Below are 57671 nucleotides of genomic sequence, written 5' to 3' on the forward strand. Positions count from 1 at the left end.
CGGCCAAGCCGGCTCCGGCCCCGGCCGCGGCGCCGAAGGCGGCAGCGGCTGCCCCCGCTCCGAAGGCCCCGCAAAACAAGAATCCCGTGCCCGTTTCGAAATCGCCTGCAAAAACCCCCGCCAAGTCCGAGCCCACCGCCAAGCCTGCCGTGCAGCGCCCGGTCGGCAAGGTCGCCGTGGCTGTCGCCGCGCGCTCGTCCGCCCCGGCTCCGCGTACCAAGTACAAGGTGGTGGAGTTCAAGACCGACGAGGCCACCGGCCGCCCGATCCTGCCCGCCGGCTACAAGCCGAGCGCGGATGAGGAATACATGAGCACGCTGCAGCTGGAGTATTTCCGCCAGCGTCTGCAGCAGTGGCGCGCGGAACTGGTCGAAGAGTCCAAGCAGACCATCGAGAACCTCAAGGAAGAAGTCCGCGACATCGGCGACGAAGCCGAACGCGCCACCCGCGAAACGGAAAATTCGCTCGAGCTGCGTACCCGCGACCGCTACCGCAAGCTGATCGGCAAGATTGAAAGCACCCTCAAGCGTCTGGAAGCCGGCGACTACGGCTACTGCGTCGACACCGGTGAAGAAATCGGCCTGGACCGCCTCGAAGCGCGTCTGACCGCCGAGCGCACCATCGACGCCCAGGAGCGTTGGGAGCACATGCAGAAGCAGCAGGGCGACTGATCGTCTGTTGTTGTGGATTGCGCGAAAAACCCGGCTCCGGCCGGGTTTTTTGTTGGTTCTGTGATTGTCGGCATTCGACGGCCTACGTGTCGCCGGGCTCTGCCCGGCTGCTGTTGGTTTTTGGCGAACAGCCGGCGGTCATCGGTTCCCTGTGTTGGCGTGCCGGGATGGGCGTTCCGGGGGACGCCGCAAGTACGTCCATGTAGGCTCGATCGCCGCATCCATGCGGCTCACGCCCCCTCCAGCCCACCCCGACCCGCCACGACAGTGCGTCGGTAGTCATCGAAGATCAAAACCGCACGGCCATCGTGCCGATTGAAATTCCCGGGGTATGTGGGCCCGGTAGAGTCGACCGTTGGTCGACTGCAGTGAAATCCCCAACACCCGGTAACGCATGACCCCAAATCGACACCGCCGTTGATCTGGCATTTCCCCATGGCCACCGACATTCTGTCGTGGCGGCTCGGGATGGGTTGGAGGGGGCATGAGCGGCATGGATGCCGCGACTGAGCCTACAAGGATGTACTTGCGGCGTCCCCCGGAACGCCCATCCCGGGCCGCCAGCCCAGGGGAGCCGTGAACCGAGGGTTGTTCGCCCAAATCCAACAGCAGCCGGGCAGAGCCCGGCTCTACGTAGTGCGTGCAATCACTGCAGATCGCGCAGATTCAACCGGCGCAGGGTGGGGTTCTTCCAGGCGGTGATGCCGGCGACGCTCAGGACCGCGAAGCCGCCCAGGACAACGGCGGGGACCAGGCCCAGCAGCTTGGCCATCGTGCCGGCGTAGAACGCGCCCAGTTCGTTCGACGAACTGATGAAAATGCCGTTGATCGAGGAGACGCGTCCGCGCATCTCTTCCGGCGTGGCCAACTGCAGGATGGTCGAGCGCACCACCACCGAGACCCCGTCGAAGGCCCCGTAGAACAGCAGGATCGCTGCTGACAGCCAGAAGTGATGCGACAGGCCGAAGCCGATCACGCACAGGCCAAAGCCCGCCACGGCAAACAACAGTACCCGGCCGGCGTGCTTGTGCAGCGGATGGCGCGCCAGCCACAGGCCCACGCAGACCGAACCCAGTGCCGGGGCCGCGCGCAGAATGCCCAGCCCTTCCGGACCGTGGTGCAGGATTTCATGCAGGAACGCCGGCAGCATCGCCACCACGCCACCCAGCAGCACCGAGAACATGTCCAGCGCCATCGCGCCCACCATGATCCGGTTGCCCAGCACGAAACGGCCGCCTTCGGCGATGCTCTTGAAGATCGGGGCCGCCGGGCCGGTATGCACCGGCTCGCTCACCCGCAGCGCGGCCAGGCAGCCCAGTGCGGCCAGCGCGAACGTCGCCGCCACCGCGTAGGCCACGCCTTTGCCGCCCATGCCCACCAGCACGCCACCCAGGGCCGGGCCGATCACCATGCCGGTCTGGAACACCACTGCGCCCAAGCCCGCGCCGCGTGCGTACTGGTGCCGTTCCAGCACCCGGGCGAACAACGCGTTGTAGATCGGCGAGAGGAACGCACGCACCATGCCGGTCAGTGCGATTGCCGCGTAGATCGGCCACACCCCGTGGAACGGCAGCCAGCCCATCGCCACGCAGGTCAGCACTACCGCTGTCAGCACCAGCCCCGTACACGCCACCATGCCCAGCCGGCGGCGGGGCAGGTGGTCCACCAGGTAACCCGCGAACGGGGCCACGCAGAAGAACGGCAGCACTTCGGCCAGCCCGACCAGCCCCAGCGAGAACGGATTGCGGGTTACTTCGTAGATGTGCCAGCCCACCGTGACCGCGACGATCTGGTAGGACAGCATCGCCAGAATGCGGTACGCCAGGACCTGCGCGAAGCCCGGGCGGGCCAGCAGGCCCAGTGCGCTTTCTTCGCCGGCCGGCGTGGGGGCCGCCGGACTCACGACTGCGCTTGCGCGGTGTCGCGGATGAAGGCCAGCATCGCCGCCACGCCGTTGCTGCGGGTGGGAGACAGGTGCTTGGCCAGGCCGATGTCGCTGATGTAGCTCGGCTCGGTCGCCAGGATCTCTTCGGCCGAACGGCCCGAGTACACCCGCAGCGCCAGGTAGATCAGCCCGGAGACAATCGCCGAGTCACTGATCGCGTGGAAGCGCAGGTTCTGTGCATTGCCTTCCGGCACGATCCACACCATCGACTGGCAGCCCAGCAGGCGGTGCTCTTCGGACTTCCATTCCTCGGGGAAGGCCGGCAGCTTGCGGCCCAGGTCGATCAGGTACTGGTAGCGCTCGGACCAGTCGCCGAAGAAGGCGAATTCCTCGGCGATGGCGGCCTGCGCTTCAGCAGCCGTGGGTTCAAGCGGGAAGGGGGAGTCGATCACAGCAGTCTCAATCAGTAAACGGTTTCAACAAATCCCGGTAGCACCCGACCGTTGGCCGGGTGCCGGCCTCAGCCGCGCTTTCGCACCCAACGAATACCCTGCGCGGTGTCCTCCAGCACGATGCCTTCCGCGGCCAGCTGGTCACGGATCGCATCGGCGCGTGCAAAGTCGCGCCCGGCCTTGGCAGCAGTGCGCTCATCAATCAGCGCCTGGATCCGCGCATCATCATCGGCGTCGCCACCGGCGGTGCCGAACCACGCCGCCGGGTCCTGCTGCAGCAGGCCCAGCGCCAGGCCGGCACCCAGCAGGGCAGACTTGGCGGCGGCACGGTCTGCCGGTTCGGCGCGACGCGCTTCCGCACCCAGCCGGGCCAGTTCGGCCAGCGCCTGCGGGGTGTTCAGGTCGTCGTCCAGGGTCGCTTCCACTTCGGCCGGAATCACCGCAGTGGCCTCGACATCGGCCAGATCGCGCAGGGTGCCGTACAGGCGGTCCAGGGTGCGCGCGGATTGTTCGATCAGCGCATCCGACCAGTCCAGCGGCTGCCGGTAGTGGGCCGACAACAGCGCCAGGCGCAGCGATTCCGGCGCGTGCTTGCGCACCAGGTCGTGGACCCGCTCGATATTGCCAAGCGACTTGCTCATCTTCGCGCCATCGAAGGTGAGCATGCCGTTGTGCACCCAGAAGCGGGCGAAGGTCTTGCCGCCATGGGCACATTCGCTCTGCGCGATCTCGTTTTCATGGTGCGGGAAGCGCAGATCCACGCCACCGGCATGGATGTCGATGGTCTCGCCCAGGTGCGCGGCGGCCATCGCCGAGCACTCGATGTGCCAGCCCGGACGGCCGCGGCCCCAGGGGGACTCCCAGCCCGGCAGGTCGTCGCTGGAGGGCTTCCACAGCACGAAGTCACCCGGGTCGCGCTTGTACGGAGCCACGTCCACGCGCGCACCGGCCAGCAGTTCCTCCGGGTCGAAGCGCGAGAGCTTGCCGTAGTCGGCATACGAAGACACCGAAAACAGTACGTGGCCCTCGGCGGCATAGGCGTGTCCGGCGGCGATCAGCTGCTCGATCATGGCGATGATCTGCGGCATGTGCGCGGTGGCTTCCGGCTCGATATCCGGCGGCACGACGCCCAGCGCGGCCATGTCTTCACGGTAGGCGGCAGTGAAGCGGTCGGTGATCGCGCTGATCGGCACGTTCTGTTCGCGCGCGGCCGTGTTGATCTTGTCGTCCACGTCGGTGATGTTGCGCGCGTAGCGCAGGCCGCCAAAACGCCGGCGCAGCAGGTCGGCCAGCACCCCGAACACCACCGGGCCGCGGGCGTTGCCGATATGCACGTAGTTGTAGACCGTGGGACCGCACACGTACATGGTCGGACAGGCCGGATCGAGCGGGGTGAACGGTTCGAGCTGGCGTGTCAGGTTGTTGTGCAGGCGCAGGGTCATGAGGGGCGGTGGCCGATGGGAGTGGGGCAAGTCCTCGATTTTAGAGCACAACGCCGCCGCGCGCCGGTCTGACGGGGTCTGGAGGGTGTCATTCACGCCAATTGGTGTCGGTTTCTGGCCGTCCAGCTATGGGCATTAGCGTCACGGACGGGTAATGTTCAGCCCCTTGTCCCTTGCACTGCCTACACTATCCCCTTGTCCTCCGACCCGTTGCCGATGAAATCCGCTCTGTTGCTGACGCTGGCTGGCTGCCTGACCGGAAGTGCCGCCTTCATGGCGTGCGCCCAGGAAGCCGACGTCCGCAACCGGGTCGTCATTGTCGAGAACGTCAAGTTCGACTACGCCCAGGTGCTCAACGTGGAGCCGGTGTTCCAGACCCTGCGTGCCACCCGCACCGAGGAGCATTGCGAGCCGGTGTCGACCCGGACCCTGGCCCCGGTCAACGTCACCGGCGAGGAGCCGCAGGAAGAGAAGGGCCGCTTTGGCCGCTTCATGGACTCGGTACGGTCGATCTTCAAACGCGACGACACCCAGGTGAACGAGGACGGCAGCCCGGTGGTGGAAGCGGCCCCGGCCGCCGCCAACGGCCCGCTGCTGACCCGCGACTGCAAGATCGTGCCGGTGGGGCGTGAATTTCGCCGGCCCATCGCCTACGACGTCGACTACGTCTACAAGGGCACCAAGTACCGGTCGCGCCTGCCGGAAGATCCGGGCAACCGGCTCAAGATCCGGGTCTCGATCACCCCGTGGGTCGAGGCTGAGCAGCAGGCCAGCGCGGCAAACCCGTGACGACGGGTGTTGCGCACGTCCCCGCCACATGTAAAGATGGCGGGCGATGAAACTCACCGACTTCCAGCACGACACCAGCGCCGCCCGTATGGCTACGGGCATGACGTCGCGTGCCCGCCGACCGGAACCCCACATTTTCGCTGGGTAACCGGAGCTTCGTGCTGTCTGTTCGGAAAACCCAGCCCCCGCGCTGGGTTTTTTCGTTTCTACGATTTGAAAAGTTGCATTTGTACCCTTTCTTCCATTGAAACCCGCCTCAAAGGATCGATCGATGTCCCTGAAGCACTTCCTGAACACCCAGGACTGGAGCCGTCCGGAACTGGACGCCCTGCTGACCCAGGCCGCCCTGTTCAAACAGAACAAGCTCGGCGACCACCTGAAGGGCAAGTCCATCGCCCTGGTGTTCTTCAATCCGTCCATGCGGACCCGCACCAGCTTCGAGCTGGGCGCATTCCAGCTGGGCGCGCATGCGGTGGTGCTGCAGCCGGGCAAAGATGCCTGGCCGATCGAGTTCAACCTGGGCACGGTGATGGACGGCGACACTGAGGAGCACATCGCCGAAGTGGCCAAGGTGCTGGGCCGCTACTGCGACATCATCGCGGTGCGCGCCTTCCCGAAGTTCGTCGACTGGGCCTATGACCGCCAGGACATCGTGCTCAACAGCTTCGCCAGGTACTCGCCGGTGCCGGTGATCAACATGGAAACCATCACCCACCCGTGCCAGGAACTGGCCCACGTGATGGCGCTGCAGGAACACTTCGGTACCCAGGACCTGCGTGGCAAGAAGTACGTGCTGACCTGGACCTACCACCCCAAGCCGCTGAACACCGCCGTGGCCAACTCGGCGCTGACCATCGCCACCCGCATGGGCATGGACGTGACCCTGCTGTGCCCGACCGCCGACTACATCCTGGACGAGCGCTACATGGGCTGGGCCGAGCAGAACGTCGCCGAGAACGGCGGTTCGCTGAAGATCAGCCATGACATCGACAGCGCCTATGCCGGTGCCGACGTGGTCTACGCCAAGAGCTGGGGCGCGCTGCCGTTCTTCGGCAACTGGGAGCCGGAAAAGCCGATCCGCGACCAGTTCAAGCACTTCATCGTCGACGAACGCAAGATAGCCCTCACCAACAACGGTGTGTTCAGCCACTGCCTGCCGCTTCGTCGCAACGTCAAGGCAACCGACGCGGTGATGGACTCGCCAAACTGCATTGCCATCAACGAAGCCGAGAACCGTCTGCACGTGCAGAAGGCAATCATGGCCGCCGTCGCCGGTCGATAAACGCAATTCCACATTCCATCCATTAGAGCCACACCCCCATGACCACGAACAAAGACATCGTCCTGGCTTTCTCCGGCGGACTCGACACCAGCTTCTGCGTGCCTTACCTGCAAGAGCGCGGCTACAACGTGCACACCGTGTTCGCCGACACCGGCGGCGTGGATGACGAAGAGCGTGACTTCATCGAAAAGCGCGCCGCCGAGCTGGGCGTGACCAGCCACGTCACCGTCGACGGTGGCCCGGCGATCTGGAAGGGCTTCGTCAAGCCGTTCGTGTGGGCGGGCGAAGGCTACCAGGGCCAGTACCCGCTGCTGGTGTCGGACCGTTACCTGATCGTGGACGCCGCACTCAAGCGTGCCGCCGAGCTGGGCACCAACATCATCGCCCACGGCTGCACCGGCATGGGCAACGACCAGGTGCGTTTCGACCTGGCGGTGAAGGCGCTGGGCGACTACCAGATCGTCGCGCCGATCCGTGAAATCCAGAAGGAACACACCCAGACCCGCGCTTACGAGCAGAAGTATCTGGAAGAGCGTGGCTTCGGCGTGCGCGCCAAGCAGCAGGCCTACACCATCAACGAGAACCTGCTGGGCGTGACCATGTCCGGCGGCGAGATCGACCGTTGGGAAGCCCCGGGCGAAGGTGCCCGCGGCTGGTGCGCACCGCGCGACCAGTGGCCGACCGAGGCACTGAACGTCACCCTGAAGTTCGTCGAAGGCGAAGCGGTTGAACTGAATGGCCGGGCGCTGCCGGGCGAGCAGATCCTCGCGCAGCTCAACAAGCTGTTTGCCCCGTACGGCGTCGGCCGTGGTGTGTACACCGGCGACACCGTGATCGGCCTGAAGGGCCGCATCGTGTTCGAAGCCCCGGGCCTGGTCTCGCTGCTGACCGCGCACCGCGCGCTGGAAGATGCCGTGCTGACCAAGCAGCAGAACCGTTTCAAGCCGGACGTGGCGCGCAAGTGGGTGGAGCTGGTGTACGAAGGCTTCTACCACGACCCGCTGAAGACCGACATCGAAGCCTTCCTGAAGTCCTCGCAGACCAAGGTCAACGGCGAAGTGGTGCTGGAAACCCGTGGTGGCCGCGTTGATGCGGTGGCGGTGAAATCGCCGCACCTGCTCAATACCAAGGGCGCGACGTATGCGCAGTCGGCGGATTGGGGTGTGGAGGAGGCCGAGGGCTTCATTAAATTGTTTGGCATGAGCTCGACCTTGTACGCGCAAGTCAATCGCTAACGCGATTGACTTGCCCACGCATTCCACGTAATCCCCGCGCCGTTGGCGCGCCCCCTTGAACATCAAGGGGGCTCTCCTCCAGCCGGCACACGTTGTACTGAAGGATCCTTGATTCATGCTTGAACAGACGATCTCGCATCTGCAGGCCCTGGTGTCGTTCGACACCCGCAATCCGCCGCGTGCGATCACCACCGGGGGCATCTTTGATTACCTGCGTGCGAACCTGCCCGGGTTCAACGTCGAGGTGATCGACCATGGTGCCGGTGCGGTCAGCCTGTATGCGGTGCGCGGTACGCCGAAGTACCTGTTCAATGTGCATCTGGATACCGTGCCCGATTCCCCGCACTGGAGCGCTGATCCGCACGTGATGCGGCGCGCCGAGGACCGAGTGATCGGGTTGGGTGTATGCGACATCAAGGGTGCAGCCGCCGCACTGGTGGCCGCGGCCAATGCCAGTGACGGCGATGCCGCGTTCCTGTTCTCCAGCGACGAGGAAGCCAACGATCCCCGCTGCATCGCGGCGTTCCTGGCCCGAGGCATTCCGTATGAGGCCGTGCTGGTGGCCGAGCCGACCATGAGTGAAGCGGTGCTCGCGCACCGCGGCATCAGCTCGGTGCTGATGAACTTCGCCGGACGGGCAGGGCATGCCTCGGGCAAGCAGGATGCGGCCGCCAGCGCGCTGCACCAGGCGATGCGCTGGGGTAACCGCGCGCTGGATCATGTGGAATCGCTGGCCCATGCGCGCTTCGGCGGACTGACCGGGCTGCGCTTCAACATCGGTCGCGTCGAAGGCGGCATCAAGGCCAACATGATCGCTCCGGCGGCCGAGCTGCGCTTTGGTTTCCGCCCGCTGCCGTCGATGGATATCGACGCGCTGCTGGCCACCTTTGCCGGGTTTGCCGAACCAGAAGCGGCCGTGTTCACCGAAACCTTCCGGGGTCCCAGCCTGCCGGCCGGCGACATTGCCGAAGCCGAACATCGCCGCCTGCTGGCGCGCGACGTGGCCGACGCACTGGACATTCCGATTGGCAACGCCGTGGACTTCTGGACCGAAGCGTCGCTGTTCTCCGCCGGTGGTTACACCACCATGGTGTACGGCCCGGGCGACATCGCCCAGGCGCACACCGCCGATGAGTTCGTGACGCTGGAGCAGTTGCAGCGTTACACCGATTCCGTGCACCGCATCATTGCGGCCGGTGCCTGATTGATGACCGCGTCGCGGCCCGCCGCGACGTATTCCTTTCCTGCGGCTGCGGCCGCTTGTGACGAAACCGAAATGTCTCCTGCACTCCAGCCCCACCGCCAGACCCGCCAGACCATCGTGCGCCTGCTGTCCAGCATGGCCAGCGCGAAGGAGATCAGCCAGTACCTCAAGCGCTTTTCGCAGCTGGACGCCAAGCGCTTCGCCGTGGTCAAGGTCGGCGGCGCGGTGCTGCGCGACGACCTCGATGCGCTGACCTCCTCGCTGTCGTTCCTGCAGGAGGTCGGCCTGACCCCGATCGTCCTGCACGGGGCCGGCCCGCAGCTGGATGCCGAACTCTCGGCGGCCGGGATCGTCAAGGAAACCGTCAACGGCCTGCGCGTGACCTCGCCGGAAGGCCTGGCCATCGTGCGCCGGGTGTTCCAGCAGTCCAACCTGCAGCTGGTGGAAGCCCTGCAGCAGAACGGCGCGCGCGCCACCTCCATCACCGGCGGCGTGTTCGAAGCCGAGTACCTGGACCAGGCCACCTACGGCTTGGTTGGCGAGGTGAAGAAGGTCAACCTGGCCCCGATTGAAGCCAGCCTGCGCGCCGGTTCCATTCCGGTGATCACCAGCCTGGGTGAAACCCGTTGTGGCCAGATCCTCAACGTCAATGCGGATTTTGCCGCCAACGAACTGGTGCAGGAACTGCAGCCGTACAAGATCATCTTCCTCACCGGCACCGGTGGTCTGCTGGACGAAGAGGGCAAGGTGATCGACTCGATCAACCTGTCCACCGAGTACGACCACCTGATCGCCCAGCCGTGGATCCACGGCGGCATGAAGGTGAAGATCGAGCAGATCAAGGACCTGCTCGACCGCCTGCCGCTGGAGTCGTCGGTGTCGATCACCCGTCCGGCGGACCTGGCCAAGGAACTGTTCACCCACAAGGGTTCGGGCACGCTGGTGCGCAAGGGCGAGAAGGTGCTGCGCGCCACCGCCTGGAGCGAGCTGGACCTGCCGCGTCTGAAGGGCCTGATCGAATCCAGTTTCGGCCGCACCCTGGTGCCGGACTATTTCGACAAGACCAAGCTGCTGCGCGCCTATGTCAGTGAGAACTATCGCGCCGCGGTGATCCTCACCGACGAAGCCGAAGGGGTGTACCTGGACAAGTTCGCGGTGTTGGATGACGCGCAGGGCGAGGGCCTGGGCCGTGCGGTCTGGAACGTGATGCTGGAAGAAACCCCGCAGCTGTTCTGGCGCTCGCGTCACGGCAACCCGATCAACCATTTCTATTACGCCGAATCCGACGGCTGCTACAAACAGGATCACTGGAAGGTGTTCTGGTTTGGCGCGGACGGCTTCGAGCGTATCCGCAGCTACGTCGACCACTGCGCTGCCCGCACCCCCAGCCTGCTGGGCTGAGCGAAGAGAACCGCATGAGCACCTCCAAGAACTTCACCGTCGGCATCGTCGGCGCACGGGGCCACACCGGGGCCGAGCTGATCAAGCTGATCGCCGCCCATCCGCAGCTGCAGCTGGGCTTCGTGTCCTCGCGCGAGCTGGCCGGCCAGCGCGTGGGTGACCATTACCCGGACATCACCGACGCATTGCATTTCGAAAACCTCGACGCCGACGCCGTCGCCGCCAAGGGCATGGACGCCGTGATCCTCGCGCTGCCCAACAACCTCTCGGCTCCGTTCGTCGCCGCGCTCGACGCGGCCAAGCCGGACACCGTGATCGTCGACCTCTCGGCCGACCACCGCTTTGAAGGCAGCTGGTACTACGGCCTGCCCGAACTGACCCGCGGTGATTACGCCGGCCAGAAGCACATCAGCAATCCCGGCTGCTATGCCACCGCCATGCAGCTGGCGATCAGCCCGCTGCTGACCCAGCTGGCCGGTCCGCCGCAGTGCTTTGGTGTGTCCGGCTACTCCGGCGCAGGCACCACGCCCTCGGACAAGAACAACCCCGAGCTGCTGGCCGACAACCTGATGCCGTATGCGCTCACCAACCACGTGCATGAGCGCGAAGTGTCCGCGCACCTGCGCGTGCCGGTGGAGTTCATGCCACACGTGGCTCCGCATTTCCGCGGCATCACCATGACCGTCAACCTGTGGCTGACCGACGTGATGACCCGCGAGCAGATTCTCGCCCGCTACCAGGCCTTCTACGCGCACGAACCGCTGGTCGAGGTGATCGACCAGGCACCGTGGGTCAGCCACATTGCGGGCCGCCACGGCGTGCAGATTGGCGGCTTCGACGTGGCTCCGGGCGGCAAGCGCGTGGTCGTGGTGGCCACGCTGGACAACCTGCTCAAGGGCGCGGCCACCCAGGCCATGCAGAACCTCAACCTGGCCCTGGGCCTGGACGAGCTCACCGCTATTCCGCATTGATTGGAGCAAGACAATGGCAGACCTTCTGTGGCAGAAGCCCGGCGTGGCGGTGGACGCCAAGATCCAGACCTTCCTGGCCGGCGATGACGTCATCCTCGACCGCGAATTCTTCCTGTACGACATCACCGCCAGCAAGGCGCATGCGCAGGGCCTGCAGCACATCGGCATTCTCAGCAGTGAAGAGCTGGAAGGCCTGCTGCGCGAACTGGACGTCCTCGCTGACGATTTCCGCAGCGGCGCGTTCGTGCTGGATGAGCGCTACGAGGACTGCCACTCGGCGATCGAAGCGCGCCTGACCGAGCGTCTCGGCGACGCCGGCCGCCGCATCCACACCGGTCGCAGCCGCAACGACCAGATTCTGGTCGCCACCCGCCTGTGGCTGAAGGACAAGCTGCTGCGCGTGGCCGAACTGAGCCGCGAAATCGCCAAGGTCGCGTTGGATCGCGCTGAGGCCGAGAAGGACATTCCGCTGCCTGGCTACACCCACATCCAGCGCGCCGTGGTCTCGTCGGCCGGCATGTGGTGGGCGGGCTGGGCCGAAGCCTTCATCGACAATGCGATCCGTGCGCACGATACCTTTGCGCTGGTCGATGCCAATCCGCTGGGCACCGCCGCCGGCTATGGCGTGAACCTGCCGCTGGACCGCACGCACACCACCGAAGCGCTGGGCTTTGCGCGCATGCAGATCTCGCCGATCTACGCGCAGCTGTCGCGCGGCAAGTTCGAGCTGGCGGCACTGGAAGCGCTGGGCGGGGCCACCCTGGACCTGCGCCGCATCGCGTGGGATCTGTCGCTGTTCACCAGTGGCGAATTCGGCTTCGTCGCGCTGCCGGCGCAGTACACCACCGGCAGCTCGATCATGCCGAACAAGCGCAACCCGGATGTGGTCGAGCTGCTGCGTGCCACGCACGCTGCGGTGGCGGCCGCGCGCACCGAGATCGAGCAGCTGCTGTCGCTGCCGTCCGGCTATCACCGCGACCTGCAGAGCAGCAAGGGCGCGATCTTCCACGGTTTCGGTCGCGGCATTCCGGCGCTGGAACTGCTGCCGGCGCTGCTGGCCAATCTGGAATGGCGCGACGACAAGCTGCGTGCCGCGATCGACTCCGGCATGTACGCCACCGACGTCGCGGTGGAAGCCGCCGTCGCCGGCGTCCCGTTCCGCGAGGCCTACAAGGCTGCTGCCGCGTCTGCGGACACGGCGGGTCAGGGCCGCACGCCGGAGGGCAGCCTCGCCGCGCGCGTGTCGCCCGGTGCGGCAGCCGACCTGCGCCTGGACGAACTGCGCACGCGCTGGGCGGCGCTGGTCTGATGGCCAGCGTCACCGCTCCGGCCAATATCGATTCGGCCCGGCACTACGTGTGGGGCGGGACCTGTGACGGCTGGCACCTGCTGGACGTGCCGGACCTGAGCGTGATTGAGGAGCGCATGCCGCCGGGCACCTCCGAGGCGCGTCATTTCCACCACCGCGCGCGGCAGTTCTTCCGCGTGCTGGAGGGCGAGGCCATGCTGGAGCTGGACGGCACCGCGCACTGCCTGCGCGCCGGTGACGGCCTGCATGTACCGCCGGGTGCCACGCATCAGATGCGCAATGACTCCGCGGCGGACGTGCGCTTCCTGGTCGTCTCCAGCCCGCACGCACACGGCGACCGGGAGCTGGCCGCATGAGCACGCTGTATCTGGTGATGGCGATGCGTCGGCCGCAGTTCAACGACGCCGCGGTGCAGCCGCACCGTGACTTCCTGGACGCATTGCGCGCCGCCGGTCAGCTGCACCTCACCGGTGGTTTCAGCGACGGCAGTGGCGGGGCTTACGTGCTGTGCAATGTGGGAAGCCTCGCCGAGGCCGAAGCCATCGTCGCCCGCGATCCGCTGGTGACGATGCAGGCTTCGGAATTGCATGTGCACGAGTGGTTGACCCGTTAACCACCTCTGACCCTCTATTGGTATCTGCCATGACCGCATCGCGTTTCCCCGAACAAGCGTTGCCTTCATGGCGGCGTGCCGTGCTCAAGGTCGGCAGCAGCCTGCTGGCCGCTGATGGTGGTGGTTTGTCGCCGCGCCACGCGCTGGGACTGGCGCAGTTTGTGTCTGCGCATGTGCAGGCGGGGCGCGAAGTGGTGATTGTGTCGTCCGGTGCCGTGGCCGCAGGTCGCGCGATCGTGCCGCGTGCGCTGGAAGCCGGCGCGGCAATGGCCGCACGACAGGCGCTGGCCGCCTTGGGCCAGGCGCAGTTGATTGGCTTGTGGCAGCGCTTCTTCGAGCGCCCGGTGGCGCAGGTGCTGCTGACCCATGATGACCTGCGCAACCGCCGTCGCTACCTCAATGCGCGCGCCACGCTCAACGAGCTGCTGCGGCTGGGCACGCTGCCGGTTGTGAACGAGAACGACACCGTGTCGGTGGACGAACTCAAGCTCGGCGACAACGACAACCTGGCCGCCACGGTGGCGGCGTTGATCGACGCCGACGTGCTGTTCATCGCCACCGATATCGATGGGCTTTACAGCGCTGATCCGCGTCGTGATCCGGCGGCGGTGCCGATCCATGACGTGCCCGAGCTGACCAGTGCAGTGCTGGCGATGGCCGGCGGGGCCGGTAGCGGAGCCGGCACCGGCGGCATGCACACCAAGCTGGAAGCCGCCGCCAAGGCGGGCAGGGTGGGCATTGATACCTGCCTGTTCAATGGCCGTGATGCGGATGTGGTGCGTGCGCTGGCGCAGGGGCGGTTGTTTGGCACCCGTATCCATGCCGGGCAGAGCCGTGAGGCCGCGCGCAAGTACTGGCTGCGGCATGCGCCGCTGGAAGCCGGGGCGATCGTGGTCGATGAAGGCGCAGCGCGGGCGTTGCGTGAGAAAGGTGCTTCGTTGTTGCCGGGTGGGGTGACCACCGCCGAAGGCGATTTCCGGCGTGGCGACATGGTGCAGGTGCGGTTGCGCACCGACGCCGGCGAGGTGACGTTGGCGCGTGGGGTCAGCCAGTATTCGGCCAGCGACATCCGGCGCGTGGCCGGGCGGCATTCGCGGGAAATTGAAGCGGTGCTGGGGTACAACTACGGCGGTAACGTGATTCACCGTGACGATATGGTGCTGGTGTGAGTGCATTCGCCACGCAGGGCGTGGCTCTACGAGGATTCCCTGATGGCCGATGACATCCGTACCCAGGCGCTGGCTTGTCGCGCCGCCGCGCAGACCCTGGCCCAGCTGTCCGCCAGCGCCAAAACCGCGTTGCTCAACGGCATGGCCGACGCCCTCGACGCCGACAGCGACGCGATCCTCGCCGCCAACGCGCGCGACCTGGCCGCCGCCGAAGCCAAAGGCACGGGCAGCGCGATGCTCGACCGGCTGGCACTCAACCCCGCACGCCTGGCCAGCATCAGCGCCGCCCTGCGCGAGGTGGCGGCGTTGCCGGACCCGGTCGGCGCGATCACCCGCGACGATGTGCGCCCCAATGGCATCCGCGTGCAGAAAGTGCGCGTGCCGCTGGGCGTGATCGCGATGATCTACGAAGCCCGACCCAACGTGACCGCGGATGCCGCCGCCCTGTGCATCAAGGCCGGCAACGGGGTGATCCTGCGTGGCGGCTCGGAAGCCATCCATTCCAACACCGCCATCGCCGCCGCGCTCAAGCGTGCGCTGCGTGAGGCGGGCGTGCCCGACGCCGCGCTGACGCTGGTGGAAGACCTGCGCCGCGAAACCATGCTGGAACTGCTGCAGCTCAACGAGGTGATCGACCTCGCCATTCCGCGCGGGGGGGAAGGGTTGATCCGCTTTGTCGCCGAACACGCGCGTGTTCCGGTGATCAAACACTACAAGGGCGTCTGCCATCTGTATGTGGACCGCGCCGCAAACCTGGAGCGCGCGGTGGACCTGCTGGTGGACGGCAAATGCAGCCGCCCGGCCGCCTGCAACTCGCTGGAGACGCTCCTGGTGCATGCAGACGTGGCGGCGGATTTCCTGCCGGCGGCCGGCAAGGCGCTGGCCGAGCGCGGCGTGCAGCTGCGCGCCGACGCACGTGCACGGCACTGGCTGCCGCAGGCCGCAGAAGCCACTGAAGACGACTACGCCGCCGAGTATCTGGACCTGATTCTGGCCGTGCGCGTGGTGGATGATCTGGAGCAGGCGCTGGTCCATATCCAGCAGTACAGCTCGGATCACACCGAGGTGATCGTCACCGAAGACGCTGTGGCGGCCGAGCGCTTCGTGCAGGCATTGCGTTCGGCGGTGGTGATGGTGAATGCGTCGTCGCGTTTTTCCGACGGCGGCGAGCTGGGCTTGGGCGCGGAGATCGGGATATCGACCACGCGGTTGCATGCGTATGGGCCGATGGGGTTGGAGGCGCTCACTGTGGAGCGGTTCGTGGTGCGCGGGGAAGGGCAGACGCGCTACCGGGGTTCCCGTTCCGCAATGCCTCACAATTACGGCAACACCTCATACGCGATGCGCCGGTTCGCGGCTCGGCCGGCTTCGGTACTGTTGTCGCCGATCGGGCGGTTCGAGCCGAATCCACGGGCGGCCAACCGGTCTGAAGGTACCCCGGCGCCGATCAAGGCATCCGCCACCGCGCGCGCACGCTGCTCGCTCAACAACTGGTTGCTGGCCGCGTCGCCTTGATTGTCGGTGTGCCCACCCACTTCCACCCGGGTGCCGGCCGGTGCACCTTCAATCGCATCGGCCGCTTGCTGGATGATCGCCTCGCTGCTGCGGGTGATGTTGGCTGAGCCGGTGTCGAAGCGCACCGTGGTCTGATTCAACGCGGCGGTCAGTTCGGTCGCGCTGTATCCGGCCTTGAGCCCTTTGATCGCCTGCACACCCCGATCAAACAGACCTTCCACCTTGATCGTCGGCAGCTGCTTCTGGAACAGCGAACTGACCGCAATCCGCTCGGCTTCCGGCAAGGCACTGGTGTCCAGCTTCACCGCATCGCCGCTGAAGGCGAACTTCAGCCCCTCGGCTTTGAGGCTCGGCAACATCCCTTTCAGGCGGTCCAGCCACGAGGCCGGCTTGACGCTGGCATCCACGTCCAGGCGGGCGTTGAGCCTATCATCGCCGAAGGTGGATTTAAGCGCGTCCAGCAGCTGGAACTTCTCGGCCGTGGTGGCCAGTGTTCCGCTCACGTCCACCTTGCCGCCGCTGTGCTGGAAGGCGAAGGTGGGCGCACCGACCGACTGCGCGGTGCCATCGGTGCTCGCCACCGGTGCAGTGGCCGCCGCCGGGGTGCCCACCGGCGGTGACTTGCCGCGCATGTGCCAGCCGCAGTACGCCAGTGCCAGCAGGGCCAGGATCGGCAGGATCCAGCGCCACAGGCTGCCGCGTTTGCGGTTGTTGCGCAGCTGGGCGATGGTGCCCTTGCCCCAGTCGACATTGCCCGCCAACCCGGCCAGTGAGGCCGGAATGCCATTAGGCACGACCCCGCCAGCGGTCATCGAGCGCACCAGCAGCGGTAGCGCACTGGCGATGGCCGAGCCAATCAGGGTCTTGGGCACGCCGGCTTTTTCGGCAATCGCCCCGAGGTTGCGCTCGCCCAGGGCGTTCTGGATCTGCCCGCCATCAATGTCCCGCATGTTGGGACTGCCACTGAGCCAGGACTCGAAAATGCCGCCCAGGCCGGCCTTCTGGAACAGTTTCTGGAACCCCTTGAAACCATCGGACTGGCTGAAGATGAAGCTGGCCAGCACCCCGACGAACTTGCGGGTGTTGTCGCCGAGGCCGGTTGCCCGGGCGACCTGATCGATCAGATTTTCGACGAATGACATGGACTTGCCCTCACATGGATGTGCGGGCGGGTGTCTCCCCAACAGCAGCATACGCCGGTTGTGGGGGAAAGCGGCCAGGGTGGGCCGGCAAGCGGGGCAGAGCCCCGCTTTACGCCAGCCGGGCGACCGGTTCGGGCTCGGCCAGGACCTGTGCGCTCAGGCCCACCGGGCGGGCGTGGTCGTCCATGTGCAGGGTCACCGCCTTGCCGGCCAGCAGCTCGGCGGCCAGCGCCGGGGCGGCCCCCAGGTCGCGGGCCATCTCTTCACGGGTCACGTCCTGGCGCGGGTTGCGCCGTTCCTTGCCGGCAAAGCGAAAGCGGTTGTACTCGGCCCAGGCGATCAGCAGCACCGCCGTGCAGACCAGGATGATCGGCAGCGCGATCACCAGGAACGGGTCGATGCTCTGCTTGTACTCATACAGCTGCAGAAACGCCAGATGACCGCCCAGCAACCAGGAAATGGCGGTCACCAGCGGGGCCCACAGGTAGAAGTAGAAGCCCCAGAAGGCCAGGGTCACAAAGCCCCAGGCGGTGCGCTGCAGGCGCGGCTGCTGGCGTGACTTGCGGATCAGGCGCGAGTCGAAACGGCGGCTGGATTTGGGCGTGGTGTTCATTTGATACCCCGGTCAGGACTGACCCACACAGCCCGCTTGCCACGACGCTTGAACAGCGTCTTGGGCAGGGCCACCAGGGTCGTGAACAGACTGATGAGCCAGTACGCCATCGGGTACCAGATCACCCAGAAGTAATTGCGTCCAATATGTGTTTCGTAACGGCGGTCGATGATCAGGCTGCTGGCAAACTGCAGCAGGCACACCAGCGCCAGGATCACGCCGTGCCACTGCGGCAGCAGCGTGGCGATATACAGCTCGTTGGGCAGCGGCATGAACTTGCCGAGCGCCCACAGCACCACGATCGCCAGCATGGTGTAAGCCCAGAACACACTCAGGATGTACTCCAGCAGCACGCCCCACATCCGCCGCTTGCGCCAGCTGAACAACGAGCGGCCGTGACGCAGCAGCACTTCCACGCCGCCCTGGGCCCAACGCAGGCGCTGCCGCCACAGACCCTTCAGCGTTTCCGGCATCAGGATGAAACACAGCGCATTGGGTTCGTAACGGATGTCCCAGTGGTCCAGCTGCAGACGCCAGCTGATGTCGATGTCCTCGGTCACCATGTCGTCGGCCCAGTAGCCGATGCGGTGCAGGGCGGTACGGCGGAAGCCGGCAATCACCCCGGAAATGGTGAAGATGCGCCCGTACACGCGCTGCGCGCGCTTGATCATGCCGATGATCGAGGAGAACTCGGCCACCTGCAGGCGGCCCAGCAGGGTGGAGCGGTTGCGGATGCGCGGGTTGCCGGTCACCGCGCCCACGCGCGGGCCGGAGGTCAGGTGCCACACCATCCAATGCGTGGCGTATTCCTCCAGCATGGCGTCACCGTCGATGCACACCAGGTATTCCGAACGCGCGGCGAGTGCGCCCATGCGCAGGGCGTTCGCCTTGCCCAGGTTGCGGTCCAGGTGCACCACGCGCAGGCGCGGGTGCTGTGCGGCCAGCACGTCCAGCCGCGCGCCGGTGTCATCGCGGCTGCCATCGTTGATGGCAATCACTTCGAAGTCCGGGTACTTCTGCGCCAGCGCCGCGCCCAGCGTGTCTTCCAGGTTGTCCGACTCGTTGTGGCAGGGAATCAGGATCGACGCGAACGGGTAGTGGTCCATCGGCGGCGGGTTGTCGCGGTCACGCGCTTTGCGCTCGCGGCGGAAGAAGTAGTACAGCCCGCCGGACATCCAGAAAAACGCCATCACCATCGGATAGAAGAAGGCGAACTGGAACAGGAGATAGACGAAGGGATGCATGGCGGGGCCTCACTTCTCCGGATACGGGAAGTTGCGCGTCGACATCGCCGCACGCGCGTCCTTGGTCGACGGCTTGCCGGCAATGAAGTCGTCCGGGTACCAGGCGAAATGACGCACGCCCTGCGCCTGCAGACGACGGATCTGCGCACGCAGGCGTTCGCCGGGAATGGCTTTCTGGGTGCGCCAGTCCACGGTCTGCAGTTCGAACATGGTCTGGCTCAGCTGCGGGTCGTGCTCACGCACGGCGACCACCAGCCGGTCCAGCCATTTTTCCGGATTGCGGCTGCCTTCCATCCACGGCATCGCCATCAGTGCGGTGTGGTCATACGCCTGGTTGAACAGGTCCAGACGCTGAGCGAACCAGCTCGCGCTCTGCGGCTGCAGCACCGGCTGCGCGTACAGGTTGCGCACCGTGGCCAGCTTCGGCCGCCAGCGCTGGGCCGCGTTGCGCAGTTCCAGGGTGAAATCGATCAGCGCCTGGGTACGCGCGCCGTCGGCACCTTCCTGCGGCAGGTTGGCCAGCTCGGTGTCGCGCAGGTAGGCGTCATCGTGGAACAGCAGGCCCTCGAAGTACGAGTTGATCGCCAGGTCTTCGTAGATGTCGTCGATGATGTGACGCACCTTCGGGTTGGTGAAGTCCAGACGGAAGATGCCATCGCTTTCCGGGCTCTCGATCGCCAGCGCCTTGCGGATCGCCGGGTCCTTCAGCTCGAAGCCCAGTACCGGCAGCCATGCATACACCTTCACCCCGGCGCGGGTCTTGAGCTGCCACGCCACGCGGTTGAACAGGTCCGCGCGCATCGGCAGGTGCCGGTTCGGGAAGTACAGCGCATCGGCTGAGCCATTGCCGTCCGGATCGGCGAACGCCTGCAGGAACACGTGAGTCGGGCCCACGGTTTTGACCCGCTCGATCAGCGCATCCAGGTTCTTGCCCTGCTGCACCGGGTCGGCGTCATACACCGCATCCAGGTCGATCTGCAGGGCACGCATGCCGTCGCGTTCCACGTCGCGGCGCAGTTCATAGGCGATGTTGGTCACGGTCGGATTGCCGGTCACCAGCAGACGCGCCAGCCCGTGCAGGTCGCGGGTCACCGGCGTGCTGCGGCCTTCCAGGTCGAACGACACCGGCATGCCCAGGTCTTCGGCAATCTTGTTGCTCAGCGCGTTGTACGCCGCATACGGCCACACGATCGCCTTCGGGCTCACGCCGACGTTGTCGCGGATGCGCTTCACGCTCAGCGCCAGGTCCGTGCGCAGGCGCGCCTCATACTGCTGCGCGGTTTCGTACTGCTGCGTGGCCGGGAAGTAGGTGCGGGTGATCACCGCCGGGGTCTGGTTGCCCTGCGGATTGGATTGCACGCCGTGGTGCTGGTTGTCGGTGTGGCTGGCCAGTTCAACCAGCCCGCTGCGCTGCATCTCGCGGATCTGCGCCCAGGTCAGGAAGTCGTCATGACCAAACGGACGGTAGCCGTAGTCGATGGTGCGGCCCGGGGCCATGTCCACGTAGTCGGTGATCACCGCCACCAGTGCCGGGTAGTTGTAGGCGCGCAGCAGCGGGAACACCTTGGTGTACACACTGCGCAGGCCGTCATCGAAGGTCAGCAGCACCGGCTTGGGCGGCAGCGGGGTGCCGCCCTGCGAGGCGGTGATCAGCTGCGACAGCGACACCGGGTGGTAGCCATGCGCGGACAGCCAGTCCAGATGGGCGGCGAAGTTCTGGGTGCTCACCGCGTACGCGTCCGGGTCGCCCTTGACCGCCACGTCGTCGCGCACGTCGTGATAGCTGAGCACCAGCAGACCGTTGTCGGCCGAGTCCAGCACGCGAGCAGGCAGCTGTGCCGGCACCGATTGCGCCTGTGCATTGCCCAGCACCGCCAGCAGGGTCAGCAGCGTGAGGGTGATGAAGCGCTTCAAGTCCATGTGTCGCATCTCATTGCCCCCAGCGCAGACCGGCGTCGAAGCCGATGTGTCGTTCACGTTGTCCGTCGTAGACCGGTCGCGACCAGCTCACGCCATATTCAAAAATGCGGCCGTCGGCCAGCTGCCATTCGTGCCGGTATTCGGCCGAAGGAATCAGCGCGCTGCCGTAGCCCTGCTGCCAGTAGTTGCCCACCGACACGGTCAGGCGATGGCGGAAGTGACGCTCGTAATGCCGCCACAGCTGCTGGTCCACGCGCAGCCCGATCTCCACCGAACGGTCTTCCGACGGGTTGAAGTAGGGCACGTCATCCAGGCTGCCGCGGCTGGCGTACACGCTTCCCAGGCCGTCCAGCTGCACGGTGGGGCGGGTCAGCAGGCGCTGCTGGATGCTGCTGGTGACCGTGTCGCGGCGATTGCCGTCGTCGTAACGGTACTGGCTGCCGCCGATGCTCCACTGGGTGCGTTCGTTGCGGTGGTAGTCCACCGACACCGCCACGCTGTCGGCGGTGATGCCGGACACGCGGGCCTGCATCGACGCATCGGCGTCGTTGCGGGCGGCGGTGATGCCGGCATGCCAGCGGTCGTTGAACTGCCAGCCCACGCCACCGCTCAGGCCGGTGTCGCCGACATGGTCATTGGCGCGGTTGACGAAGGCTTCCGCATCCAGCTGACCGAAGCGGTAGCGGGTACCGGCACCGAGGCGCAGCGGGTTGATGGTCTGGTCCTGGAAGTCCACGCTGCGGCGGTCGGCGAAGGCCACCAAGCGCCAGCGGTCGTCCAGAATCGGCGACTGCACTTCCACGCCGTAACGGCCATCGTTGTTGCCCAGCGGCGACGCACCGCCGCCACCTTCGCTGCGGCCGCCTTCGGCGTAGGCATGCAGCTGCCAGCCGCGGTGTGCGCGCCAGGCCCGGTCCATGCGCTGCACGGAGGGTTGGTGGGGGTAGGCTTCGAGCAGGGAATCATGGATCGGCCGCGCCAGATCGTCGCGCTGCAGTTCCACATACGCATCGATCTGGCCGATGCGTGCGGACACGTCACGCGGGTCCAGCGTGTTGGCCATGCCGTAGCGTTCCAGGCCGCGACGCGGCCAGCCGCGCATCATGTAGACGTTGCCCAGCGAGGATTGGGTGCCGCCGTTGCCGGGGGCCATTTCCACCATCGCTTCCAGGTCGCGCTGCGCGCTGGGCAGGTCGCCGGTGTAGGCACGCACCATCGCCAGGTTGAGGTCGGCTTCGTAGCGCGGCCAGTTCGCATAGGGCGCACGCGCACCATTGGCCCAGCGCCACGCCGGTTCGGCGGCGCTCCACTTCTTCAGCAGGTTGATCGCTTCGTAGGGCTGTTCGTCTTCCAGGTAGGCGTAGGCCAGTTCCGAATGCACCTCACTCTGGCCGGGATCGGCTTTCAACGCCGCTTCCAGTACGGGAATGGCTTCGGCCGGGTGCTGGGTGGCCATCAGTGAATCGCCGACGGCCGCTTTCACGTAATCCGGAACCGGATGGCCTTCGGCCAGCAGGGCGCGGTACTCGTCGCGCACCTGGGTGTGACGGCTCAGACGGTTGAGCAGGATCAGGCGGTCATAGCGCACGCGCAGCGGCGCGGTCGCGGCGGTCAGGCCGTCACGCTGCAGCATCGTGTCCATCTGGGCCAGCGCCGCTTCCGCTTCGTCCAAGCGGGTGTCTTCGCTGGTCGCGTAGGCCAGGCTCCAGCCCACGCGCTTGGCCAGGTAGTTGGCTTCAAAGCGCTGCTTCTGCTCTGCGTCAAACAGTTCCGGGCGCTGCTGGTAGAGCTGCCAGGCACGATGCGCGTTGCCGATGTCGGCCAGGGTCAGCACCTGCAGGCGATACAGCAGGTCATCATTCGGAATGTCGACCTGCGCGCGCTCGATCGCCGCCAAGGCGTCCAGCCAATGCGCCTGGTCACGGTACTGGCTGATTTCGGCCAGATGTTCGGCGCGGGTCGCGGCCGAAACGGTGGCGGAAAGGCAAAGCGTGGCGCATGCCAGGCTGACGGCAAGCGTCAGCGGCCGGTGGTTGTACATGGAGCCCCCAGAGCGTCCTTTCAAAAATGTCGGTGTGCGAAAAATGTGACGCACATCACATGCCAATCGTGCCCGATTTCTCATATGTCCACAAATCGTTAACACACGGAAGGTAGTCCGCGATCCGGCCAAGGGACGCAGAATTCTGGTCAAGTTGTTGATTACCAAGACCTTCCGGCCGCCGCCACGGCGCTGTTCCGGGGGTCTATCCAACCTGAAACTGTTCAGCGAGACCTGACCGCTCCCACGGGTCCAGGTCACTGACCTGCCACTCAGGTCAGTTTTGGACACGCTACGTCAGCTGATGCCTACGGTGTGTGTAGGTCGGGGAATCTTGCAACCCGTAGAGCCACGCCCTGCGTGGCTGCCCCTCACCAATGATCTTCCAGCTTCTGCGGCTTGCACGCCATCCACGACGCACCCAACAACACACACAGGCACAGCCCCAGGAACCCGAACGGCAACATCCAGCCACCACTTACATCATGCAGCCACCCAAACAACAGCGGCCCGATGCAGCTGAAACTGTAGCCCACGCCCTGCATGAACCCCGACAGCGCCGAAGACCCGGCCGGCGTGCGCGTTCTCAAATTAATAAGCGTCAGCGCCAGCGGGAAGGTGGAAGGTCCCACCCCCAGCAACGCCACCCACAACCAGGGCGCTTTCATCGGTGCCAACAGCAACCCGGCAAACGCAATCACAAACGCACCCACGCCGATCAACACCAGCGGGAACGGATTACGCAGCCGCACCGCCAGCGCCGGCATGGTCAACGACGGCAGCAGTCCCAGCGCGGCAAACACCGCCACCATGAGCCCGCCAAACGCCGGCGTCGCCCCGGCTTCGACCACGATGCGCGGCAGCCAGGTGAACATCGAATAGGTCATCAGCGAGGTCATGCCGAACATCAGCGCCATGCCCCAGGCCAGCGGGGTGCGCGAGACCCTGCCATGCGGCTGCGCGCCGGCATCCACCGCCGGTTCCAGCGGATCAGGATGCGGCCGGCGACGCGCCAGCATCAGCCAGGGCAGTGCGGCGGCAAGGGCCAGCAGTGCCCAGATGCCCAGCGACACGCGCCAGCCGGCCTGTTCGGCCAGCGGCACGGCGAGCAGGGCCGGCAGCATGGTGCCCAGCTGCAGCACGGTGATGTACAGGGTGCTGACGGTGCCCACGCGATTGGCGAAGTAACGCTTCACCAGCGGTGGCACCACCACATTGCCGATGCCCATGCCGGCCAGCGCGACCACCGAGCCGAACAACAGGCTGGTGATGCCGACCGACGACGAGCGCAGCAGCAGCCCGGCGGCGGCCAGGCCCATGGCGAGCAGGGCGGTACGCTCCAGCCCGAAACGGCGGGCCAGCATGGGCGTGGCCATGCCGAACAACGCGAACGAAGCGGTCGGCAGCATGCCGAGCACGCCGGTCATGGTGGTACCAAAACCGAAGGTGCGCCCGAGCAGGTCGAGCAGCGGGGTAACCGAGGTAACGGCCGTACGCAGATTGACGGCGGCAAGCAGAATGGCGGCGAACGCCAGCACGCGTCCCTGCAGCAGGGACGCGCCGTGAGGTGCGGTATGAGTCATGGCGCAATTGTACCTGTGAGCATTCCCTGCCGCCGGCCCCTCGATACAGGGTCGGTGGCCATGGGAAATGCCGCAGCTACGTGCTTTTGATCTTCGATGGCCACCGACGCACTGTCGATGGCGGGTCGGGGTGGGCTGGAGGGGGCGTGAGCCGCATGGATGCGGCGATCGAGCTTACAGGGACGTACTTGCAGCGTCCCCCGGAACGCCCATCCCGATCCGCCAAACCCAGGAGCCGATGACCACCGGCTGTTCGCCCAAATCCAACCGCAGCCGGGCAACGCCCGGCGATACGTAGATTTCGTAATCCAACACGCACAAAAAAGCCCAGAGGACTTTCGTCTTCCAGGCTTCAATGTGACCACTTGTATGGTCGGGGAGACAGGATTCGAACCTGCGACCTCTACGTCCCGAACGTAGCGCTCTACCAGACTGAGCTACACCCCGTAAGGAGCCGCCTATTGTATCGGCTGGACCCTTGGGCGGCAAGGGGGCCGTTCCACATCATTTCGACAAAAAAGCCTGAAGCGGTGGGCTCCAGGCTTCATTGTGACCACCGAAGTGGTCGGGGAGACAGGATTCGAACCTGCGACCTCTACGTCCCGAACGTAGCGCTCTACCAGACTGAGCTACACCCCGAAGGAGCCGACAAGGATACGGTGTGAAGACCTTGCCGGCAAGTTTTATTTCACATCACTCGGTCTTGCCCTGCTCGCGGGCTTCAAACCACATGCCGTTGAGGATGGCCGCGGCCGAGGCCAGGCCGGTGCCGAGAATCCAGGCGAAATACCACATGTTCGTTCTCCTTCAGCCGGGCAAGCCCGGCTCTACGGGGTAGGTGCCGACCGTTGGTCGGCACGCGGTTATCAATAAGCGTTCGGATTGTCGGCCATGTCTTCGGCCGTGGTCTTGCCCTTCATCACCCGGTAAACCCAGCTGGTGTAGGCCAGCACGATCGGCAGGAAGATGATCGTCGCCACCAGCATGATGAACAGCGTCAGCTGGCTGGACGAGCTGTCCCACACCGTGAGGCTGGCGCTCGGCTGGCTGCTGGAGGGCAGCAGGAACGGGAAGATCGCAAAGCCCACGGTCAGGATGATGCCGGCAATCGAGGTGCCCGAGGCCAGGAAGGCCGCCATGCCGCGACGGCTGCGCAGCAGCACCGCGCTGGCCAGTGCACCGCCCAGGCCCAGCACCGGGAAGATCCACGTCCACGGCATGCTGGTGTAGTTGCGCATCCAGCCGCCAGCAGCTGCACCGATCTCTGCCGTCTTCAGCAGCGGGTTGGTCGGGCCATCGGTCACCACCTGCGAGGTGATCTGGTAACCCGGCAGACCCAGTGCCACCCACACACCGGCCGCAGCGAACAGCACGAAGCTGAGGATCGCGGCGATGCTGCCGTAACGGGCCGAACGCTCAGCCACCGGACCATCGGTCTTCAGCACCAGCATCGCGGCACCGTGCGACACCATCATCGACACGCCGACCAGGCCGGCAATCAGGGCGAACGGGGTCAGCAGGCCGAAGAACGTGCCCGTGTAGAAGATGCGCATGCTGTCATCGAAGTGGTACGGCACGCCCAGCAGCACGTTGCCCACCGCCACGCTGGAAATCAGCGCCGGCAGCAGCCCACCCACGAACAGCACCCAGTCCCAGCTGGTGCGCCAGCGCTGGCTCGGCATCTTGCTGCGGTACTTGAAGCCCACCGGACGCAGGATCAAGCCGAACAGCATGGCGAAGATCGCCAGATAGAAGCCCGAGAAGCTCACCGCGTACAGTGGCGGCCAGGCGGCGAAGATCGCACCGCCACCCAGCACCAGCCACACCTGGTTGCCTTCCCACACCGGGCCGACCGTGTTGATCACCAGCCGGCGTTCTTCATCGGTCTTTGCCACGAACGGAAGCAGGGTGCCCACGCCGAGGTCGAAGCCGTCCATCACTGCCCAGCCGACCAGCAGGATGCCCAGCAGCAGCCACCAGATCACGCGCAGCGTTGTGTAATCAAGTCCAAGAATTTCCATGGTGTGTCTCCTGCCTTATGCCTGGCCGGGGGCCGGTGCGGCGGCAATGGGGGTGATCGGCGTGCGCTTGGGCTGCAGCGAAGGAAGGATCTCGTCCGGACCGGTACGGATCGCCTTCAGCATCAGCTTCACTTCAATCACCAGCAGAATCGTGTAGGTGATGGTGAACACCGCCAGCGTGGTCAGGATTTCATGCAGGGCCAGGCCTGACGCGGCGTAGAAGGTCGGCAGCACGCCATCCACTGCCCACGGCTGGCGACCATACTCAGCCACGAACCAACCACATTCGATCGCGATCCACGGAGCCGGCATCGTCCACAGTGCCAGCTTCAGGAACCAGCGCTTGTCCTGGAAGTTGTTCTTGCAGGAGAAGTAGAACGCCAGTGCGAAGAACGCGATCAGCCAGAAGCCCAGCGCCGCCATGATGCGGAAGGTCCAGAACAGCGGAGCCACGCGCGGCACGGTATCCATCGCCGCCTTGGAGATTTCTTCCGGGGTGGCGTTGAGGATGTCGTCGCGGTAGCGCTTCAGCAGCAGGCCATGGCCGAGGTCCTGCCAGTGGCGGTCGAACATTTCACGCGCTTCAACGTCGTTCTTGTCCTTGCGGATGCGCTCCAGCGCCCCGTAGGCCAGCTGGCCGCCCTTGATGCGGTGCTCGGCACGTTCCACCAGTTCCAGAATGCCCGGAATCGGCTGGTTCAACGAACGCGTGGCGATCAGGCCCATCACGTAGGGAATCTTGATCGCAAAGTCGTTGCTCTGCGTCGCCTGGTTCGGAATGCCGAAGGCGGTGAAGTCGGCCGGAGCACGCTCGGTTTCCCACATCGCTTCGATCGCGGCCAGCTTCATCTTCTGGTGTTCGCTGGCGGCATAACCGCTTTCGTCACCCAGCACCACCACCGACAGCGAGGACAGCAGGCCGAAGGCAGCGGCCACCGCGAACGAACGGCGGGCCATGTCCTTATGCTTGTTGCGCAGCAGGTAGAAGGCGCTGATGCCCATCACGAAGATCGCGCCGGTCACGTAGCCGGCACTGACCGTGTGCACGAACTTGGCCTGTGCCACCGGGTTGAGCAGCACGGCAGCGAAGTCCACCACTTCCATGCGCATCGTTTCCGGGTTGAACACTGCACCCGTCGGGTTCTGCATCCAGCCGTTGGCGATCAGGATCCACACCGCCGACAGGTTGGTGCCCAGCGCCATGAACCAGGTCACCGCCAGGTGCTTGACCGGGCTCAGCCGCTTCCAGCCGAAGAAGAACAGGCCGATCAGCGTGGCTTCCAGGAAGAACGCCATCAGGCCTTCAATGGCCAGCGGTGCGCCGAAGATGTCACCCACATAGTGGCTGTAGTACGACCAGTTCATGCCGAACTGGAATTCCATCACCAGGCCGGTTGCGACACCGATGGCGAAGTTGATGCCGAACAGCGTGCCCCAGAACAGGGTCATCTGACGCCAGACCTGCTTGCGGGTCATGACGTACACGCTTTCCATGATGGCCACCATGAAGGACAGGCCAAGCGTGAGGGGAACAAAAAGGAAGTGGTACATCGCGGTCAAAGCAAATTGCAGCCGCGACAGCTCTACGACTGTCGAATCAATCATGGCCTGGCTACCTCGTTGGGGGGTTTTGCCGTTTTGGGGTGGCGGGAAGGGGGTCTACGGGATGAATTCTGTGACCGGCAACTTCTACGAGCCTTGATTCAGATCAATGAAGCGGCATTCAGGGAGCGCGAAGGTACACATCCCCCTGCGACCGCGTGCCGCACCGGGAGCTTGCGCCAGACCCTATTACAATGTCTGGCATTGCCCCGATGGCCGCCAGTGATCCACTTTGAGCATACCCCCCGACGCGCCCCCCATCGAGACTTCCACCCTGCGCCGCCAGCGTCTGGCATGGCTGAATGGGCTTGCCGTCACAGTTCGGGGCCGCCAACGGCTGGCCGCGCTCTGTATCTGTACGTCCGGCGCGCTGCTGATCGGCCACGCCGCCGCCATCGCCTGGTTTATCCAGGCCGTGCTGGTCGAACATCGCCCGCTGGCCCAGGCCCTGCTGGTGCTGCTGGGGTTGCTGGCGGTGCTGGCGGTACGCGCGCTGCTGGCCAGTGCCACCCAGGCCGCCGCCGGTGATGTGGCCGACGCGGCACGGCTGACCCTGCGCGAGCGGGTGTACTCCCGGCTGATGGCACTGGGCCCGCTGTGGCTGCGCCAGCAGCGCACCGGCGAACTGGGCGAGCTGATGCTGGCCCACGCCGATGCGGTGGAGAACTACTACTCCGGCTACCAGCCGGTGCGCATTGAAGTGGTGGTGGTGCCGCTGCTGATCGCCATCGCCGTGGCCTATGTGGACTGGGTGGTGGCACTCATTCTTGTGTTCACCGCGCCGCTGGTTCCGTTCTTCATGATGCTGGTCGGCTGGGGCGCGGAAGCGGCCGGCCGTGCCCAGTTGGGCGAACTGGCCCGCATGAGCGGGCATTTCGCTGACCGCATCAAAGGCCTGGGCCTGCTGCGCCTGTATGGCCGGGGCGAAGCGGAGCTGGAAGGCGTGGCCGCCGCGGCCGAAGGCGTGCGCGAGCGCACCATGAAGGTGCTGCGGATCGCGTTCCTGTCCTCCACCGTGCTGGAGTTCTTCGCCTCGGTCAGCGTGGCGATGGTGGCGCTGTACCTGGGCTTGAGTTACCTGGGCCTGATGTCACTGCATGCGGCCGTGCCGACGCTGGGTGCCGGCATGTTCTGCCTGCTGCTGGCCCCGGAGTTCTACGCACCGCTGCGCCGGTTGGCCGCGCATTACCACGACCGCGCCAATGCGCTCGCGGCCGCCGCCGAGGTGGAGCGCCTGCTCGGCGAGTTGCCCGCCGCCCCCGCCAGCAACGGCGCGGCCGCGACGCCGCGCGCGCCCGAGCTGCTGGAGCAGCATGCGCACCCGGTGGTCGTGCGTGACCTGGCGCTGCGTCCGTTGGGCGCACCGCACAACGTGATCCAACAACTGTCGTTCCATCTCGAGCCCGGTCAGCGCCTGGCATTGGTGGGGCCCAGCGGCAGCGGCAAGAGCACGCTGCTGGAGGCACTGGCCGGCTGGTTGCCACCGTGCGGCGGCAGCATCGTGCTGCGCCCCGGGCTGGAGGTGGGCTACGCCGGGCAACGGCCGTACCTGTTCCACGGCAGCATCGCCGACAACCTGCGCCTCGCCGACCCCGGTGCCAGCGACGCGCGCCTGCATGCGGTGGCCGAAGCGGCGCAGGTGATGCGCTTTGCGCGTGCGCTGCCGCAGGGCCTGGACACCGTGATCGGCGAGCGGGGTTTCGGTCTTTCCGGTGGCGAAGCACGCCGCATTGGATTGGCGCGGTTGCTGTTGCGCGACCCGCAGGTGCTGTTGCTGGATGAGCCGACTGCATTCCTCGACCCGGACACCGAAGCGGCCTTGCTGCAGACCCTCGCCGCCTTCGCACGCGACCGTGTCGTGGTGATCGCCACCCATAGCGAGGTGGCGATGCGCTGGGCCGACACGCGCTTGGAACTGACCACGTTGCACGCAACACAGCCGGAGGTGCAGGCATGAGTACCGCACGTACCGACGGGCTGAAACAGATATTCGTCCGCCATCGCGGTCGCCTGCTGCTGACCGTGCTGCTGCTGTGGACCACGATGCTGGCCGGCACCGCGCTGTTGGGCTTGTCGGGCGGCTTCCTCACGGCGGCAGCGTTGGCCGGTGCAGCAGGGTTGGGCAGTGGCTTCAACTTCTTCTCGCCCTCGGCCGGTATCCGTGGCCTGACCATGGCGCGCATCGCCTCGCGCTATTTCGAGAAGCTGGTCGGCCACGACGTCACCCTGCGCATCGCGCGCGACCTGCGCGTGTGGTTCTTCCGGCGCGCGCTGCCGCTGGCCCCGGCCAAGCTGGCCGGCATGCGCACCGGTGAACTGCTGGCGCGCCTGCTCAGCGACATCAATGAAGTGGACGGGCTGCTGGTGCGTGCCATCGGTCCATTGATTGCGCTGGGCGGTGTGTCGCTGGCGGCGGTCGGTTCCGCGTTGCTGATCTACCCACCGGCCGCGCTGCTGCTGGCGGTGCTGGCCCTGGTGATCGGGCTCGGCGTGCCGTGGTTCACCGTGCGCGGTGCCGGTGCGCACGAGCGCGACCGCGCGCTGCACCGTGCGCAACTGCGCACGCAGGCGTTTGAAGGTCTGGAAGGCGCGGCGGATCTGACCGCACTGCAGGCACGCGACCATTGGCAGCAGCGCGTCAATGTGGCCGCCAAGCAACTGCGTTCGCGCGACCGTCGCCGGCGTTGGCGGCTGGTGGCCGGCAATGCGCTGCACGGGCTGTGCGCTTCGGTGGGCTTGGTGGCGATGATCTGGCTCGCCCTGGGCGCGTTTGAACGCGGGGCGGTGGATGCGGCCTATGCAGCGGCGCTGGTGTTTCTCACCGTGGCGCTGATCGAGCTGTGGGCCGGCATCGGCCTGGCGTGGCAGTCGTGGTTGAGCGGAAAGGTGGCGGCAGGGCGGCTGGAAAGCATCGTCGACCAGGACAGCAGCGTGGCCGATGCGGTGGTTCCGGTGGCGTTGCCGGCAGGCGCGGCGGTGTTGGAATTGTGCGATATCAGCTTCCGCTGGCCCGGGCAGGGCAGGGCGCTGCTGCAGCATGTGAATCTTCGCGTGGCACCGGGTGAGCGCATCGCGCTGCGCGGCGACAGCGGCAGCGGCAAGACCACGCTGTCCGCATTGATGCTGCGGCTGTGGGATCCGGAAGCGGGTAGCGTGCGCTATGGCGACGTGGACATCCGGACGGTGGCGCAAGCGGAGTGGCACAAGCAGATTGCCTGGCTGCCGCAGAACGCGCCGGTGTTTGCGGGCACCGTGGCCGACAACCTGCGTTTGGGGGATGTGGCAGCCAGTGACGAACGCCTATGGCAGGTGTTGGCTGACGTGCGCCTGCAGGCGTGGGCGGAGGGCATTGGTGGGTTGAATGCCTGGGTCGGCGAGAACGGGGCGACGATGTCGGCCGGGCAGGCGCGGCGCTTGGCACTTGCGCGTGCGCTGCTGCGTGACGCACCGGTGCTGCTGCTCGATGAGCCGACTGAAGGCCTGGATGTAGACACCGCGCAGGCACTGCTGCACGACCTGGTCGCCGCGCTCGGCGGCCGCAGCATGGTGATGATCACCCACGACGAACTGCCCGAGGGTATCGTCCAGCACAGCTACCGCCTGCGCGACGGCACCCTGGTCGAGGACTGATTCCGCGACGGTGCCTTGACCGGTAGCGCCGGCCGTTGGCCGGCCCAGGCGGTGCCGGCCACGCCCGCGCATCATCAGCCACATACGACATCGAACCGCATGCTCTTGCCGCACATGCAATCGGTAATCCCGCAGCCGAAATAGTGATGGACTTCCTCCGCAAACCGCGCTGCAGCTCACGCATTTCGCGAAAACGCGCACATCACGACGTCACCTCACACGTTGCCGCCGACCATCTCACCACCCGATAGGAAATGTTGCATTCCCGTATGCTTCGCACACGCTGCAACCTGTGGCTACGGAGCCTGAGAATTCCGTTTGATGGTGGAAGTTGGTTGTTTCACGTCGGGAGGGTAGCGGAATACAAGACCCTCGCGGAAACATGCTACGCCCGTGCGCCATCAAACGGATCTCAGCCTCCCGACTCCCTCGCCATTCCGGCGAGGGAGAACACCACCGGAGATTCCGTATGCATGACGAAGACGCAGACACGCCAGATACCCAGGCCACCCCAGCCCCACGCTGCACCTGCCGGCAGATGCCCTTCCAGGTACGCGTCGTGGAGCGACAAAGCCACAGCGCACCCACCTGTCCCGTATGCCCACCGCCACTGGAAGTGTCACTGTTCGGCTGGTGGCTGCACGGCTTGAATGTGCGTCACAGCGCACGGATGACCTTGCGTCATACCGATGAAGGGCTCGTGTTGAGTCTGCCTGGAATGCGCAAGCCGCGTCGGCGGCGATCCAGAAGCGGAACGCGTTGATGGACGAGGACGAGTTACGGAAAACGGATTGCGTGAGTACGGGTAGGGTCGGTCGACAGACGACCGCCGATAGCGGCGATCAGCACGGTGACGCATGATCCCTGACGCGGAGGCGCGTGATGGCCGTTGGGTCATGCGTTACTTCGTTCTGGGGTCATGCCTTACCGAACGTGGTGCCAGTACGTGCGGTCGTCTGTCGAGCGACCCTACCTGTATCCAGCAATACCGATATTCCCAACATCCCCAACATCCCCAACATCACAGCACGTCGAGGAAGCCCCGTACCGCCGGCCCGAAGCGCTCGAAATCCACCAGGAACGCATCGTGCCCCTGCGGTGAATCCAGCCCGATGAACTGCGCGTCGGCACCACCGGCGCGCAGGCCGTCGGCGATCTGCTGCTGTTGCTGCACCGGGAAAAGGATGTCGGTGTTGGCACCAATCGCCAATGCCTTGGCCACCTTGATCTGCGCCAGCCCGGCCATCACGTCGCCATCGGCGTACTCGGCCAGGTCGAACCAGTCCATCGAGCGGCTCAGATACAGATAGCAGTTGGGATCGAAGAAGCGCACGAATCGCCGCGCGTGGCCTTCAAGGTAGCTTTCCACCTGGAATTCCAGGCCAAACGGATCATCGTCGGTCTGGTCCGAGTCCAGCCGCACGCGGCCGAAGCGGCCGTCCCATTCCAGCGCGGAGCGGTAGGTAATGACGCCAAGCTTGCGCGCCATGCGCATGCCCGATTCCGGGTACTCGCTCTCAGTATAGCGCCCCGCATTCCACTGCGGGTCCAGGCGGATCGCCTCGCGCTGCAGCGAGCGGATGGCGATGGAGAACGGCAACGCCTGCGCGCTGCCGGAGATATTGATATGGCTGCGTGCAATGCCGGGATGCAGGTGCAGCAGTGCCAGCGCGGTCATGCCGCCCATGGAGTTGCCGATGACGCAGGCCAGCTCGCTGACGCCCAGGGCGCGCACCACTTCGACGGCCGCGCGTGCACCGTCTTCGATGGACAGTTCCGGGAAGCTCAGGCGATACGTTTCGCCGGTAGCCGGATTGAGTGAGGCCGGGCCCGTGGAACCTTTGCAGCTGCCCAGTGAGTTCACGCAGATTACAAACCAGCGGTCGGTGTCGATCGGCTTGTTGGGGCCGACCATGGCTTCCCACCAGCCGGGAGCCGGGTTGTCGGCATTGGCCGCGGCATGCGCGTCGGGGGACAGGCCGGTGACGATCAGGACGGCGTTGTCGGCGGCAGCGTTGGGGGTGCCCCAGGTTTCATAGGCCACATGGGCACCGTGCAGTTCGCCGCCGCGCTTGAACGCGAAGGGCGAGGGCAGGGAGTGGTAACGGGTGCCGGGGGGAATGAATTCGGTCATGCGGGCATTCTAGCTGCGTGGCGCGAAGGCGGGGTGCCGAACAATGGAACACCGCGAAGCCACGCAGGGCGTGGCTCTACGGCAGGGTGAGCTTCACTGTGCCGGTGTGGGGTAGCTTTACCCGCACGGCTTGGGAATCCACATCGCCTTCCTTCCGGTTTGCCTGCCCACTGGCTGACACCCGCGCAAACACCTCTACCTCGTTCAAGGCAGACAACTTCACGGTCGGCATCGGGCTGTCGCCATCATCCAGCGTTACGGTGATCGGCAGATCCGCCAGCGCATGCTTCTCCACGGCCACCGGCATCGGCGGGCCGCCGGGCTGGCGGGCGATGATGAACACGGTGGCATTGGCGGGTAGGGCGTCCGCCTTCGTGCCCGCAGCCAGCGCCACCGAAACCTGCAACGCGTGACCGCTCGATGCTGCAGCCGGCGCATCACCGCCGACGCTCCGCGCAATCGCAATCTGCTCACGCAAGGCCGCCGCCGCACCCGGTTCCAGCTTCGGCAGCAACGCTTCCCACACCTGCGCGGCTTCCGCGTTCTGGCCGCGTTGACGCAGCGCCACGCCAATCAGCCACGCCGCCCGTTCGCTGTTCGGGTCCACCTGCTGCGCATGCCGCAGCCACTGCAGCGCGGTGTCGTCGAACTGCCGGGTGGGGTGGCTCTGCGCACGCGCCTGCGCGGCTTCCACCAGTACCGGTGCTTCGTCCGGGGCAAGCGCCACCGCGCGTTCAAAGGCGGTGTTGGCTTCTTCGGTTTTCCCCAACGCCAGCTGCGAACGCCCCAGCAGCGCCCAGCCATCGGCGCGCTGCGGCTCGCGTTCCAGCGCCTGCTGCAGCTCGCGGATGCCTTGCTGCAGGTCGTTGGAGGCAGCAGTTTCTGTACGCGGTGTGGTGGCCTCGGGGGTGCCTACCAGCACATACAAGGCACATCCGGCGACGCCGAGTGCGATGGTCAGGGCGATGAAGCCCTTGCGCCCACTGCCCCGTAGCGGCCACAGCACCATCAGTGCCATCACAGCCGCGGCGAATGCGGCAAAGGCAGGCAGCCACAGGTTCACCAGCGTTCCTCGCTTTCATCCATCGGTTGCACGGTGCGGCTGCGTCGCCGCACCACCCAGAACACGGTGCCCGCGCCGATCAGCAGCACGCCCAGTGGCCCGAACCAGAGCAGGCTGTTGCGCGCGTCCATCGCCGGACGGTACAGCACGAACTCGCCATAGCGCTCGACCAGGAACTGCTTGATCTGGGCGTCGCTGTTGCCCTGTTGCATGAGGGTCAGCACTTCACGGCGCAGGTCGTGCGCGATCTGTGCGTTGGAATCGGCCAGCGATTGGTTCTGGCACTGCACGCAGCGCAGCTCAGCGGCCAGCGCGTGGAAGCGGGCTTCCTCGGCCGCATCGCGGTACTGCAGCGGAGTAGGGTCGCTGACCGCCTGTGACCACGCCATTGCCGGCCACAACACGGTGGCCAACAGCAGGACGCGGCCTTTACTCAGCTGGCGGCGGCGTGGCAGCAGGTTGCGCATGGGCACGGTCCAGTTTGTCCAGTTCCGGCAGCAGTTGGGTGTCGATCACGCGCTGGGTGAGCGCGCCGCTGTACTTCCAGCGCACCACGCCGCTGGCGTCGACGAGGAAGGTCTCCGGCGCGGCGGTCACGCCCCAGTCAATTGCGGTGCGGCCTTCGATATCCGCCAGCACCAGCACGAACGGATTGCCCAGCGTTTCCAGCCAACGCAGTGCATCGGCTGGTTCGTCTTTCCAGTTGTAGCCGATCACGCGCACGCGCTTGGTTTCGGCGAACTTCGTCAGCACCGGGTGTTCTTCACGGCAGGCGGCGCACCAGCTGCCCCACACGTTCAGCACGTAGGGCGCGCCACGTAGCTCGGTGCTGCTCACAGTGGTCTGCGGGTCATGCAGAATCGGCAGCGCAAACGCCGGCGCGGGTTTGTTGATCAGCGCTGAAGGCAGGATGTCACGGTCCGGCGCGCCGGACTTCATCACCCCGTAGATCATCAGTCCGAGCAGCCCGAAGAAGAACAGCACGCCGATGACGATGGCAACAGGCGGAATGGGGCGGGGCTCAGACATTGGGTAATTCCTTGATACGGCGGAAGCGGCGGTCAGCGGCGGTGACAAACCCGCCCAGCGCCATCAGCAGCGCACCCAGCCAGATCCAGCGGACAAACGGCTTGATATGCACGCGCAGCGCCCAGGCATTGTTGCCCAGCGGCTCGCCCAATGCCACGTAGACATCGCCATTTACCCGTGCATGGATGCCGGCTTCGGTCATCACCTGGCCGCCGCTGGCATAGGCGCGCTTTTCCGGGTGCAGCAGGGCGATTTCACGCTCGCCGGCGAAGACCCGCACGTGGCCGCGGTCGGCCACGTAGTTCGGGCCCTGCTGGTGATCCACGCCTTCGAACTGGAACGCGTAACGACCGATCTCGATCTGCTGGCCGGGAGCGAGGGCGATTTCGCGCTGCACGTTCAGTGCTTCCACCAGCAGCGCGCCGACGAGGAACACCGCCACGCCGAAATGCGCCAGCAGCATGCCGACCATTTCCGCGTTGAAGCGGCCATTGCCGCGCAGGCGCTGCCAGACGAAGCGCGCGGTACCGAAGGTCACCCACGCGGCGGCCGCAACGCCGGCGGCGGTTTTCAACTTGCCCTGCGGAGCCATGAACCACGCGACCCCGCCCAGCAGCAGCGCGAACACCGCCCACGGGGCGAGCAGCGCCAGCCGACGTGACGCCTGGTCACGCTGCCAGTTCACCAATGGGCCGAACGGCAGCAGCAGCACCAGCGGGGCCATCAGCAGGAGGAACAGGGTGCCGAAGTAGGGCGGTCCAACACTCACCTTGCCCAGCCCCAGCGCATCCGCCAGCAGCGGATACAGCGTGCCCAGCAGCACCATCGCGCACGCGGTGGCCAGCAGCAGGTTGTTGGCCAGCAACAGGGTCTCGCGCGAGGTGGCCATGAATCCCTTGCGCGGGTCGTCCACGTTCAGGCCGCCGGCACGCAGCGCATACAACAGCAGCGCCGCACCGACCACCAGTGCCAGGAACACGAGAATGAAGGCACCGCGCGCCGGATCAGCGGCGAACGAGTGCACGCTGGTCAGTACGCCCGAGCGCACCAGGAAGGCCCCCAGCAGCGACAGCGCGAACGCGGCGATGGCCAGCAGCAGGGTCCAACTGGCGAAGCTGCCGCGCTTTTCAGTCACCGCCTGCGAATGGATCAGCGCGGCACCGGCCAGCCAGGGCATGAAGCTGGCGTTTTCCACCGGGTCCCAGAACCACCAGCCGCCCCAGCCCAGCTCGTAGTACGCCCACCAGCTGCCCAGCGCGATGCCCAGGGTGAGGAAGCCCCAGGCGATGTTGGTCCACGGCCGGGTCCAGCGCAGCCAGCGTGCGTCCACGCGGCCGTCCAGCAGCGCGGCAATGGCGAAGGCGAAGGGAACCGCAAAGCCCACGTAGCCGATATACAGCATCGGTGGGTGGATGATCAGCCCCGGGTCCTGCAGCAGCGGGTTGAGGTCGCGGCCTTCCAGCGGAGCCGGCAGCAGCCGGTTGAACGGATTGGAGGTGAAGAACAGGAAGGCGATGAAGCCCACGCTGATGATGCCCATCACCCCCAACACGCGTGCGCGCACGGTGTCGGGCAATTGCTTGGAGCCCACCGCCACCGCGCCGCCCCATAGCGCCAGCACCAGCACCCACATCAGCAGCGAACCTTCGTGCGCGCCCCATACCGCGGAATAGCGGTAGGCCAGCGGCAGCAGCGTGTTGGAGTTTTCGGCCACGTAGCGCACCGAGAAGTCCTGCTGCACGAAGGCGGCGGTAAGCACGGCGAACGCGCTGGCAATCAGCACCAGTTGCGCATACGCGGCCGGGCGGGCGATGGCCATCCACTCGGCCCGCTGGCGCTGCGCGCCCAACAGCGGCAGCACCGCCTGCAGCAGCGCGGCCAGCAGTGCACAGCCCAGCAGAATCTGCCCCAGCTCAGGCAGCACTCAGCGTGCCTCCACGGCCGGCACCGGCACGTCGTGCTTGGTGTGCGCCGCGCCCATCTTGTCGGCCACTTCCTTGGGCACGTAGTTCTCGTCGTGCTTGGCCAGGACTTCATCGGCGATGAAGCGGCCATTCTCGAGGCGGCCGCTGGCGACCACGGCGGTGCCTTCGGCAAACATGTCCGGCAGCATGCGAGAGGTACTCACCGGCAGGGTGGCGTCGCCGTCGGTGACCACGAAGTGGGCTTCCAGAGAGCCTTCCGCACGCTGGAACGAACCTTTCACCACCATGCCGCCGAGCCGGAAGCGCTCCTGGCTGCCGGCATCGCCGCGCAGCACTTCTGCGGGGGTGTAGAGATAAGCGATGTTCCGCTGCAGCGCGAATGCCACCAGCGTGGTGGCCAGGCCACCGGCCAACAGCACGATCAACACCCACATCAGGCGGCGACGCTGTACCGGGGTCATCGGCTCAGCTCCGTGCTGAGCGGGGCGGTGGCCGGCGTTTTCTCTCTCGCGCGCAGGCGTTCCTGTTTGCGCATGGCCTGGCGCTTGGCACTGCGCAGACGCAGCCAGGAACCGAATGCATCGGCGGCCAATACCAGCACGAACACCGAAAACGCAGCGATCAGGAAGGGAACGTGGGTCATGGCGCGGACTCCCTGGCGGGTGCGCCGCCAAAACGTTCGGCCACCCAGGCCTTGCCGGCCTCACGCGAAAGATTATCGGCGCGGGCCTTGGCCAGCAGCGAACCGGCAAACCACAGCTTGGTCGCCACCACCATCCACCACAGCGGGCCGATGAGCTGGTCGCGCACGGCGTTGTCGCCGAACACGTTGATCGACTGGCGCTGGTGCAGGCCGCCCCACCAGTCGACCGAATAGCGGATCACCGGCAGCAGGCTCACACCCACAATGGCCAACAGGCCAGCGGCACGCGCGGCGCTGCGGCGGTCTTCAATGGCGTGGTACAGGCCAATGACGCCCAGGTACAGGAACAGCAGCACCAGCTCGCTGGTCATGCGCGGGTCCCAATCCCACCATGTGCCCCAGGTGCTTTTGCCCCAGATGCTGCCGGTGAGCAGGGTGATCAGGGTGAAACCCGCGCCCATCGGCGCGCAGGCCATGGCCAGGATCTCGCAGATCTTGATCCGCCAGATCAGCGCGATGGCAGCGTACAAGGCCATGAGCGCGAACACGAAGAGGCTCATCCAGGCGCTGGGCACGTGGATGTAGATGATGCGGAAGGCGTCCAGCTGCTTGGCTTCTGCCGGCACCACGAACAGTCCCTGGTACAGCCCGATCAGCAGCACCGGCACCGCCGCTACATAAAACAGGCGCGACCAGCGCGCGGCGAAGCGGTCGAAGGTGGGCGGTGAACCGAATTGGTGGAACCAGCGGGTCAGGGAGTTCATGCAGCGAAGGCAATCTCAACGATGGGCAAAACAACGGCTGATCGTAGGGACGCGCCATGCGCGTCTGCGGTGAACAGGGCAACACACAGCACAATCATCAACTCAACGATATCCGTATCGCCGCGGCGGTGGCCAATGGGGCCAGCACCAGCGCCACCACCAGACCGGCCCCCAGCAGCAGCAGCGCTCCCACGGGATCCTGGCCGCGCGCGGCGGCTGAAACCGCCCCCGCGCCAAACACCAGCACCGGCACATACAGCGGCAGCGCCAGCAACGCCACGAGAATACCAGAGCGACGAATGCTGACCGTCAGCGCAGCCACCACGCCGCCAATCAGGCTCAGCAGCGGGGTACCCAGCAGCAACGATGCCAGCAACAGCGGCAATTGGTCATGCGGCAGATGCAGCATTTCGGCCAGCAGCGGGCTGACCACGATCAAGGGCAGGGCGGTGGTGGCCCAATGCAGCAGCACCCGCACCAGCACCAGCCAGGCCAGCGGCACCGGGGCCAGCAGCCATTGTTCCAGCGAGCCGTCCTCGGCGTCGCTTCGGAACAGTGAATCCAGCGCCAGCTGTCCGGCCAGCAGCACCGCCAGCCATAGCACCGCCGAGGCCACCCGGCTCATCGTGTCCGGGTCGCGGCCCAGCGCCAGCGCGAACAGCACCACCACCAGCAGCGCGAAGAGGACCGGCTGCAACGCATCGCCGCGCCGCCGCCAGAGCAGGCGCAGGTCGCGGGCGACCAGGGCGCGGGCGGTCTGCCACAGGCCGGGTTCGGTACCGGGGGCGATCATGCGGTGGCCCCCGGCGCGGACAACTCAATCAACCGCGTGCGCACCGGCGGCGCGGCATACGCCCCGTGCGTGGTCACCAAGGCGGCCCCGCCGGCACGGAGGTGCGCGGAAATCATCCGGTTGACCAGGTTGATCCCATCCAGATCCAGATTGGCGTAAGGCTCGTCCAGCAGCCACAGCGGTGCCGGCGACAGCCAGATGCGGGCCAGCGCGAGGCGTCGCTTCTGGCCGGCTGAAAGCTGCCGTACCAGGGTGTCCTCATAGCCGGCCAGACCTACGATCGCCAAGGCATTGCCCGGCATCTGGCGGGACCGGCGGCCATGCAGGCCGCACAGGAAATTCAGGTTTTCCAGGGTGTCCAGGTCGGCCTTCAGCGCCGGCAGGTGGCTCAGGTAGGCGACGAAGCGGGCCCGTTCACGGTGCCCGGCCGGCTTGCCGTCGATCTGGATCTGCCCGCCCCCCGGCCGCAGCAACCCGGCCAGCACCCGCAGCAGGGTGGTCTTGCCGGCCCCGTTGCCGCCCTGCACCAGCAGCGCCTCGCCGGCATCCACCTGCAGGTCCAGCGGCCCGAACACGGGTTCATCGTTGCGGTTGAAGGTGAGGCCATGAGCCGCCAGCAACGGGGGCGTATTCGGGGTGTTGTGCATGGGGAGGAGTGTAGCGGGATCGCGTTTGATGGGCTGTGCGTAGATGGCCATGTGGACCCGATTCGGTACCCATCCTTTACACTGCAAGGTCTCCTGATCCTGCCAGCGATGCCGATGAACCCGCAGACCAAGCTGCCCAAGGTGGGCACCACCATCTTCACCGTGATGTCCCAACTCGCTGCCGAGCATGGGGCCGTCAACCTGGGGCAGGGGTTCCCGGACTTCTCCGCGCCGCAGCGGCTCATCGATGAAACCGTGAAGGCCATGCAGGCCGGCCTGAACCAATACCCGCCGATGACCGGTGTGGCTCCGCTGCGCCAGGCCATCGCCCAGAAGTCGCTGGATCTGTACGGCGCACAGGTCAACCCCGACACCGAAATCACCGTCACCAGCGGTGCGACCGAAGCGATTTTCAATGCCATCCACGCGGTGGTCCGCCCGGGCGAGGAAGTGATCGTGCTCGACCCCGCGTACGACTGCTACGAGCCCGCCATCGACCTGGCCGGTGCGCGCGCTGTGCACGTGCCGCTGGACCCGCAGACCTTTGCGGTGGACTGGGACCGCGTGCGTGCCGCCATCACCCCGCGTACCCGCCTGCTGATGGTCAATACCCCGCACAATCCGTCCGGTGCCATGCTCACCGAGGCAGACATGCAGGCTCTGTGCGATGTGCTGCGCGGCACCGGCATCTATCTGATTTCCGATGAAGTGTACGAACACATCATCTATGACGGCCGCCGCCACGAATCGGCGCTGCGCTATCCCGAGCTGCGGGAGCGTACTTTCGTCATCTCCAGCTTCGGCAAGACCTACCACTGCACTGGCTGGAAGATCGGCTATGCCGTGGCCCCGCCGGCACTGACCGCCGAGTTCCGCAAGGTACACCAGTACAACACTTTCACCAGCTTCGGCCCCGCCCAGTACGGCTTCGCCGCGATGATCCGCGACGAACCGGAGCATCATCTGGAACTGGGCGCGTTCTACCAGGCCAAGCGTGACCGCTTCCGCGAGCAACTGCTGGGCACGCGCCTGAAGCCGCTGCCGGTGCCGGGCGGTTACTTCCAGCTGGTGGACTATTCGGCGATCAGCGATCTGCCCGACCACGAGTTTGTGAAGTGGCTCACCATCGAAAAGGGTGTAGCCGCCATTCCGCTGTCGCCGTTCTATGAAACCGCGCCGGAAGGCCAGCGCCTGGTGCGCCTGTGCTTTGCCAAGAACGACGCGACCATGGACGCCGCCATTGAACGCCTGAAGGTGCTCTGATGAACGCCCCCGCACGCGCCGACCTGCGCATCAGCCTGGTGCAGGGCAACACCCGCTGGCACGACCCGCAAGGTAACCGCGAACACTACGGTGCGTTGCTGGCCCCGCTGGCCGGCAATACCGACCTGGTGATCCTGCCGGAAACGTTCACCAGCGGGTTCTCCAACGACGCGATCTTCCGTGCTGAAGGCATGGAAGGCCCGACCGTGGCGTGGATCCGCGAGCAGGCCGCCAAACTGGGGGCAGCGGTGACCGGCAGCGTGCAGTTGCGGGTGGGCGAGGGCGTGTACAACCGTTTGTTGTGGGCCACGCCGGATGGCGAGCTGCAGCACTACGACAAGCGCCACCTGTTCCGTTACGGCGACGAGCACCTGCGCTATGCCGCCGGCAACGATCGCTTGAGCGTGGAATGGAAGGGCTGGCGGATCAATCCGCTGGTCTGCTACGACCTGCGTTTCCCGGTCTTCTGCCGCAACCGCTACGACGTGGAGCGCGCGGAAGAGCTGGACTTCGACCTGCAGATCTTCGTCGCCAACTGGCCGTCGGCGCGGGCCTACCCGTGGCGCACGTTGCTGCGCGCACGCGCGATTGAGAACCTGTGCTACGTGGCAGCGGTGAACCGCGTCGGCGTGGACGGCAACGACCTGCACTACGCCGGCGACAGCGCGGTGATCGACTTCCTCGGCCAGCCGCAGGTGGAGGTCCGCGAGACCGAGCAGGTGGTGACCACCACCATCTCCGCCGCTGCGCTGGCTGCGCACCGCGCACGCTTCCCGGCGATGCTGGATGCCGACGGCTTTACCCTTCACAGCGGTGATGCCTCCGGCAGCTGAACGCAACCCGCATGCGGGTGTGTGGCCTCATTTGGACCACACACGCGCACTGCTAGATTCAGCGCCATTCTCCCGTCACATGAGCGCATCGCAATGAAGAAGTACGCCCTGGCTCTGATCGCCCTGACCACCGTGGCCGCCGTCCCCGCTGCACAGGCGGCGGGGAACATCGACTGCGAACTGGCCTACAACCTGGCCGGCTGGTCGGCGTTCTACAAGACGGCGTCCGGCACCGGCACGATCACCTGCGACAACGGTGCGCGTATTCCGGTGAAGATCACTGTCAAAGGCGGTGGCTTGACCGTGGGCAAGTCGAAGATCGTGGATGGCAAGGGGCGCTTCAGCGGGGCCTATTCGGTGAATGACCTGATTGGTTCTTACGCCTCGGTGGAAGCGCATGCAGGAGCGGACAAGTCCAGCAGTGCCCAGGTGGTGACCAAGGGCAATGTGTCCCTGGCACTGGCCGGTACGGGCAAGGGCTGGGATCTGGGTGTGGCGGGTAGCAAGTTCACGATTGAGCGACGCTGACGGTTCGCGATTGCCGGGCAGAGCCCGGCACTACGGTCCATAAAAAGCCGGCTTGCGCCGGCTTTTTTTTTACTGTCGCGTCACCGCCCAGGCCATATGGCCGCGCTGCGGTTCGGGCAGCTTGGGAATGTAGGCATACAGGGTACGCGCCGCCCAGCAGGCGTCGGCGTCGGTGGCCAGGCTGATGTTGCTCAGTACCAGGCCAAGGCGGCGCTGGTCGCGTTCGCTGGGGATGAGGTTGACCAACGCCATCGCCGCCTCGTTGACCTGCGCGTCGCTTATCTGCAGACGAGGGCGCTGATGCAGCTCGGCCATCGCGGCTTCGTGGGTAAAGTCGAACCACTGGTCGATCACCGGTTGGGGCATCGTGGCCAAGGTGTCGAACAAGCGATCAGCATTGCGTGCGGCTTCGGCCGGGGTGCTGACTTTGACCATCGCGGCGCAGTCGGCAACAGGCTGCTTCTCCAATATCTGGCTGAACAGCTCAGCGCGGTGCTCCAACTGGCGCACGTCCAGCCGGGCCATGCCGTTCATCGTGAACTGCGCGCCCAACACCATCGCCTGCTCACGGCTGACGCCCTGCATGCGCTGCACGTAGACCGGGTCGTTGATCAGCTTGCGGGTGACCCGATCCACCGGGGCATGAAGTGGCGAGGACTTCGGGAAGGGATTCTGTGATGCGGCCAGTTCTTCCTGGACCTTCTTGCAGCCGGCCAAGGTGGTGAGGATGAGGGTGCAGAGGAGGACTGCGTTCAACTTCCGTGTCATGTGTGTTTTCCTGATGGGTGAGCGTGATCCGAGGGACGCGCATGGCGCGTCGCTACGAGTGATCAAACATTGCCTGCGGTTGGATGTGGCGTCCAGAAAAAACGGCCCCGAAGGGCCGTTTTTCATTACCTGCTATCAGCCGCCGCGCGGGCCGCCACGGTGACCGCCGCCGCCCGGACCACCGGGGCCACGGTTACCGCCGCCGGGGCGACCGCCGCCACCCGGACGACCGCCCGGACCGCGATTGCCGCCGGGGCCGCGATTGCCACCCGGGCCGCCGGGGCCGCGCGGGCCGGCATTGCGGTTGCCGCTGGGACGGGCGTTGCCGTACGGGCTGGCACCGGGGTTGGCGTGATCGGACGGGAAGCTGGGGGCATTGCCCGGGTGACCGTACGGATGGCGCTGTGCGCCCTGACCGCCACGGTTGCCTGCGCCGGCACCGGCCGGACGACCCTGGCCGCCGAAGCCGCCGCGACCTTCGCTGCGGCCTTCGCCGCCATAGGGGCTACGACCTTCACCGCCGAAGCCGCCGCGACCCTGACCCTGGCCGCCGGCACCGGGCTTGGGCTTGCCGAACGGACGGCCCTGGCCACCGGCACCCGGACCGCGTGCGCCGGGGCCACGGGCTGCGCCCGGACCGGCATTGCGGTGGTTGCTCGGACCGGTGCTGACGCCATCGGGCACGTACCAGCTGCGGAACGCGGCCGGATTGCCTTCGGGCAGGGCACGGGAATTCTTGTCGGCGCGCTGCTTGAACGGACGCTGCGACTGCTTGGCCGCCGCTTCGCCGCTGACGGTCAGGCCGCCCTTGAAGCCGCCGCCCTTGCCACCGCGACCACGGCCGCGATCTTCGCGCACGTTGTCGAAGCGGCGCAGTTCGCGGCCTTCATCGGCGACGTTGTTGCCGTTGACGTAGGCGTTGCCGCGGGCACCGTCGCGCGAGACGCGCACGGTGGTCTTGGCAGCACGACGCTGGCCGATCACCGGCTGCAGGGTCAGCGCCGACGGCGCGCCTTCTTCCAGCTTCAGTTCGGCGCGCAGCTGTTCAACCTGCTTGGCCGGCAGTTCAATCCACTGGCCGCGCAGCAGTTCGCGCGGCAGGCTGACCTTGCCGTAACGGGTGCGCTTCAGGCGGCTCACCTGGCAGCCCTGCGACTCCCACAGGCGGCGCACTTCGCGGTTGCGACCTTCCTTCACCACCACGCGGAACCAGTCGTGCGAATCGGTGCCGCCGATGCGCTCGATTTCATCGAACTTGGCCGGGCCGTCGTCCAGCGCCACGCCACGGGCGAGGCGGTCGACGATGTTGTCCGGCACCTTGTCTTCGCCTTCCGGGGCGCGCACGCGCACCACGTACTCGCGCTCCACCTCGAACGAGGGGTGCATCATGGCGTTGGCCAGTTCACCGTCGGTGGTGGCCAGCAGCAGGCCAGTGGTATTGATGTCGAGGCGGCCGATGGCGATCCAGCGCGCGCCCTTCAGGGCCGGCAGCGCTTCGAACACGGTCGGGCGACCTTCGGGATCTTCGCGGGTGGTGACTTCGCCTTCCTGCTTGTTATAGGCGAGCACGCGCGAGTTTTCGGTCAGTGCGGTGGCCACGAAGCCGCGGCCATCCAGTTCGACCTTGTCGCCGCTCTTGATGGACTGGCCGGTCTGCGCGACTTCGCCGTTGACCTTGACCAGGCCGTCGGCAATGCGCTGTTCCAGCGCGCGGCGCGAGCCGAGTCCGGCCTGGGCCAGGACCTTGTGCAGGCGTTCTTCGAGCTTGGGCTGTTCGGCGGCGGTTTCGCGCTTGAGCGAAAGCTTGTTCAACGACAGCTTGCGAGGGGTGTCACTCATTTACTTGGCTCCGGCCGGCGACACTTCGTCGGCCTCTGGTTCGGGATCGGCTTCGTCAACAGCCACGGTCGTCGTCGCGACGGCGTTGTTTTCGGTTTCGTTCGGATGCGCCGCGCGTGTTCCCGGCGCGGTATCGGGTTCGTCGTCGCTGTCGGGGAGTGACGGCGACGCGTTGAATTCGGGGTCGTGCGTATTGTCGGTTTCTTCGTCGCTTTGCGCCAGTCGGGCGGAGAAGCGGTCGAGGCGGTTCATGCGGCGGGTGTCGCCGGTGTCTTCGGCCGTAGAGCCGCGCGTGCCAGCGTCATCGGTGTCGTCGGCGTCGTTCGCGGCCGCGTCGATGTCGCCATCAGCATCGGCATCGGCATCACCAGCAGACACGCCGGCGGCGATCTTCCCGGCCGGCTGGCCGTCGCTGTCCAGCGGCAGCTGCGGTTCCAGTTCGCCCAGGTCGCGCAGTTCCGACAGCGGGGGCAGCTCGTCCAGGCGCTTGAGCCCGAAGTAGTCCAGGAAGCCCTTGGTGGTGCCAAACAGCGCCGGCTTGCCGGGTACGTCGCGGTGACCGACGACGCGGATCCATTCGCGTTCTTCCAGGGCCTGGATGATGTTGCTGCTCACGGCCACACCGCGCACCTGCTCGATCTCGCCGCGGGTGATGGGCTGGCGGTAGGCGATCAGGGCCAGGGTTTCCAGGGTGGCGCGGGTGTAACGGGTCTTGCGTTCGGTCCACAGCCGGGTGATGTAGCCGTGCACTTCGTTTGTGACCTGGAAGCGGAAGCCGGAGGCGACCTCGACCAGCTCCACGCCGCGGTCGGCGCAGCCGTCGCGCAGGATTTCCAGTGCGCGCTCGATGCTGCCCGGCGGTGCCGGTTCCTCTTCCGGGAACAGACCCTGCAGCTGGGCGAGGGTGAGCGGCTGGCTGGAGGCCAGCAGCGCGCCTTCGACAATGCGGTTGATCAGCGGTTGATCCATGCGTGAACGGGGCTCACTCGGTTTCGTTGGCGGCGTCGTTGTCGTCGAACTCGCTGTTGAACTGCAGCGGTTCGTTGGTGTTGCCCAGGGCCAGCGACTTGACGTAGATCGGGGCCAGCGGGGCTTCCTGCACGATGTCCAGCAGCTGCTCCTTGGCCAGTTCCAGCAGGGCCAGGAAGGTCACCAGCACGCCGAGCTTGCCTTCCTCGGCGGTGAACAGCGTTTCAAAACGGTAGAACCTGCCGTCTTCCAGGCGGCCCAGCACATCGCCCATGCGCTGGCGCACACTCAGCGCCTCGCGCTTGATGGCGTGGCCGGTGAACAGCTCGGCGCGCTTGAGCACGTCGTGCAGGGCCAGCAGCATCTCCTTCAGATCCACCGGTGGCGGCAGCTTCACCGCGGCCCGGTCGGGCACGAAGGCATGGGCCAGGCTGGTGTCGCGGTCCTGGCGGGGCAGGGCGTCGATATCTTCGGCGGCCTGCTTGAAACGTTCGTACTCCTGCAGCCGGCGCACCAGCTCCGCACGCGGGTCGGCTTCCTCGCCTTCGGCGCTGGGCGGCCGCGGCAGCAGCATGCGCGACTTCACTTCGGCCAGGATCGCCGCCATCACCAGATACTCGGCGGCCAGCTCGAAGCGCAGCTCCTGCATCACATTGATGTATTCCACGTACTGCCGGGTGATCTCGGCGACGGGGATGTCCAGAATGTCCAGGTTCTGCCGGCGGATCAGGTACAGCAGCAGATCGAGCGGGCCTTCAAACGCATCCAGGATGACTTCCAGTGCATCCGGCGGAATGTACAGGTCCTGCGGAATCTGCAGCACCGGCTGCCCATGCACCACGGCCAGCGGCATTTCCTGCTGCTGCGGGGCGGTCGGCCGGGTTTGCGGGTTCGCGTCGGACGCGAGTTCGGAAGTCATCAAGCGTGATGTCAGGATTGCATCGGACCGTTGGCCGGACCACGTCCGCCACCGGCCGGGCCGGACAGCAGGAACATGAGCGGCATGGCACGCCAGAACCGGCGTGGTTTCCACACTACAAACAGCAGGGCGCGCCGCATGGGGCAGCGACGTAACTACAAGGAGGTCGTCTACGTGTACCGGTGTGGGGCAGCGGGTCGGTCATCGGTGGGCAAACAGGCCGGAACCGACGGGGCTGCTGCGTCCAGCCACGTGCAATGAAGTGAAGAGTAAGCCGTTACCGGGCCTCTGTCCAGCCGGGCAGGCTAGAATTCACGTGTTTGTTAAGGTCACCCCCTGGAGTTGCCCGTGTTGTATGTGATTGAAGGCTATGACGGTACCGACGTGCTGGCCGCCCGGCTGGAGGCTCGCCCGGCCCACCTGGCCCGGCTGACCGCGCTGCGTGACGAGGGGCGGCTGCTGCTGGCCGGCCCGTGCCCGGCCATCGACAGTGAAGACCCGGGCCCGGCGGGGTTCAGCGGCAGCGTGGTGATTGCCGAGTTCGAATCGCTGGCCGCCGCCCAGGACTGGGCCGCTGCAGACCCCTATGTGGATGCCGGCGTCTATGTGCGCACCGAAGTGCGCCCGTTCCGCAAGGTGCTGCCATGAGCGCCGAACGGGTAGACCGCATCCGGGCCGCGCTGCAGGCGGCGCTGGACCCGGTGCTGCTGGAGATCGAGGACGACAGTCATCGCCATGCTGGTCACGCCGGCGCGAAGGACGGGCGGGGGCATTTCAATGTGCATATCGTCAGCGCCGCGTTCGAGGGCAAGCTGCCGCTGGCGCGCCACCGGGCGGTCTATGCCGCGCTGGGCACGATGATGGACACCGATATCCACGCGCTGTCCATCCGCGCCGAGACGCCGGTCACAAAACCCTGAAACCCTTGTCCTGCCTTGTCCTGGCAAGTCCCAGGACGTCCCCCACAAGACACGCCGAGGTTACGAGCATGCGACATTCACCTAACGTAGTGTTTACATCGGGGTTTGAAAACGCTTACATTCCGCGCCAAGCCCAGATCTCTAAGCCGTGGAGGGCGGCGAAGTGAACAAGGCAGCGATCACCATCAAGGATGTCGCGCGGGAAGCCCGTGTCTCTGTAGCCACGGTTTCGCGCGCACTCAACGGGCACGAAAACGTCGCCGAGCCAGTGCGCAAGCTGGTGCTGGAGGTGGCTGCGCGCCTGCGCTACACCCCGCATGCGGCCGCGCGCAGCCTGAGCAGCCGCCGCACCAATACGGTCGGGGTGGTGCTGCCGGACCTGTACGGCGAATTCTTCTCTGAACTGATGCGCGGCATCGACCAGGTGGCTCGGGCCCGTCGCCAGCATCTGCTGGTGTCCAGCTACCACGGCGACCAGGAGCAGCAGGGCGCGGCCCTGCGGGCGATGCGCGGCCGCGTGGACGGCCTGCTGGTGCTTTCCCCGTATGCGGAAAGCCCGGACTTCCTGACCGACAATCTGCCGCAGTCGCTGCCGACGGTGCTGATCAACACCTATCTGCCCGGCGAAGACCACCCGGTGCTGAGCATCGACGACCACGCGGGCGCGGTGGCGATGACCCGCCATCTGCTCGATGCAGGGCATCGTCGTATCGCCTTCATTGCGGGTCCGGACCTGAACTTCGATGCACGCGAACGCCTGCGCGGTTTCCGCGATGCGATTGCGGATTTCGGTAATGGCGCGGAAGGTATCGAGCTGCCCGGCGACTTCGATGAGGCCTCGGGCCATCGCGCCGGACAGGAGCTGTTGGCGGCGGGCGCACTGCCCGATGCGGTGTTCGCCGCCAACGACATGATGGCGCTCGGCTGCCTGTATGCATTCGCCCAGGCAGGCGTGCGCGTGCCTGCGGATGTGGCGCTTGCAGGCTTCGATGACATCCCGTTGGCGCGTTTCGTTCACCCTTCGTTGACAACGATGCAGGTGAGTATCGCTGAGCTTGGCGATAAGGCGATGACGCGTCTGCTGCAGTTGATGGATGGCAACAACACGGAAACGGCAGGGGACAAGCACACGCTTGTGCCTCGTCTTATCGTGCGCGATTCAAGCGGTACCCGTACCACGTCGTAAACCACGCTGTCATATAAAAAACGAAAGGCGGCCGCAACGACGGCCACCACCACCCGGAGATTTTCGCATGACGTATTCCAATCACCGCACCCGCCAGCCGGCCCGTCGCCTGCTGACGAGCGCACTGGTCAGCTGCCTGATGCTGGGCGCAGCCCCGAGCCTGATGGCGCAGTCGGCCACCTCGTCGCTGCGTGGCCAGGTTGCCTCGGCCGAAGCCGGCACCGAAGTGACCGCCACCAACACGGCCACCGGCACCGTTCGCCGCGCCACCACCCGCGCTGACGGCAGCTACTCGCTGATGGGCCTGGACCCGGGCACCTACGACGTGGTCGCCAATGGCCAGTCGCAGAAGGTGACGGTGACGGTGGCATCGACCGCCACGCTGAACTTCAGCGGTGCCGCCGCCAATGGCTCCACGGCCAATGCGACCAACCTGGACACGGTGAACGTGGTTGCGCCGACCCTGCTGCAGGAAGTGCGTACTTCTGAAGTGGGCAAGACCGTCAGCCTGCAGCAGATCCAGACCACCCCGCAGGTGTCGCGCAACTTCCTGGAATTCGCCGACGCGGTGCCGGGCATGATCTTCACCCGTGATGCGAAGGGCAACACCTCGCTGCGCGGCGGTGCGACCAATGCCGACGGTACCAACGTGTACATCGACGGCGTGGGCCAGAAGAGCTACGTCAAGGGCGGCGGCGTGGCCGGCCAGTCCGGCAGCGCGGGCAATCCGTTCCCGCAGCTGGCGATCGGCGAATACAAGGTCATCAGCGGCAACTACAAGGCCGAGTACGGCCAGGTGTCCAGCGCGGCCGTGACCGCGGCGACCAAGTCCGGTACCAACGAATTCAAGGGTGAGGCGTTCTACCGCTACACCGACGAAGACATGCGCGCCATGACCCCGGCCGAGCGCCAGGAAGGCAAGAGCAAGCAGGTCTCGGCCGAGAAGGAATACGGCTTCGCCCTGGGCGGCCCGATCATCCAGGACAAGGCGCACTTCTTCGTCACCTATGAAGCCAAGCGCTTCGACCTGCCGGTGACCATCGCACCGGAAGGTTCGGTAACCGACCGCGTTGGTCTGCTGCCGGCCGACGCCGCTGCCGGCCTGGGCCCGGCCAGCCAGCCGTTCGAGCAGGACCTGATCTTCGCCAAGATCGACTTCGAGCCGACCGACTACGACCGCATCGAGCTGACCTTCCAGGACCGCGACGAAACCCAGCAGCAGTTCAGCGGCCAGACCGCACCGTCGGCCGGCAAGGAAACCATCAACACCGACCGTCGTTACGCGCTGCGCTGGAACCACAGCGGTGAGCGTTTCTACAACGAGCTGATGGTCACCCACGAAGACTCGTTCAACAATCCGTACCCGCTGACCATCGGTCCGGGCATCACCTACACCGCACCGGACGGCACCGACGAGCGCATCCTGGTCAAGGTCGGCGGCGCTTCGGCACTGGACGCGCAGGTGAAGGGCCAGAAGGGCTGGTCGATCGAAGACAACCTGACCCTCAACGGCATCGAATTCGCCGGCGACCACACCATCAAGATGGGCGCGAAATACAAGGAAATCGATCTGTACGCCTCCGACGCGGCGCAGATCAATCCGCAGTACTCCTACACCCTGGGTGACCCGGACTTCCCGTCCGACATCCCGTACAAGGCGCAGTTCGTGAAGCCGGTCACCGGCGTGTCCGGCGTGTCCGGCGAAGTGCGCTCGAAGGTCAAGCAGATCGGTCTGTTCATCCAGGATGACTGGCAGGTCAACGACCACCTGCAGCTGAACCTTGGCCTGCGTTGGGACTACGAAAAGAACCCGAGCTACCTGGACTTCGTGACCCCGCCGGAAGTGGTGGCAGCGCTGTACTCGCAGGATCCGCGCGCGGCCGCTGGCCAGACCTATGCGCAGACCCTGGCGCTGAGCGGCCTGAACATCAACGATTACATCAGCACCGGCAACAACCGCAAGGCGTTCAAGGATGCCTGGCAGCCGCGTCTGGGCTTCTCGTATGACATCAATGCCGACGAGATGCACGTGATCCACGGTGGTGCCGGTCGTTCCTATGACCGCGACCTGTTCGACTACCTGCAGCTGGAAACCACCAAGCTGGCCCTGCCGCAGCCGACCGTGTACTTCCGCAACCCGGCCACCGGTACCTGCTTGAACGGCCAGCCGGCCTGCTTCGACTGGGATCCGGCGCTGATGGGCAACATCCAGGGCCTGCAGGCACTGCTGGGTTCCACCAGCAACGCCGGTCTGGAAGTGGACATGCTCAACAACAAGCTGAAGGCTCCGTACGCGGACCAGTTCAGCCTGGGTATGAGCAACCAGATCGGCGACTGGCTGACCGACGCCACCATCGCCCGTACGCTGACCTATGACGGGTTCGCCTTCACCCTGGGCAACCGTTACCCGACCGGCCAGTTCTTCGACGACCCGCGCCTGTGCGGTGGTACTTCGCCGGGCCTGGGCCAGGCGTGGAGCTGCAACGTGCCGGGCTTCGGCAGCCTGATCATCGGCCAGCAGGGCATCAAGACCCGTGCGACCCAGGTGCTGCTGTCGGCGCAGAAGCCGTTCACCAAGGAAAGCGGCTGGGGCACCTCGATCGCCTACACCTGGACCACGGCCCGTCACAACCGCGACATCAACGAGCACTACGCGTTTGACCGCGGCGTGATCGGTGACTACCCGACCATCCGTTCCAACGGCGCGCCGCGTCACCGCATCGTGCTGACCGGTTCGTATGCCGGCTTCTGGGACATCACCTTCGGCGGCAAGATCACCCTGGCCACCCCGACCGCAGTCAATGACTGGTACCCGGTGACCCAGGCCAGCGGCTATGACCTGCCGACCCCGGGCGCTGCGGTTGCCCAGGGCAATGGCAAGTTCCTGGTCGGTGGCAAGATCTGGGGCTACCGTTCGGTGGACCTGCAGGCAACGAAGACGTTCAAGATGCCGGGCGATACCGAGCTGTACGCGCGTATCGACATCATCAACGTGTTCAACTTCGACAACTTCTCCAACTTCAACTACACCAAGTCGAACGGGAAGCTGCTGGCGAGCTACAACGAGACCGGCGACATCGTCGGTACGCCGCGCCAGGTGAAGGCCGAAGTGGGCTTCCGCTTCTAAGTGTTGCAACCGGTACCGCCTGTGAGGGCGGTACCGGTTTTTTTAACTGATGTGCTGTAAACGATTTCACTCCACGGGCCGGTATGCTGACGTGGAAACCGTATTCCGAGGAGGGCAGGCACGATGAAGGCAACGCGCGTATTGGCAATGGCAGTGCTGGCAGTGGCCGTGGCGGGCTGCAAGCCGCAGGCAGAACCCACGCCCGCCAAACCCAAGCCGCCGGTGATCCTGATCGAAGCCGACGCCCCCCCGCGCCCGATGAAACCGGAACTGCCGCCGCTGTTCGATGACATTGAACGCCGCACCTTCCAGTTCTTCTGGGACACCACCAACGAGGTCAACGGGCTGAGCCCGGACCGCTATCCTTCGCGCCCGTTCGCCAGCATCGCGGCGGTGGGCTATGCGCTGACCGCGTATCCGATCGGCGTGGAGAACGGCTGGGTCAGCCGCACCCAGGCCGTGGACCGCACCCTGACCACGCTGAAGTTCTTCCGCGACCTGTCCAGCGGGCCGCAGCGCACCGGCAAGGGCGGGTACAAGGGTTTCTATTACCACTTCCTGGACATGCAGACCGGCCACCGCTATGACAGCTGGGTGGAACTGTCCAGCGTGGACACCGCGCTGCTGATGATGGGCGTGCTGTTCGCGCAGTCGTACTACACCGGTGACGACCCGCGCGAGAAAGAGATCCGCGCCATCGCCGACACGCTGTACAAGCGCGTGGACTGGCCGTGGCTGCAGCAGCGGGCACCGCTCATTTCGATGGGCTGGTTCCCGGAAAGCGGCTTCATCGACCACGACTGGATGGGCTACAACGAAGCCATGATGGTCTACATCCTGGCGCTGGGCTCGCCCACGCACCCGGTCAGCCCGGACGCGTGGACGGTGTGGACCCGCACCTACGACAACGACTGGGGCGTGTTCCAAGGCCAGGAATACCTGTCGTTCGGGCCGCTGTTCGGGCACCAGTACACCCACGTCTGGATCGACTTCCGCGACATCCAGGACGCGTACATGCGCGAACGCGGCAGCACCTACTTCCTCAACAGCCGTTCGGCGGCGTTGGCCCAGCGCGAATACGCCATCGCCAACCCGATGAACTGGAAAGAGTACGGCGAGAACGTGTGGGGCCTGACTGCCAGCGACGGTCCGCAGAACACCACCCAGGAGTTCCGTGGTGAGCAGCGCCAGTTCCGCCACTACTCGTCGCGCGGTGCCGGTCTGCGTGAGAACTTCGACGACGGCACCATCGCGCCGACCGCGGCGATCTCGTCGGTGGTGTTCGCGCCGGAGGAAGTGATTCCGGCCACGCTGGAAATGCACAAGCGCTATGGCGACTACCTGTATTCCAGCTACGGCTTCCTGGACTCGTTCAACCCCAGCTTCACCTACGACATTCCGATCAAGACCGGGCGCATGGTGCCGGATCGCGGTTGGGTGGCCAGTGACTACATCGGCATCGACCAGGGCCCGATCCTGACCATGATCGCCAACTACCGCAACGATTTCGTCTGGGATGTGATGAAGACCAATCCGCACATCCGTCGCGGCCTGGAACGCGCCGGCTTCAGCGGCGGCTGGCTGACCCCGGATGGCGAGGAAGCACCGCTGGCCCTGCAGAAGGACGAAAAGGCCGCCGCAGCACGCTCGATCGGTATCGCCGAATCGCGTGCGGCCGCGGCCCAGGAACAGAAGAACAATGCCAACAACAACCGCAGCCAGCCGCAAGGAAAGTAAGCAGTGCCCGTGATTTCGCGTCCCCGCAAGTGGGTGACTTTGTTGCTGCTGGTCATCGGCAGCCTGTTGTTGAGCGCCTGCCGCAAGGAGCCGGAAGGCGTCACCGTGCGCTTCTGGGCGATGGGCCGCGAGGCCGAAGTGGTGAGTGGGCTGATCCGCGAATTTGAAGCGGAGAACCCGGGTATCCACGTGGATGTGCAGAACATTCCGTGGACCGCCGCGCACGAGAAGCTGCTGACCGCATTCGCGGCCGACGGCCTGCCGGATGTCTGCCAGCTCGGCAACACCTGGATTCCCGAGTTCGCCGAACTCAACACGCTGACCCCACTGCAGCCGTTCGTGGCGCAGTCGAAGGTGGTGGACCCGGCCGATTACTTCCAGGGCATCTGGGACACCAACGTCATCCATGACGAGCTGGTCGGCGTGCCGTGGTACGTGGACACCCGCCTGCTGTATTACCGCAAGGACCTGCTCGCCAAGGCTGGCCATGACCACCCGCCGAAGACCTGGGACGAATGGAACCAGATGATGGCGGACATCAAGAAGATGCAGGGACCGAACCGCTACGCGGTGCTGATGCCGATCAATGAATTCGAACAGCAGCTGTCGTTCGCCCTGCAGCAGCCCGACCCGCTGCTGCGTGACCACGATACCCGCGGCAATTTCCGCAGCCCGGGCTTCCGTCGCACGCTGGCGTTCTACGAGAACATGTTCGCGCAGGGCTGGGCTCCGCGCATGTCCGAAACCCAGATCAGCAACGTGTGGGACGAGTTCTTCCGCGGCTTCAATGTGTTCTATCTGTCCGGTCCTTGGAACATCCGTGAGTTCAAGAAGCTGCAGCCCAAGGAACTGGAAGGGAAGTGGGGCACCGCCGCGCTGCCAGGGCCGGACGGCCTGGGTGCCGGCATTGCCGGTGGCACCAGCCTGGTGATCTTCCGCTCCTCGCAGCAGAAGGAGGCGTCGTGGAAGCTGATCGAGTTCCTGTCGCGGCCGGACATCCAGCAGCGTTTCCACTCCATCATCGGCGACCTGCCGCCGCGTCGCAGCACCTGGGAGCACCCCTCGCTGGCCAATGACCCGCTGGCGCAGCCGTTCCGCGACCAGCTCGAGCGCGTGCGCGCCACCCCGAAGGTGTTGGAGTGGGAGCGGATCGTGCAGGAAATGCGCATCGTCACCGAGAAGGTGGTGCGTGGCGGCATGGACCAGGACAAGGCGGTGACCGAGCTGGATGACCGCGTCGACAAGGTGCTGGCGAAACGCCGCTGGATGTTCGAACAACAGCAGGCGGCGAAGGCGGAGGTGCAGCCATGAAGCAGCGCTCATTGATCGGCTGGCTGTTCGCCGGCCCGGCGCTGGTGGTGATCGGGGTGTTCTTCGGCCTGCCGGTGGCGTCGGCGCTGGCGCTGAGCATCACCGACTTCGACCTCTACGCGCTGGCCGATGGAGCCAACCTGCGCTTCGTCGGCCTGGGCAACTACATCGACCTGCTGCAGACGCCGATGTTCTGGAAGTCGCTGTGGAACACCACGTATTTCGTGATCGTCGGCGTGCCGATGTCGATCGCGGTGTCGCTGGGTGCGGCCATGCTGCTCAACGCCCCAGCGGCGCGCTTCAAGGCGCTGTTCCGCACCGCGCTGTTTGCCCCGGTGGTGACCACGCTGGTGGCGGTGGCGGTGATCTGGCGTTATCTGTTCCACACCAGCTATGGCCTGGTGAACTACGGGCTGGGGCACCTCGGCATCGACCCGATCGACTGGCTCGGCGACCCGAACTGGGCCATGCCGACCATCATGCTGTTCGCGGTGTGGAAGAACTTCGGCTACAACATGGTGATCTTCCTGGCCGGCCTGCAGGCGATTCCGCATGACCTGTACGAGGCCGCGCGGATCGACGGAGCCTCGCGCTGGAAGCAGTTCCTGCACATCACCCTGCCGATGCTGGGGCCGGTGCTGCTGGTGGTGGGCGTGATCACCGTGTCCGGCTACTTCCAGCTGTTCGCAGAGCCCTACGTGATGACCCGCGGCGACCCACTGCAGAGCACGGTCAGCGTGCTGTACTTCATGTTTGAAGAAGGCTTCAAGTGGTGGAACCTCGGCCGTGCTTCGGCGGTGGCGTTCCTGCTGTTCCTGATCATCCTGGCCGTCACCACCGTGATGCTGCGTTTCGGCCGCAAGAGGCAGTTGGTATGAGTCGTGAAATCGGCCAGTCGCGCTGGCATGCGTGGTGGGTGAACGGGGGGCTGGCGGTGCTGGCCGCCATCAGCCTGGCCCCGCTGCTGTGGATGGTGTCGGTGTCGTTCATGCCGACCGGCGAGGCGGCGCATTTCCCGCCGCCGCTGCTGCCCTCGTCGGTGACCACGAACAACTACCACGAGCTGTTCGCCCGCACCGGCATGGGCAACAACTTCATCAACAGCCTGGGGGTGTCGCTGGCGATCACCCTCGGTTCGCTGCTGCTCAACACCATGGCCGGCTATGCGTTCGCCAAGCTGCGCTTCGTCGGCCGCGAGCGCCTGTTCCAGCTGCTGCTGGCGGCGCTGGTGATTCCGGCGCAGGTGGCGATGCTGCCGCTGTTCCTGCTGATGAAGCAGCTGGGGCTGGTGAACAGCTACGGTGGGGTGGTGGTGCCCGCGCTGGCCAGCGTGTTCGGCATCTTCCTGGTGCGCCAGTACGCGCGTTCGATCCCGGACGAACTGCTGGAGGCGGCCCGGATTGACGGGGCAGGGGAGCTGCGGATCTTCTTCCAGATCGTGCTGCCGATGCTCAAGCCGGTGCTGGTGACCCTGTCGATCTTCACGTTCATGGGCGCGTGGAACGATTTCATGTGGCCGTTGATCGTGTTGACCGACCA

49 protein-coding genes, 2 tRNA genes and 2 pseudogenes (1 of these 53 running past the window's edge) are annotated in these 57671 nt (G+C 65.8%); 25 read left to right on the plus strand and 28 right to left on the minus strand.

What is annotated here, in order from left to right:
- On the plus strand, nt 1–671 hold a 671-nt coding region (gene dksA, locus QMX83_RS00330; RefSeq protein WP_282294738.1), incomplete at its 5' end, for an RNA polymerase-binding protein DksA.
- A 646-nt stretch (nt 672–1317) separates the two neighbouring features.
- On the opposite strand, the gene QMX83_RS00335 is transcribed toward dksA, so the two are convergent.
- The 3 genes from QMX83_RS00335 to cysS form a co-directional block, all read right to left on the minus strand.
- Nucleotides 1318–2574, minus strand: coding sequence for an MFS transporter (locus tag QMX83_RS00335; RefSeq protein ID WP_282294739.1), 1257 nt, complete (start codon nt 2572–2574; stop codon nt 1318–1320).
- Nucleotides 2571–3008, minus strand: a complete 438-nt coding sequence (locus QMX83_RS00340; protein WP_282294740.1) for a SufE family protein — start codon at nt 3006–3008, stop codon at nt 2571–2573. The genes QMX83_RS00335 and QMX83_RS00340 overlap by 4 nt, the downstream gene beginning before the upstream one ends.
- A gap of 68 nt (nt 3009–3076) precedes the next feature.
- The gene (gene cysS, locus QMX83_RS00345) at nt 3077–4450 is read right to left on the minus strand and encodes a cysteine--tRNA ligase (RefSeq protein ID WP_282294741.1); all 1374 of its coding nucleotides are present in this window, start codon (nt 4448–4450) and stop codon (nt 3077–3079) included.
- A gap of 216 nt (nt 4451–4666) precedes the next feature.
- Here cysS and QMX83_RS00350 point away from each other — a divergent pair, with 216 nt between their 5' ends.
- From QMX83_RS00350 to QMX83_RS00400, 11 genes and pseudogenes are all read left to right on the plus strand, one after another.
- A complete protein-coding gene (locus QMX83_RS00350; RefSeq protein ID WP_282294742.1) occupies nt 4667–5239 on the plus strand; it encodes a hypothetical protein in 573 nt (190 codons plus the stop codon).
- A gap of 271 nt (nt 5240–5510) precedes the next feature.
- Nucleotides 5511–6521: an N-acetylornithine carbamoyltransferase gene (locus tag QMX83_RS00355; RefSeq protein ID WP_282294743.1), complete on the plus strand. Its 1011-nt coding sequence runs from the start codon at nt 5511–5513 to the stop codon at nt 6519–6521.
- 38 nt (nt 6522–6559) lie between these two features.
- Entirely contained in the window at nt 6560–7756 is a 1197-nt protein-coding gene (locus QMX83_RS00360; RefSeq protein ID WP_282294744.1) for an argininosuccinate synthase, read from the plus strand.
- 115 nt (nt 7757–7871) lie between these two features.
- Nucleotides 7872–8960 carry an acetylornithine deacetylase gene (locus QMX83_RS00365; protein ID WP_282294745.1) on the plus strand — a complete coding sequence of 363 codons (1089 nt, stop codon included), beginning with the start codon at nt 7872–7874 and terminating at the stop codon, nt 8958–8960.
- A 72-nt stretch (nt 8961–9032) separates the two neighbouring features.
- Entirely contained in the window at nt 9033–10361 is a 1329-nt protein-coding gene (locus QMX83_RS00370) for an acetylglutamate kinase (RefSeq protein WP_125362286.1), read from the plus strand.
- A gap of 14 nt (nt 10362–10375) precedes the next feature.
- On the plus strand, nt 10376–11332 hold the full coding sequence (argC, locus tag QMX83_RS00375; protein ID WP_282294746.1) for an N-acetyl-gamma-glutamyl-phosphate reductase: 957 nt from the start codon (nt 10376–10378) through the stop codon (nt 11330–11332).
- 13 nt (nt 11333–11345) lie between these two features.
- Nucleotides 11346–12641: an argininosuccinate lyase gene (gene argH / locus QMX83_RS00380; RefSeq protein ID WP_282294747.1), complete on the plus strand. Its 1296-nt coding sequence runs from the start codon at nt 11346–11348 to the stop codon at nt 12639–12641.
- A complete protein-coding gene (locus QMX83_RS00385; RefSeq protein WP_282294748.1) occupies nt 12641–12997 on the plus strand; it encodes a cupin domain-containing protein in 357 nt (118 codons plus the stop codon). Before argH ends, QMX83_RS00385 begins: the two co-directional genes overlap by 1 nt.
- On the plus strand, nt 12994–13254 hold the full coding sequence (locus tag QMX83_RS00390; RefSeq protein WP_282294749.1) for a YciI family protein: 261 nt from the start codon (nt 12994–12996) through the stop codon (nt 13252–13254). Before QMX83_RS00385 ends, QMX83_RS00390 begins: the two co-directional genes overlap by 4 nt.
- Before the next feature lie 29 nt (nt 13255–13283).
- Nucleotides 13284–14423, plus strand: a complete 1140-nt coding sequence (proB, locus tag QMX83_RS00395; RefSeq protein WP_282294750.1) for a glutamate 5-kinase — start codon at nt 13284–13286, stop codon at nt 14421–14423.
- A gap of 42 nt (nt 14424–14465) precedes the next feature.
- Nucleotides 14466–15713 (plus strand): annotated as a pseudogene (locus tag QMX83_RS00400) (glutamate-5-semialdehyde dehydrogenase); the annotation flags it as partial.
- Nucleotides 15714–15742: 29 nt separating this feature from the next.
- On the opposite strand, the gene QMX83_RS00405 reads toward QMX83_RS00400, so the two are convergent.
- The 11 genes from QMX83_RS00405 to QMX83_RS00455 all read right to left on the minus strand — a co-directional run bounded on the left by QMX83_RS00405 (nt 15743) and on the right by QMX83_RS00455 (nt 28107).
- Nucleotides 15743–17080: an OmpA family protein gene (locus QMX83_RS00405; RefSeq protein WP_282294751.1), complete on the minus strand. Its 1338-nt coding sequence runs from the start codon at nt 17078–17080 to the stop codon at nt 15743–15745.
- 109 nt (nt 17081–17189) lie between these two features.
- A complete protein-coding gene (gene pgaD, locus QMX83_RS00410) occupies nt 17190–17693 on the minus strand; it encodes a poly-beta-1,6-N-acetyl-D-glucosamine biosynthesis protein PgaD (RefSeq protein ID WP_282294752.1) in 504 nt (167 codons plus the stop codon).
- Nucleotides 17690–18937: a poly-beta-1,6-N-acetyl-D-glucosamine synthase gene (pgaC, locus tag QMX83_RS00415; RefSeq protein WP_282294753.1), complete on the minus strand. Its 1248-nt coding sequence runs from the start codon at nt 18935–18937 to the stop codon at nt 17690–17692. The genes pgaD and pgaC overlap by 4 nt, the downstream gene beginning before the upstream one ends.
- 9 nt (nt 18938–18946) lie before the next feature.
- Nucleotides 18947–20851 (minus strand): poly-beta-1,6-N-acetyl-D-glucosamine N-deacetylase PgaB, encoded by a 1905-nt coding sequence (gene pgaB / locus QMX83_RS00420; RefSeq protein ID WP_282294785.1) that lies wholly within the window; start codon nt 20849–20851, stop codon nt 18947–18949.
- Between the two features lie 16 nt (nt 20852–20867).
- Complete coding sequence (gene pgaA / locus QMX83_RS00425; RefSeq protein ID WP_282294754.1) at nt 20868–22898, minus strand: poly-beta-1,6 N-acetyl-D-glucosamine export porin PgaA; 2031 nt, start codon at nt 22896–22898, stop codon at nt 20868–20870.
- Between the two features lie 371 nt (nt 22899–23269).
- Nucleotides 23270–24481, minus strand: a complete 1212-nt coding sequence (locus QMX83_RS00430; RefSeq protein WP_282294755.1) for an MFS transporter — start codon at nt 24479–24481, stop codon at nt 23270–23272.
- Nucleotides 24482–24851: 370 nt separating this feature from the next.
- A tRNA-Pro gene (locus QMX83_RS00435) sits at nt 24852–24928 on the minus strand.
- A gap of 115 nt (nt 24929–25043) precedes the next feature.
- Nucleotides 25044–25120, minus strand: a tRNA-Pro gene (locus tag QMX83_RS00440).
- A 54-nt stretch (nt 25121–25174) separates the two neighbouring features.
- Complete coding sequence (gene cydX, locus QMX83_RS00445) at nt 25175–25276, minus strand: cytochrome bd-I oxidase subunit CydX (protein WP_282294756.1); 102 nt, start codon at nt 25274–25276, stop codon at nt 25175–25177.
- Between the two features lie 71 nt (nt 25277–25347).
- Nucleotides 25348–26502, minus strand: coding sequence for a cytochrome d ubiquinol oxidase subunit II (cydB, locus tag QMX83_RS00450; protein WP_282294757.1), 1155 nt, complete (start codon nt 26500–26502; stop codon nt 25348–25350).
- 15 nt (nt 26503–26517) lie between these two features.
- The gene (locus QMX83_RS00455) at nt 26518–28107 is read right to left on the minus strand and encodes a cytochrome ubiquinol oxidase subunit I (RefSeq protein ID WP_282294758.1); all 1590 of its coding nucleotides are present in this window, start codon (nt 28105–28107) and stop codon (nt 26518–26520) included.
- A 229-nt stretch (nt 28108–28336) separates the two neighbouring features.
- On the opposite strand from QMX83_RS00455, the gene cydD reads away from it, so the two are divergent.
- A complete protein-coding gene (cydD, locus tag QMX83_RS00460; protein WP_282294759.1) occupies nt 28337–30061 on the plus strand; it encodes a thiol reductant ABC exporter subunit CydD in 1725 nt (574 codons plus the stop codon).
- On the plus strand, nt 30058–31734 hold the full coding sequence (gene cydC, locus QMX83_RS00465) for a thiol reductant ABC exporter subunit CydC (protein WP_282294760.1): 1677 nt from the start codon (nt 30058–30060) through the stop codon (nt 31732–31734). Before cydD ends, cydC begins: the two co-directional genes overlap by 4 nt.
- A 1021-nt stretch (nt 31735–32755) precedes the next feature.
- Here cydC and QMX83_RS00470 read toward each other — a convergent pair.
- The 10 genes from QMX83_RS00470 to ccmA all read right to left on the minus strand — a co-directional run bounded on the left by QMX83_RS00470 (nt 32756) and on the right by ccmA (nt 40732).
- Nucleotides 32756–33868, minus strand: a complete 1113-nt coding sequence (locus QMX83_RS00470; RefSeq protein ID WP_282294761.1) for a homoserine O-acetyltransferase — start codon at nt 33866–33868, stop codon at nt 32756–32758.
- A gap of 76 nt (nt 33869–33944) precedes the next feature.
- On the minus strand, nt 33945–34934 hold the full coding sequence (locus QMX83_RS00475) for a tetratricopeptide repeat protein (RefSeq protein ID WP_282294786.1): 990 nt from the start codon (nt 34932–34934) through the stop codon (nt 33945–33947).
- Entirely contained in the window at nt 34928–35398 is a 471-nt protein-coding gene (locus tag QMX83_RS00480; RefSeq protein WP_282294762.1) for a cytochrome c-type biogenesis protein, read from the minus strand. The genes QMX83_RS00475 and QMX83_RS00480 overlap by 7 nt, the downstream gene beginning before the upstream one ends.
- Nucleotides 35361–35960, minus strand: a complete 600-nt coding sequence (locus QMX83_RS00485) for a DsbE family thiol:disulfide interchange protein (RefSeq protein WP_282294763.1) — start codon at nt 35958–35960, stop codon at nt 35361–35363. Before QMX83_RS00485 ends, QMX83_RS00480 begins: the two co-directional genes overlap by 38 nt.
- On the minus strand, nt 35953–37884 hold the full coding sequence (locus QMX83_RS00490) for a heme lyase CcmF/NrfE family subunit (RefSeq protein WP_282294764.1): 1932 nt from the start codon (nt 37882–37884) through the stop codon (nt 35953–35955). Before QMX83_RS00490 ends, QMX83_RS00485 begins: the two co-directional genes overlap by 8 nt.
- Nucleotides 37885–38346, minus strand: a complete 462-nt coding sequence (ccmE, locus tag QMX83_RS00495; protein ID WP_282294765.1) for a cytochrome c maturation protein CcmE — start codon at nt 38344–38346, stop codon at nt 37885–37887.
- Nucleotides 38343–38528, minus strand: coding sequence for a heme exporter protein CcmD (locus QMX83_RS00500; RefSeq protein WP_282294766.1), 186 nt, complete (start codon nt 38526–38528; stop codon nt 38343–38345). The genes ccmE and QMX83_RS00500 overlap by 4 nt, the downstream gene beginning before the upstream one ends.
- Nucleotides 38525–39292: a heme ABC transporter permease CcmC gene (ccmC, locus tag QMX83_RS00505; protein WP_282294767.1), complete on the minus strand. Its 768-nt coding sequence runs from the start codon at nt 39290–39292 to the stop codon at nt 38525–38527. Before ccmC ends, QMX83_RS00500 begins: the two co-directional genes overlap by 4 nt.
- Before the next feature lie 97 nt (nt 39293–39389).
- Nucleotides 39390–40085, minus strand: coding sequence for a heme exporter protein CcmB (ccmB, locus tag QMX83_RS00510; protein ID WP_282294768.1), 696 nt, complete (start codon nt 40083–40085; stop codon nt 39390–39392).
- Nucleotides 40082–40732: a heme ABC exporter ATP-binding protein CcmA gene (gene ccmA, locus QMX83_RS00515; RefSeq protein ID WP_282294769.1), complete on the minus strand. Its 651-nt coding sequence runs from the start codon at nt 40730–40732 to the stop codon at nt 40082–40084. Before ccmA ends, ccmB begins: the two co-directional genes overlap by 4 nt.
- 108 nt (nt 40733–40840) lie before the next feature.
- On the opposite strand from ccmA, the gene QMX83_RS00520 reads away from it, so the two are divergent.
- From QMX83_RS00520 to QMX83_RS00530, 3 genes are all read left to right on the plus strand, one after another.
- Nucleotides 40841–41995 (plus strand): pyridoxal phosphate-dependent aminotransferase, encoded by a 1155-nt coding sequence (locus tag QMX83_RS00520; protein ID WP_282294770.1) that lies wholly within the window; start codon nt 40841–40843, stop codon nt 41993–41995.
- On the plus strand, nt 41995–42828 hold the full coding sequence (locus tag QMX83_RS00525) for an amidohydrolase (RefSeq protein WP_282294771.1): 834 nt from the start codon (nt 41995–41997) through the stop codon (nt 42826–42828). The genes QMX83_RS00520 and QMX83_RS00525 overlap by 1 nt, the downstream gene beginning before the upstream one ends.
- Before the next feature lie 93 nt (nt 42829–42921).
- Nucleotides 42922–43356 (plus strand): hypothetical protein, encoded by a 435-nt coding sequence (locus tag QMX83_RS00530; protein WP_282294772.1) that lies wholly within the window; start codon nt 42922–42924, stop codon nt 43354–43356.
- A 69-nt stretch (nt 43357–43425) separates the two neighbouring features.
- Here QMX83_RS00530 and QMX83_RS00535 read toward each other — a convergent pair whose 3' ends face one another.
- The 4 genes and pseudogenes from QMX83_RS00535 to QMX83_RS00550 form a co-directional block, all read right to left on the minus strand.
- Entirely contained in the window at nt 43426–44124 is a 699-nt protein-coding gene (locus QMX83_RS00535) for a hypothetical protein (protein WP_282294773.1), read from the minus strand.
- A 135-nt stretch (nt 44125–44259) separates the two neighbouring features.
- Nucleotides 44260–45963, minus strand: coding sequence for a pseudouridine synthase (locus QMX83_RS00540; RefSeq protein ID WP_282294774.1), 1704 nt, complete (start codon nt 45961–45963; stop codon nt 44260–44262).
- Nucleotides 45956–46932 (minus strand): annotated as a pseudogene (scpB, locus tag QMX83_RS00545) (SMC-Scp complex subunit ScpB). The gene QMX83_RS00540 and the pseudogene scpB overlap by 8 nt, the downstream one beginning before the upstream one ends.
- Nucleotides 46933–46945: 13 nt before the next feature.
- Complete coding sequence (locus QMX83_RS00550; RefSeq protein ID WP_125361199.1) at nt 46946–47851, minus strand: ScpA family protein; 906 nt, start codon at nt 47849–47851, stop codon at nt 46946–46948.
- A gap of 348 nt (nt 47852–48199) precedes the next feature.
- Here QMX83_RS00550 and QMX83_RS00555 point away from each other — a divergent pair, with 348 nt between their 5' ends.
- From QMX83_RS00555 to QMX83_RS00590, 8 genes are all read left to right on the plus strand, one after another.
- Nucleotides 48200–48499, plus strand: coding sequence for a YciI family protein (locus QMX83_RS00555; RefSeq protein WP_282294775.1), 300 nt, complete (start codon nt 48200–48202; stop codon nt 48497–48499).
- Nucleotides 48496–48771 (plus strand): BolA family protein, encoded by a 276-nt coding sequence (locus QMX83_RS00560; protein WP_282294776.1) that lies wholly within the window; start codon nt 48496–48498, stop codon nt 48769–48771. The genes QMX83_RS00555 and QMX83_RS00560 overlap by 4 nt, the downstream gene beginning before the upstream one ends.
- A 148-nt stretch (nt 48772–48919) precedes the next feature.
- Nucleotides 48920–49957 (plus strand): LacI family DNA-binding transcriptional regulator, encoded by a 1038-nt coding sequence (locus QMX83_RS00565; RefSeq protein WP_282294777.1) that lies wholly within the window; start codon nt 48920–48922, stop codon nt 49955–49957.
- Nucleotides 49958–50024: 67 nt separating this feature from the next.
- Nucleotides 50025–53084 (plus strand): TonB-dependent receptor, encoded by a 3060-nt coding sequence (locus tag QMX83_RS00570; protein ID WP_282294778.1) that lies wholly within the window; start codon nt 50025–50027, stop codon nt 53082–53084.
- A gap of 123 nt (nt 53085–53207) precedes the next feature.
- Nucleotides 53208–54821, plus strand: a complete 1614-nt coding sequence (locus QMX83_RS00575) for a glucoamylase family protein (RefSeq protein WP_282294779.1) — start codon at nt 53208–53210, stop codon at nt 54819–54821.
- A 33-nt stretch (nt 54822–54854) separates the two neighbouring features.
- Nucleotides 54855–56132 (plus strand): sugar ABC transporter substrate-binding protein, encoded by a 1278-nt coding sequence (locus tag QMX83_RS00580; protein ID WP_282294787.1) that lies wholly within the window; start codon nt 54855–54857, stop codon nt 56130–56132.
- On the plus strand, nt 56129–57010 hold the full coding sequence (locus tag QMX83_RS00585) for a sugar ABC transporter permease (RefSeq protein WP_282294780.1): 882 nt from the start codon (nt 56129–56131) through the stop codon (nt 57008–57010). The genes QMX83_RS00580 and QMX83_RS00585 overlap by 4 nt, the downstream gene beginning before the upstream one ends.
- Nucleotides 57007–57671: the 5' portion of a carbohydrate ABC transporter permease gene (locus tag QMX83_RS00590; RefSeq protein ID WP_125361206.1), read on the plus strand. 172 nt of this gene lie beyond the right edge of the window; only the first 665 of its 837 coding nucleotides appear in the window; it begins with the start codon at nt 57007–57009; its stop codon lies off the right edge, out of view. The genes QMX83_RS00585 and QMX83_RS00590 overlap by 4 nt, the downstream gene beginning before the upstream one ends.

The organism is Stenotrophomonas sp. PS02289 (genome assembly GCF_029960115.1).
In the GTDB taxonomy this organism is placed as follows: Bacteria; Pseudomonadota; Gammaproteobacteria; order Xanthomonadales; family Xanthomonadaceae; genus Stenotrophomonas.

Coding starts and splice junctions, on each gene's coding strand:
- QMX83_RS00560 (WP_282294776.1), top strand. CDS start 48,496: ATGAGCGCCGAACGGGTAGACCGCATCCGGGCCGCGCTGCAGGCGGCG.
- QMX83_RS00570 (WP_282294778.1), top strand. CDS start 50,025: ATGACGTATTCCAATCACCGCACCCGCCAGCCGGCCCGTCGCCTGCTG.
- QMX83_RS00360 (WP_282294744.1), top strand. CDS start 6,560: ATGACCACGAACAAAGACATCGTCCTGGCTTTCTCCGGCGGACTCGAC.
- QMX83_RS00455 (WP_282294758.1), bottom strand. CDS start 28,107: ATGATTGATTCGACAGTCGTAGAGCTGTCGCGGCTGCAATTTGCTTTG.
- QMX83_RS00365 (WP_282294745.1), top strand. CDS start 7,872: ATGCTTGAACAGACGATCTCGCATCTGCAGGCCCTGGTGTCGTTCGAC.
- cydB (WP_282294757.1), bottom strand. CDS start 26,502: ATGGAAATTCTTGGACTTGATTACACAACGCTGCGCGTGATCTGGTGG.
- QMX83_RS00430 (WP_282294755.1), bottom strand. CDS start 24,481: ATGACTCATACCGCACCTCACGGCGCGTCCCTGCTGCAGGGACGCGTG.
- QMX83_RS00500 (WP_282294766.1), bottom strand. CDS start 38,528: ATGACCCACGTTCCCTTCCTGATCGCTGCGTTTTCGGTGTTCGTGCTG.
- QMX83_RS00520 (WP_282294770.1), top strand. CDS start 40,841: ATGCCGATGAACCCGCAGACCAAGCTGCCCAAGGTGGGCACCACCATC.
- QMX83_RS00530 (WP_282294772.1), top strand. CDS start 42,922: ATGAAGAAGTACGCCCTGGCTCTGATCGCCCTGACCACCGTGGCCGCC.
- cydX (WP_282294756.1), bottom strand. CDS start 25,276: ATGTGGTATTTCGCCTGGATTCTCGGCACCGGCCTGGCCTCGGCCGCG.
- QMX83_RS00470 (WP_282294761.1), bottom strand. CDS start 33,868: ATGACCGAATTCATTCCCCCCGGCACCCGTTACCACTCCCTGCCCTCG.
- ccmC (WP_282294767.1), bottom strand. CDS start 39,292: ATGAACTCCCTGACCCGCTGGTTCCACCAATTCGGTTCACCGCCCACC.
- QMX83_RS00540 (WP_282294774.1), bottom strand. CDS start 45,963: ATGAGTGACACCCCTCGCAAGCTGTCGTTGAACAAGCTTTCGCTCAAG.
- QMX83_RS00405 (WP_282294751.1), bottom strand. CDS start 17,080: ATGTCATTCGTCGAAAATCTGATCGATCAGGTCGCCCGGGCAACCGGC.
- QMX83_RS00535 (WP_282294773.1), bottom strand. CDS start 44,124: ATGACACGGAAGTTGAACGCAGTCCTCCTCTGCACCCTCATCCTCACC.
- QMX83_RS00585 (WP_282294780.1), top strand. CDS start 56,129: ATGAAGCAGCGCTCATTGATCGGCTGGCTGTTCGCCGGCCCGGCGCTG.
- proB (WP_282294750.1), top strand. CDS start 13,284: ATGACCGCATCGCGTTTCCCCGAACAAGCGTTGCCTTCATGGCGGCGT.
- ccmE (WP_282294765.1), bottom strand. CDS start 38,346: ATGACCCCGGTACAGCGTCGCCGCCTGATGTGGGTGTTGATCGTGCTG.
- QMX83_RS00485 (WP_282294763.1), bottom strand. CDS start 35,960: ATGTCTGAGCCCCGCCCCATTCCGCCTGTTGCCATCGTCATCGGCGTG.
- QMX83_RS00350 (WP_282294742.1), top strand. CDS start 4,667: ATGAAATCCGCTCTGTTGCTGACGCTGGCTGGCTGCCTGACCGGAAGT.
- QMX83_RS00575 (WP_282294779.1), top strand. CDS start 53,208: ATGAAGGCAACGCGCGTATTGGCAATGGCAGTGCTGGCAGTGGCCGTG.
- pgaA (WP_282294754.1), bottom strand. CDS start 22,898: ATGTACAACCACCGGCCGCTGACGCTTGCCGTCAGCCTGGCATGCGCC.
- argH (WP_282294747.1), top strand. CDS start 11,346: ATGGCAGACCTTCTGTGGCAGAAGCCCGGCGTGGCGGTGGACGCCAAG.
- argC (WP_282294746.1), top strand. CDS start 10,376: ATGAGCACCTCCAAGAACTTCACCGTCGGCATCGTCGGCGCACGGGGC.
- pgaD (WP_282294752.1), bottom strand. CDS start 17,693: ATGAACACCACGCCCAAATCCAGCCGCCGTTTCGACTCGCGCCTGATC.
- QMX83_RS00355 (WP_282294743.1), top strand. CDS start 5,511: ATGTCCCTGAAGCACTTCCTGAACACCCAGGACTGGAGCCGTCCGGAA.
- ccmB (WP_282294768.1), bottom strand. CDS start 40,085: ATGATCGCCCCCGGTACCGAACCCGGCCTGTGGCAGACCGCCCGCGCC.
- pgaC (WP_282294753.1), bottom strand. CDS start 18,937: ATGCATCCCTTCGTCTATCTCCTGTTCCAGTTCGCCTTCTTCTATCCG.
- QMX83_RS00550 (WP_125361199.1), bottom strand. CDS start 47,851: ATGACTTCCGAACTCGCGTCCGACGCGAACCCGCAAACCCGGCCGACC.
- cysS (WP_282294741.1), bottom strand. CDS start 4,450: ATGACCCTGCGCCTGCACAACAACCTGACACGCCAGCTCGAACCGTTC.
- QMX83_RS00385 (WP_282294748.1), top strand. CDS start 12,641: ATGGCCAGCGTCACCGCTCCGGCCAATATCGATTCGGCCCGGCACTAC.
- QMX83_RS00480 (WP_282294762.1), bottom strand. CDS start 35,398: ATGCGCAACCTGCTGCCACGCCGCCGCCAGCTGAGTAAAGGCCGCGTC.
- cydC (WP_282294760.1), top strand. CDS start 30,058: ATGAGTACCGCACGTACCGACGGGCTGAAACAGATATTCGTCCGCCAT.
- QMX83_RS00370 (WP_125362286.1), top strand. CDS start 9,033: ATGTCTCCTGCACTCCAGCCCCACCGCCAGACCCGCCAGACCATCGTG.
- ccmA (WP_282294769.1), bottom strand. CDS start 40,732: ATGCACAACACCCCGAATACGCCCCCGTTGCTGGCGGCTCATGGCCTC.
- QMX83_RS00390 (WP_282294749.1), top strand. CDS start 12,994: ATGAGCACGCTGTATCTGGTGATGGCGATGCGTCGGCCGCAGTTCAAC.
- QMX83_RS00525 (WP_282294771.1), top strand. CDS start 41,995: ATGAACGCCCCCGCACGCGCCGACCTGCGCATCAGCCTGGTGCAGGGC.